The 54,845-nt window shown below is 73.2% G+C and carries 56 protein-coding genes, 1 tRNA gene and 1 riboswitch (2 of these 58 cut by a window edge); of the genes, 17 read left to right on the top strand and 40 right to left on the bottom strand.

Annotated features, from left to right (window positions below; all coding sequences use genetic code 11):
- The 8 genes from ACUXPL_RS10445 to ACUXPL_RS10410 all read right to left on the bottom strand — a co-directional run.
- Positions 1-177, bottom strand: the 5' portion of a protein-coding gene (locus ACUXPL_RS10445; protein WP_410993149.1) for a hypothetical protein. Its footprint begins 129 nt before the window's first position; the window shows 177 of its 306 coding nt (coding positions 1-177); its start codon is at positions 175-177; its stop codon lies beyond the left edge, outside the window.
- 183 nt (positions 178-360) lie between these two features.
- A complete protein-coding gene (locus ACUXPL_RS10440; protein WP_410993151.1) occupies positions 361-1,023 on the bottom strand; it encodes a hypothetical protein in 663 nt (220 codons plus the stop codon).
- Positions 1,024-1,109: 86 nt separating this feature from the next.
- The gene (locus ACUXPL_RS10435; protein ID WP_206395744.1) at positions 1,110-1,409 is read right to left on the bottom strand and encodes a hypothetical protein; all 300 of its coding nucleotides are present in this window, start codon (positions 1,407-1,409) and stop codon (positions 1,110-1,112) included.
- On the bottom strand, positions 1,406-2,251 hold the full coding sequence (locus tag ACUXPL_RS10430) for an RNA polymerase sigma factor (RefSeq protein WP_241182212.1): 846 nt from the start codon (positions 2,249-2,251) through the stop codon (positions 1,406-1,408). Before ACUXPL_RS10430 ends, ACUXPL_RS10435 begins: the two co-directional genes overlap by 4 nt.
- Complete coding sequence (locus ACUXPL_RS10425; protein WP_206450905.1) at positions 2,251-3,309, bottom strand: helix-turn-helix domain-containing protein; 1,059 nt, start codon at positions 3,307-3,309, stop codon at positions 2,251-2,253. Before ACUXPL_RS10425 ends, ACUXPL_RS10430 begins: the two co-directional genes overlap by 1 nt.
- Positions 3,306-4,439, bottom strand: coding sequence for a DUF2637 domain-containing protein (locus ACUXPL_RS10420; protein WP_206450904.1), 1,134 nt, complete (start codon positions 4,437-4,439; stop codon positions 3,306-3,308). The genes ACUXPL_RS10425 and ACUXPL_RS10420 overlap by 4 nt, the downstream gene beginning before the upstream one ends.
- A complete protein-coding gene (locus ACUXPL_RS10415; protein WP_454104796.1) occupies positions 4,436-4,918 on the bottom strand; it encodes a hypothetical protein in 483 nt (160 codons plus the stop codon). The genes ACUXPL_RS10420 and ACUXPL_RS10415 overlap by 4 nt, the downstream gene beginning before the upstream one ends.
- A 368-nt stretch (positions 4,919-5,286) precedes the next feature.
- Positions 5,287-5,514, bottom strand: a complete 228-nt coding sequence (locus ACUXPL_RS10410) for a helix-turn-helix domain-containing protein (RefSeq protein ID WP_060974140.1) — start codon at positions 5,512-5,514, stop codon at positions 5,287-5,289.
- Between the two features lie 110 nt (positions 5,515-5,624).
- Here ACUXPL_RS10410 and ACUXPL_RS10405 point away from each other — a divergent pair, with 110 nt between their 5' ends.
- Positions 5,625-5,939 carry a helix-turn-helix domain-containing protein gene (locus tag ACUXPL_RS10405; protein ID WP_087114727.1) on the top strand — a complete coding sequence of 105 codons (315 nt, stop codon included), beginning with the start codon at positions 5,625-5,627 and terminating at the stop codon, positions 5,937-5,939.
- On the opposite strand, the gene ACUXPL_RS10400 is transcribed toward ACUXPL_RS10405, so the two are convergent.
- A tRNA-Asn gene (locus ACUXPL_RS10400) sits at positions 5,901-5,972 on the bottom strand. The genes ACUXPL_RS10405 and ACUXPL_RS10400 overlap by 39 nt on opposite strands.
- A gap of 204 nt (positions 5,973-6,176) precedes the next feature.
- Between ACUXPL_RS10400 and ACUXPL_RS10395 the strand changes: the two genes are divergently transcribed.
- Entirely contained in the window at positions 6,177-6,851 is a 675-nt protein-coding gene (locus tag ACUXPL_RS10395) for a PepSY domain-containing protein (RefSeq protein ID WP_454183719.1), read from the top strand.
- Between the two features lie 83 nt (positions 6,852-6,934).
- On the opposite strand, the gene dnaG is transcribed toward ACUXPL_RS10395, so the two are convergent.
- From dnaG to ACUXPL_RS10380, 3 genes are all read right to left on the bottom strand, one after another.
- Positions 6,935-8,845, bottom strand: a complete 1,911-nt coding sequence (dnaG, locus tag ACUXPL_RS10390; protein ID WP_180537069.1) for a DNA primase — start codon at positions 8,843-8,845, stop codon at positions 6,935-6,937.
- A gap of 29 nt (positions 8,846-8,874) precedes the next feature.
- The gene (locus ACUXPL_RS10385) at positions 8,875-9,120 is read right to left on the bottom strand and encodes a hypothetical protein (protein ID WP_041103552.1); all 246 of its coding nucleotides are present in this window, start codon (positions 9,118-9,120) and stop codon (positions 8,875-8,877) included.
- Positions 9,121-9,182: 62 nt separating this feature from the next.
- On the bottom strand, positions 9,183-10,214 hold the full coding sequence (locus tag ACUXPL_RS10380) for a bile acid:sodium symporter (RefSeq protein WP_454183716.1): 1,032 nt from the start codon (positions 10,212-10,214) through the stop codon (positions 9,183-9,185).
- 53 nt (positions 10,215-10,267) lie between these two features.
- On the opposite strand from ACUXPL_RS10380, the gene ACUXPL_RS10375 reads away from it, so the two are divergent.
- Both ACUXPL_RS10375 and ACUXPL_RS10370 read left to right on the top strand, forming a co-directional pair.
- Entirely contained in the window at positions 10,268-11,851 is a 1,584-nt protein-coding gene (locus ACUXPL_RS10375; protein WP_454183714.1) for an anthranilate synthase component I family protein, read from the top strand.
- Between the two features lie 114 nt (positions 11,852-11,965).
- A complete protein-coding gene (locus tag ACUXPL_RS10370; protein ID WP_454183712.1) occupies positions 11,966-12,868 on the top strand; it encodes an SIR2 family NAD-dependent protein deacylase in 903 nt (300 codons plus the stop codon).
- Here ACUXPL_RS10370 and ACUXPL_RS10365 read toward each other — a convergent pair.
- The 5 genes from ACUXPL_RS10365 to ACUXPL_RS10345 all read right to left on the bottom strand — a co-directional run bounded on the left by ACUXPL_RS10365 (position 12,795) and on the right by ACUXPL_RS10345 (position 17,972).
- Positions 12,795-14,201 carry a deoxyguanosinetriphosphate triphosphohydrolase gene (locus ACUXPL_RS10365; protein ID WP_454183710.1) on the bottom strand — a complete coding sequence of 469 codons (1,407 nt, stop codon included), beginning with the start codon at positions 14,199-14,201 and terminating at the stop codon, positions 12,795-12,797. The genes ACUXPL_RS10370 and ACUXPL_RS10365 overlap by 74 nt on opposite strands.
- Positions 14,194-15,537 carry a tRNA dihydrouridine synthase DusB gene (dusB, locus tag ACUXPL_RS10360; RefSeq protein WP_454183708.1) on the bottom strand — a complete coding sequence of 448 codons (1,344 nt, stop codon included), beginning with the start codon at positions 15,535-15,537 and terminating at the stop codon, positions 14,194-14,196. The genes ACUXPL_RS10365 and dusB overlap by 8 nt, the downstream gene beginning before the upstream one ends.
- A 111-nt stretch (positions 15,538-15,648) precedes the next feature.
- The gene (locus tag ACUXPL_RS10355) at positions 15,649-16,818 is read right to left on the bottom strand and encodes an ATP-binding protein (RefSeq protein ID WP_180537064.1); all 1,170 of its coding nucleotides are present in this window, start codon (positions 16,816-16,818) and stop codon (positions 15,649-15,651) included.
- A 101-nt stretch (positions 16,819-16,919) separates the two neighbouring features.
- The gene (locus tag ACUXPL_RS10350; protein ID WP_338105840.1) at positions 16,920-17,432 is read right to left on the bottom strand and encodes an ankyrin repeat domain-containing protein; all 513 of its coding nucleotides are present in this window, start codon (positions 17,430-17,432) and stop codon (positions 16,920-16,922) included.
- Between the two features lie 21 nt (positions 17,433-17,453).
- On the bottom strand, positions 17,454-17,972 hold the full coding sequence (locus ACUXPL_RS10345; protein WP_180537063.1) for a hypothetical protein: 519 nt from the start codon (positions 17,970-17,972) through the stop codon (positions 17,454-17,456).
- A gap of 85 nt (positions 17,973-18,057) precedes the next feature.
- On the opposite strand from ACUXPL_RS10345, the gene ACUXPL_RS10340 reads away from it, so the two are divergent.
- A complete protein-coding gene (locus ACUXPL_RS10340; RefSeq protein ID WP_180537062.1) occupies positions 18,058-18,318 on the top strand; it encodes an LLM class flavin-dependent oxidoreductase in 261 nt (86 codons plus the stop codon).
- A 97-nt stretch (positions 18,319-18,415) separates the two neighbouring features.
- On the opposite strand, the gene ACUXPL_RS10335 is transcribed toward ACUXPL_RS10340, so the two are convergent.
- The 4 genes from ACUXPL_RS10335 to ACUXPL_RS10320 all read right to left on the bottom strand — a co-directional run bounded on the left by ACUXPL_RS10335 (position 18,416) and on the right by ACUXPL_RS10320 (position 20,903).
- On the bottom strand, positions 18,416-19,066 hold the full coding sequence (locus ACUXPL_RS10335) for a cation diffusion facilitator family transporter (RefSeq protein ID WP_180537061.1): 651 nt from the start codon (positions 19,064-19,066) through the stop codon (positions 18,416-18,418).
- Positions 19,063-19,422, bottom strand: a complete 360-nt coding sequence (gene cmtR / locus ACUXPL_RS10330; protein ID WP_158492995.1) for a Cd(II)/Pb(II)-sensing metalloregulatory transcriptional regulator CmtR — start codon at positions 19,420-19,422, stop codon at positions 19,063-19,065. The genes ACUXPL_RS10335 and cmtR overlap by 4 nt, the downstream gene beginning before the upstream one ends.
- A gap of 88 nt (positions 19,423-19,510) precedes the next feature.
- Positions 19,511-20,404 (bottom strand): hypothetical protein, encoded by an 894-nt coding sequence (locus ACUXPL_RS10325; protein ID WP_454183704.1) that lies wholly within the window; start codon positions 20,402-20,404, stop codon positions 19,511-19,513.
- A gap of 82 nt (positions 20,405-20,486) precedes the next feature.
- On the bottom strand, positions 20,487-20,903 hold the full coding sequence (locus tag ACUXPL_RS10320; protein WP_454183703.1) for an ankyrin repeat domain-containing protein: 417 nt from the start codon (positions 20,901-20,903) through the stop codon (positions 20,487-20,489).
- A gap of 63 nt (positions 20,904-20,966) precedes the next feature.
- On the opposite strand from ACUXPL_RS10320, the gene ACUXPL_RS10315 reads away from it, so the two are divergent.
- A complete protein-coding gene (locus tag ACUXPL_RS10315) occupies positions 20,967-21,989 on the top strand; it encodes an LLM class flavin-dependent oxidoreductase (protein ID WP_454183701.1) in 1,023 nt (340 codons plus the stop codon).
- Positions 21,986-23,350: an MFS transporter gene (locus tag ACUXPL_RS10310; protein WP_454183699.1), complete on the top strand. Its 1,365-nt coding sequence runs from the start codon at positions 21,986-21,988 to the stop codon at positions 23,348-23,350. Before ACUXPL_RS10315 ends, ACUXPL_RS10310 begins: the two co-directional genes overlap by 4 nt.
- A 45-nt stretch (positions 23,351-23,395) precedes the next feature.
- Here the strand turns inward: ACUXPL_RS10310 and ACUXPL_RS10305 are convergent, their stop codons facing one another.
- The 3 genes from ACUXPL_RS10305 to ACUXPL_RS10295 are packed head-to-tail and all read right to left on the bottom strand — an operon-like array spanning position 23,396 to position 26,543.
- Positions 23,396-24,031: a cation transporter gene (locus ACUXPL_RS10305; RefSeq protein WP_431794529.1), complete on the bottom strand. Its 636-nt coding sequence runs from the start codon at positions 24,029-24,031 to the stop codon at positions 23,396-23,398.
- Positions 24,028-25,164, bottom strand: a complete 1,137-nt coding sequence (locus ACUXPL_RS10300) for a GNAT family N-acetyltransferase (protein WP_454183697.1) — start codon at positions 25,162-25,164, stop codon at positions 24,028-24,030. The genes ACUXPL_RS10305 and ACUXPL_RS10300 overlap by 4 nt, the downstream gene beginning before the upstream one ends.
- Complete coding sequence (locus ACUXPL_RS10295) at positions 25,161-26,543, bottom strand: glycine--tRNA ligase (protein ID WP_454183695.1); 1,383 nt, start codon at positions 26,541-26,543, stop codon at positions 25,161-25,163. The genes ACUXPL_RS10300 and ACUXPL_RS10295 overlap by 4 nt, the downstream gene beginning before the upstream one ends.
- 141 nt (positions 26,544-26,684) lie before the next feature.
- On the opposite strand from ACUXPL_RS10295, the gene ACUXPL_RS10290 reads away from it, so the two are divergent.
- Positions 26,685-26,927 carry an RNA-binding S4 domain-containing protein gene (locus ACUXPL_RS10290; RefSeq protein WP_036317588.1) on the top strand — a complete coding sequence of 81 codons (243 nt, stop codon included), beginning with the start codon at positions 26,685-26,687 and terminating at the stop codon, positions 26,925-26,927.
- A gap of 52 nt (positions 26,928-26,979) precedes the next feature.
- Here the strand turns inward: ACUXPL_RS10290 and ACUXPL_RS10285 are convergent, their stop codons facing one another.
- Entirely contained in the window at positions 26,980-27,672 is a 693-nt protein-coding gene (locus tag ACUXPL_RS10285) for an alpha/beta hydrolase (RefSeq protein WP_454183693.1), read from the bottom strand.
- Between the two features lie 80 nt (positions 27,673-27,752).
- On the opposite strand from ACUXPL_RS10285, the gene ACUXPL_RS10280 reads away from it, so the two are divergent.
- Positions 27,753-28,646: an SGNH/GDSL hydrolase family protein gene (locus tag ACUXPL_RS10280; RefSeq protein WP_454183691.1), complete on the top strand. Its 894-nt coding sequence runs from the start codon at positions 27,753-27,755 to the stop codon at positions 28,644-28,646.
- 75 nt (positions 28,647-28,721) lie between these two features.
- Here ACUXPL_RS10280 and metX read toward each other — a convergent pair whose 3' ends face one another.
- Complete coding sequence (gene metX / locus ACUXPL_RS10275) at positions 28,722-29,852, bottom strand: homoserine O-acetyltransferase MetX (protein WP_454183690.1); 1,131 nt, start codon at positions 29,850-29,852, stop codon at positions 28,722-28,724.
- Positions 29,849-31,216 (bottom strand): bifunctional o-acetylhomoserine/o-acetylserine sulfhydrylase, encoded by a 1,368-nt coding sequence (locus tag ACUXPL_RS10270; RefSeq protein ID WP_454183688.1) that lies wholly within the window; start codon positions 31,214-31,216, stop codon positions 29,849-29,851. Before ACUXPL_RS10270 ends, metX begins: the two co-directional genes overlap by 4 nt.
- A gap of 130 nt (positions 31,217-31,346) precedes the next feature.
- Positions 31,347-31,462, bottom strand: a riboswitch (SAM riboswitch).
- 177 nt (positions 31,463-31,639) lie between these two features.
- Between ACUXPL_RS10270 and ACUXPL_RS10265 the strand changes: the two genes are divergently transcribed.
- Positions 31,640-32,278: a VOC family protein gene (locus ACUXPL_RS10265; protein WP_020625524.1), complete on the top strand. Its 639-nt coding sequence runs from the start codon at positions 31,640-31,642 to the stop codon at positions 32,276-32,278.
- Between the two features lie 18 nt (positions 32,279-32,296).
- Here the strand turns inward: ACUXPL_RS10265 and ACUXPL_RS10260 are convergent, their stop codons facing one another.
- Positions 32,297-33,184 (bottom strand): CPBP family intramembrane glutamic endopeptidase, encoded by an 888-nt coding sequence (locus ACUXPL_RS10260; protein ID WP_454183686.1) that lies wholly within the window; start codon positions 33,182-33,184, stop codon positions 32,297-32,299.
- Positions 33,185-33,325: 141 nt separating this feature from the next.
- On the opposite strand from ACUXPL_RS10260, the gene ACUXPL_RS10255 reads away from it, so the two are divergent.
- A complete protein-coding gene (locus ACUXPL_RS10255; protein WP_454183684.1) occupies positions 33,326-34,402 on the top strand; it encodes a phosphotransferase in 1,077 nt (358 codons plus the stop codon).
- A 15-nt stretch (positions 34,403-34,417) separates the two neighbouring features.
- On the opposite strand, the gene gatB is transcribed toward ACUXPL_RS10255, so the two are convergent.
- The 11 genes from gatB to ACUXPL_RS10200 form a co-directional block, all read right to left on the bottom strand.
- Positions 34,418-35,923 (bottom strand): Asp-tRNA(Asn)/Glu-tRNA(Gln) amidotransferase subunit GatB, encoded by a 1,506-nt coding sequence (gene gatB, locus ACUXPL_RS10250; RefSeq protein ID WP_454183682.1) that lies wholly within the window; start codon positions 35,921-35,923, stop codon positions 34,418-34,420.
- Complete coding sequence (gene gatA, locus ACUXPL_RS10245) at positions 35,920-37,536, bottom strand: Asp-tRNA(Asn)/Glu-tRNA(Gln) amidotransferase subunit GatA (protein ID WP_454183680.1); 1,617 nt, start codon at positions 37,534-37,536, stop codon at positions 35,920-35,922. The genes gatB and gatA overlap by 4 nt, the downstream gene beginning before the upstream one ends.
- A gap of 8 nt (positions 37,537-37,544) precedes the next feature.
- Positions 37,545-37,841 carry an Asp-tRNA(Asn)/Glu-tRNA(Gln) amidotransferase subunit GatC gene (gene gatC / locus ACUXPL_RS10240; RefSeq protein ID WP_002854348.1) on the bottom strand — a complete coding sequence of 99 codons (297 nt, stop codon included), beginning with the start codon at positions 37,839-37,841 and terminating at the stop codon, positions 37,545-37,547.
- A gap of 204 nt (positions 37,842-38,045) precedes the next feature.
- Positions 38,046-38,570, bottom strand: coding sequence for a GNAT family N-acetyltransferase (locus tag ACUXPL_RS10235; RefSeq protein WP_115165263.1), 525 nt, complete (start codon positions 38,568-38,570; stop codon positions 38,046-38,048).
- On the bottom strand, positions 38,567-39,049 hold the full coding sequence (locus ACUXPL_RS10230) for a thioredoxin family protein (RefSeq protein ID WP_454183678.1): 483 nt from the start codon (positions 39,047-39,049) through the stop codon (positions 38,567-38,569). The genes ACUXPL_RS10235 and ACUXPL_RS10230 overlap by 4 nt, the downstream gene beginning before the upstream one ends.
- A complete protein-coding gene (locus ACUXPL_RS10225) occupies positions 39,046-39,963 on the bottom strand; it encodes an inositol monophosphatase family protein (protein WP_454183677.1) in 918 nt (305 codons plus the stop codon). The genes ACUXPL_RS10230 and ACUXPL_RS10225 overlap by 4 nt, the downstream gene beginning before the upstream one ends.
- Positions 39,960-42,353: an NAD-dependent DNA ligase LigA gene (gene ligA, locus ACUXPL_RS10220; protein ID WP_454183675.1), complete on the bottom strand. Its 2,394-nt coding sequence runs from the start codon at positions 42,351-42,353 to the stop codon at positions 39,960-39,962. Before ligA ends, ACUXPL_RS10225 begins: the two co-directional genes overlap by 4 nt.
- Positions 42,354-42,393: 40 nt before the next feature.
- Positions 42,394-43,152, bottom strand: a complete 759-nt coding sequence (locus ACUXPL_RS10215; RefSeq protein WP_454183673.1) for a PP2C family protein-serine/threonine phosphatase — start codon at positions 43,150-43,152, stop codon at positions 42,394-42,396.
- Positions 43,153-43,163: 11 nt separating this feature from the next.
- Positions 43,164-44,303 (bottom strand): adenylate/guanylate cyclase domain-containing protein, encoded by a 1,140-nt coding sequence (locus tag ACUXPL_RS10210; protein ID WP_454183671.1) that lies wholly within the window; start codon positions 44,301-44,303, stop codon positions 43,164-43,166.
- Positions 44,300-44,827, bottom strand: coding sequence for a PH domain-containing protein (locus ACUXPL_RS10205; RefSeq protein ID WP_454183669.1), 528 nt, complete (start codon positions 44,825-44,827; stop codon positions 44,300-44,302). Before ACUXPL_RS10205 ends, ACUXPL_RS10210 begins: the two co-directional genes overlap by 4 nt.
- 30 nt (positions 44,828-44,857) lie before the next feature.
- A complete protein-coding gene (locus ACUXPL_RS10200; RefSeq protein ID WP_454183667.1) occupies positions 44,858-45,694 on the bottom strand; it encodes a biotin--[acetyl-CoA-carboxylase] ligase in 837 nt (278 codons plus the stop codon).
- 189 nt (positions 45,695-45,883) lie between these two features.
- On the opposite strand from ACUXPL_RS10200, the gene ACUXPL_RS10195 reads away from it, so the two are divergent.
- The 6 genes from ACUXPL_RS10195 to ACUXPL_RS10170 all read left to right on the top strand — a co-directional run bounded on the left by ACUXPL_RS10195 (position 45,884) and on the right by ACUXPL_RS10170 (position 53,808).
- Positions 45,884-47,467, top strand: a complete 1,584-nt coding sequence (locus ACUXPL_RS10195; protein WP_454183665.1) for an acyl-CoA carboxylase subunit beta — start codon at positions 45,884-45,886, stop codon at positions 47,465-47,467.
- Positions 47,464-47,757 (top strand): hypothetical protein, encoded by a 294-nt coding sequence (locus ACUXPL_RS10190; protein ID WP_269295440.1) that lies wholly within the window; start codon positions 47,464-47,466, stop codon positions 47,755-47,757. The genes ACUXPL_RS10195 and ACUXPL_RS10190 overlap by 4 nt, the downstream gene beginning before the upstream one ends.
- Before the next feature lie 35 nt (positions 47,758-47,792).
- On the top strand, positions 47,793-49,478 hold the full coding sequence (locus ACUXPL_RS10185; RefSeq protein ID WP_454183663.1) for a DUF885 domain-containing protein: 1,686 nt from the start codon (positions 47,793-47,795) through the stop codon (positions 49,476-49,478).
- Entirely contained in the window at positions 49,475-50,170 is a 696-nt protein-coding gene (locus ACUXPL_RS10180; RefSeq protein ID WP_454183661.1) for a Maf family protein, read from the top strand. Before ACUXPL_RS10185 ends, ACUXPL_RS10180 begins: the two co-directional genes overlap by 4 nt.
- A 164-nt stretch (positions 50,171-50,334) precedes the next feature.
- Positions 50,335-52,191 (top strand): acetyl/propionyl/methylcrotonyl-CoA carboxylase subunit alpha, encoded by a 1,857-nt coding sequence (locus ACUXPL_RS10175; RefSeq protein ID WP_454183659.1) that lies wholly within the window; start codon positions 50,335-50,337, stop codon positions 52,189-52,191.
- Positions 52,192-52,362: 171 nt separating this feature from the next.
- Positions 52,363-53,808: an MFS transporter gene (locus ACUXPL_RS10170; protein ID WP_454183657.1), complete on the top strand. Its 1,446-nt coding sequence runs from the start codon at positions 52,363-52,365 to the stop codon at positions 53,806-53,808.
- Between the two features lie 122 nt (positions 53,809-53,930).
- Here ACUXPL_RS10170 and ACUXPL_RS10165 read toward each other — a convergent pair whose 3' ends face one another.
- A protein-coding gene (locus tag ACUXPL_RS10165) for an NAD(P)H-quinone dehydrogenase (RefSeq protein WP_454183655.1) crosses the window boundary here: on the bottom strand, positions 53,931-54,845 show its 3' portion. 516 nt of this gene lie beyond the right edge of the window; the window shows 915 of its 1,431 coding nt (coding positions 517-1,431); its start codon lies off the right edge, out of view — the gene reads right to left on this strand; the stop codon is at positions 53,931-53,933.

The raw sequence follows: 54,845 nt of genomic DNA, 5'->3' as shown, positions 1-54,845 counted from the left end.
GCCGAAGATCCAGACCAGCACGCCGATGCCGACGGCGACGATCAGGATGACCAGGAAGGTGCCCAACGCCAGGCCCGTGATGTTCTGGATGGTGGGCATCCACGGCCCGTTGAAGCTCGGTGCGATGTCCGGGACACCGGCAGCCACCGTGGTGGCCGCGTGAATCAGATTGCTCATCAGAGGTCCTCCCGTAGGGATGTGATGTGACGACGGCCCGGATGTCTTCCGGCCCGCACGGGCACCTCCTGCCCGCTGCCAGATGTACGACGCGCCGCACCGCCACGCATGTCACCTGCCCCGCACACGAGAAAGCCCCCACCCGCTGCATCCGCAGCAGGTGGGGGCAACTCACAGATCAGATCAAGAGCAGTTCTGACCCCGCGTCAGCGTCAGGGTCCGCCCGGCCTGAGCACCGTTGGTCAGCGACTGACGCGCCACGTGCACCTCGACCGGCGAGCACTCGGCCGTGGCCTCGTTCTGCGCCGAGCAGTCCGGCTCACCCGACCCGTTCACCTCGCCCGTGGCGTACCACTTCACCGATGAGACGACCGTGTACGACGATTCCGTGCCCGTAGCCTCCTTGCCCCACTCGTACCCGTCCAACGCGGGCTGTCCACCGAGCAACGCACTGATCACACGCTCACGCTCTGCCCGATCCGGCGACGGCTCCTCCTTGTCGAAGTCCCGCACCGCCTGCCGGTTGCAGGTCTGCTTCGGGGCGTTCTTCTCGATCGCGACCGACTGCGGCCTGGCCCCGGCGGGCATCAGCTCGCTCGTCCCCAGCCCAGCCCCCCAGCTCGCGCCGGCCGTGCCAGCCCCCAGCACCGTCGCCCCCACCGCCGCCAACGCAACCATCGTCCACCCCTTCCGCATCCCGCCAGGCGAAAACCAGGCCCTGCCCCACACCGCCAACACCACGCCAGCACCCACCGCCAGGATCAGCACGACCAGCGCCGTCCCGACCACCCATCCACTGATCTGTGACCACCCCGACAGCCCGTCCGGGTTGATTCCGTTCAACATGTCCGACTCCTCGTCGCTCGTCCGACCCGCTCTTGCTTCGTTGCCGTGTCTCGTCCTGGATTCGCGGTCGCCACCGCGAAGGTCTGTCAGCCCGCCATCACCTGCACCACCACCAGCACCCACACCACGAGCACCACCAGCGCCACGGCCGCAATCACCCACCGACCCCGGGCCGAGTCCCACCCGGCCGGTACACGCTCCTGCCACGACGTCGGCAGTGGCGCGTCCACGGACTCCGCCACCCACCGACGCCCGGCCTCTCCCGTGCGCTGGCGCAGCCGCCGCACGGACGAGAACAGCCCCCGGTCCCGCTCTACGTAGACCACGCGCGGCTCCTGGCCCTCCGGCACGTCATGGCTCTGCTCGAACTCCGTCTGATCGCTCACTTCTCTGCCCTCTCGTTTCGGATCACCGTTGTCGCCACCCTCAGCAGGTGCCGTGTCTCGGCCAGGTACTGCCGACTCGTGGAGTGGCTGAACCCGGTGGCCTGCATGACGTCCTCGACCGTGACCGCTTCCATCCGGCCCCCCGCCTGCGCGCATGCCAGCGCGACCTGCCGCGCCCAGTCCCCCGCGTCCCCGTCGTCGGGAAGGCAGCCGATCAGCACGCGCATCGTCACCGCCTGCCCCGAACGGGCCACCTCCTGCGCCGCCCGGACCACCCGGGCACAGCGCACCAGCTCACGCCGGGCCTGACGCAGTGCGGTCACCGAGACGCCCATCGCCTCCGATGCCGCCACGACGTCATCCCCGAACGCCAACACCACGGCCAGGGCACGGGCCGTCATCTCCGAGGACTCCATGACCGACTCGACCACCCGCATCACCTCCGCGACTTCCCGGTGTGCAGCCAGCGCTTCAACCACAGCCTCAGCCGGGTCCTCCATGACCATCGACACCGCAGTCTTCTCCCGCGCCACCGCGGAAGCCTCCAATGCCTCCTGGCCCGCCCGCGACCGGCCGACCGCCCGCAGATGATCCACCGCCCGGTTCCGGGCGATGGTGCCGACCCAGGTCCGCAGGGAACCCCGGTCCGGATCGAACCGCTCCCGGGAGTGCCACGCGGACTCCCACGTGCTCTGGAGCACGTCCTCCACGACGTCGCCGTTGCCCGAGGGTCCGAGCACGGCCACCACCGTGCCTCGCACCGAGGCCACCGCTTCCGCCAGCTCGTCACCCGTCACCAGCACCATCCCCGCCGGAGCCACCCGGTCCGCCTGCCCGGCCATCACTCCACCGCCTCCACCAACGCCCGTGGCATCGCCCGACGCTCCAGCCGGCAGTGCGGGCAATCCGCAAGCACAGCCTGCCCATACGCCGGGACATGCACGTCCGGGTCCTGGCACGGCTCACCGGTCCGCAGCTCACGCACCTGCCCCGAAGCAGCCGGAGCCTGAGTCACGGCCACCGGCCGGGGCCGGGTCACCGCGACCAACTCCTCGAACTCCGAGGCCAACGACCGCGCCACGAACGCCGTGGGCTTGCGCACCGGCCCCGAGGCCCGCGCCAAGACCACGTCCACGATGGACCGCAGCTGCTCGTCCACGAGGTCCGCAGCCGCCGGCACCCGCTGAACCAGATCCGCCAGAACCACACCCCGATGGACCAGCCCCACGCCTTCCCCACCGTCGATGGCCTGATCGGTCCGTCGTCCGTCGTCCGTCGTCGTCTCCGCGCGCACTGCACCGGACTGACGGACTGACGGACGGACAGATGAGGGTTCTTGAGGGTTAGTCCGCGCGCGATCCTTATAGTCGGCAAAGTCGTAATTGTCGGGTGAGTCCGCCGAAATTGTCGGTTGAGTCGACTCACCCGACAGGTTGTCGGGTCGCGTGTTCATGCGGGTCTCAGATTTACCCGACAGGTTGTCGGGTCGCGTGTTCATGCGGGTCTCAGATTTACCCGACAGATTGTCGGGTCGCGTGTTCATGCGGGTCTCAGATTTACCCGACAGGTTGTCGGGTCGCGTGTTCATGCGGGTCTCGGGGTCTTGGACAAGGCCGTTCAGGGCCTCTTCGCGGAGGTAGTACCTCAAGCCGATCCGACCGCGCCCGTCCCCGTACCGAGACTCGGTGTCCACCAGGCCCAGGTCTCGCAGGCGGGCGATGTGCCGCTCCACCGAACGCACCGTCTGGGCCGACCGCCGGGCCAACAACTCCTGGCTCGGGTGGCACGACCACGCCTCGTCCGCATGGTCACCCAGCAGCAAAAGCACGAACGCCTGGCCGGTGTTGAGCTGGCCCGTCTCCGCGACTTTCTGCGCCCACTTCATCGCTTCGATGCTCATGCCTGCTCCTCCCCGGTCCCGAACGCCTCGGCGTGCGCCTCACGGGCATCGGCCAAGCGGCGACGCCCGGTGCGCTCTGAACACCCGAACTTCTCTGCGACCTCCGCCGCCGAGGGCACCTGGCCCTCCTGCGCACGGGCCACGATCCACGCGGTGATGTCCGCACCCGATGCCGTCTCCACCGTCTTCGTCACTGCGACGACCGGCTCTGACGCCGCCCCGGCCTCGACGACCTCGACCCCCTCGGCGACCTGCGATTCCTCGACCACGGCCTGCTGAACCTCACGGTCATCGCGCTCGGCCTCGAGTTCGGCCTGACGCTCCATCCGCTCCAGCTCCTGCCGGTGCCGAGCCTCGGCCACCTCGGCCTCCCGCTCGGCCTCGCGCCGCTGAGCCTCGATCTGCCGGCGGCTCGCCGCGAGTTCGGCCTCCAGCTCCGCGCGCTGACGATCCAGCTCCGCCTGAGCCTTCAGCTGCTCTGCCTCCTCCGACACCTGCGATGCGCGCTCGGCCCGCCGCGAGTCCGGGTTCTCCACCGCGACCCGCGCCAGCTGATCCGTGGCCACGAACACCGCCACCGGAACCATCACCGCGATCAGGACTCCAACCACGGACTGCCACACGCTCGCGTTCTCAGCACTCCACGCATGCGCCCCGTTGGCGATCATCGACAGGCCCGTGAACGCCCCCAGCGCCCACCACGACGCCCGCGCGGACTCCCCTCGGGACTCATGCACCAGTACGGAGCCCGCGTAGACCAGGATCGCCAGGTCGATGAAGACCGGCACTGCCCAATGCATGAACGGCGGCAGCCCCAGCCAAGCCGCGACCTCGTACAGCGCCGCGAACGAGATGGAGAACGCCACCAGACCGGCCACAGCGGTCCCGGCCACCACAGCCCGGATGAACCGGCCATCGTTCGGGTTCACCCGGCGCGGAAGCGCCCGAATCCCACTGCCCGTGGGCCGCGCCCCGGTGCTATCCTTCGAGTGCTCGACCAGCGTGTTCTTTGGAATGTGCACCGTCTCGGATTGAGCGTTCTCGGAAGCCCCGACAGCCTGCCCGCTGCTCGGGGCTTCCGCCCTTTTCGGCCCAAACGTTCGGGCCTCCCACATCTGCTGCGCGCTCATCGCGTGCCCTCCTCGATCTTCTTCAGCACCTCGTCCAGGTCGTCCACCGCATCCCGCAGCGTCGACCGGATCTCTGCCTGGGACTCGCCCTCGACATGCCCCACAGAACGGATCACGTGCGCCAGAGTCCGCACGCACCGCACCGAGTCCCACACGACCCCGTGAAGGTCCTCGTCCTCGACCAGCGCCTTGCCCGTCACGGGCGACACCAGCGAGGCCACCGGGGTAGCCGCCTTGATCAGCGCTGGCACCGCGGCCGCACCCGACCCGTTGAACGCAGTCAGCACACGACGCGCGCGGCCCTTCTGTTCCTCGTCGTGCCGGACCAAGTTCAGCGGCTCGATCCCGAAGTCCTCGGCCGGCATGTCCAGCACCGAGTCCAGGCCCATCTGGCCCTCGAGCACCGCCTCTGGCCCTTCGGACGACGTCGCGGCTCGCTCGCGCACCGGCTGATAGGTCTTCCCGTCCGTGCCAGTCACCCGCCGAGCGTTTCCAGGTGTCCCATTTGGGACATCTCGACCCGCCGTCGCGTCGAGTTCCCGGTGCACGGTGCTCTTAGACAACTGAGTGGCGGTTGCGATGGCGCGTGCGCTCATGCCGGCCTCACGAAGTGAGAGGACCACGTCCTGCCGATATTCCAAGGGCGGACGGAGGTGGAGGTTTCCGAACTCACGGGTCACGTAGTCGTCCCAGCTGCGGTAGCCAAGAACGGCCCAGGCCCGTCCTCGATATGCCGAACGGATGAGGTGGTAGACCGACTCCATGCCAGTCTTAATCTGGTCCGTGAGGTCACGCGCTGCCGCAGCAGTCATGGACGCGCCGTGGTCAGGGTCAACCACTGTCGCCGTCACGGCTTCCCCTCCTCGGCCTCGAACACGAAGAGGTCTCGCATCGACAACCCAAGAAAGTCAGCGACGGTCTCGAGTTCCGTGAAGGTGAAATCGCGGTGCCCGTTCATACGTGCTGACACCGATGCGCGGCTTAGACCGAGGGCTTCGCCCAGGTCCCCCATGCTTTTGTCGGCCAGGGCCAACCTGGAGCGGATTTGCAGAGTTAACTGCTTCTGTCTCGTCATGGCCACCAGTGTTGTGCTACCCGCAACACTGGTCAAGCCGTATGTTGCTTATGTAGCAATTTTTTTTCGTATCCCATGACGACTGGCCTGCCCTTCGCTACGCTGGACACATGGATGAGTCAGAAATCAAGACCGCGCTCCTCGCGGAGATCCGCGCCTGGATGGGCCGCCGGCAGGTCAACCAGTCCGACATGGCCCGGCACATGGGCCTGACACGCAGCGCGGTCAGCCGGCGGATGAGCGGCCAGCAGGACTTCACGTTCCCCGAACTGGCCTCGATCGCGGGGTGGCTCGACATCACGCTCGCTGAACTGTTCGGCCCGGTCGTCCTCCAGGCACGAAGAAGCCCCCACACCGACATGGTCGGTGCAGGGGCCTCAGGATCGCTCCCCCGGTTGGATTCGAACCAACAACCCTTCGATTAACAGTCGAATGCTCTGCCGTTGAGCTACGGGGGAATGTGCCGCGAACCGCCGGAGCCGTTCGGACAACGGATGGAACTCTACCAGAGCCCCCGCCCGCGTGCCACCCGACCGCGGGACGCCGTCTTCGTCCTGCCCACGCCCGGGGACCGGGCCCTTGCCAGGGACGGCTCCGGCGGGCCTACGGTGCGAGGACATTCCCAGAACCATCAGGAACGGACCCGAAGGAGAGACGTGTCCATGACCATCACGACCCTCACGCGCAAGACCGCCCTGATCGGCACGGGCGTGCTCGCTGCGCTCGCCCTCGCGGCCTGCGGCACCACGGCCGACAACGGCAACGACGGCTCCGCCTCGCCGGAGGTCGACGCTTCCTCCGCGGTGGCGAGCACCCCCGCCACGGACGACGCGTCGAGCTCGGCGTCGTCGACGGCATCGACGGAGTCCTCCGCCCCGGCTTCGTCGACGGCCCCGGCGGCCGGCAGCAGTTCGGCAACCGGCCCGGCTGACGACCCCGCCTACACGGTGATCGACGCGGTTTTGGACAAGTACAGCGACGGCATCATCGTCACGGTGGATGCCAACGACGATGACACGACCTGGGAGGTCGACGTCGTGGTGGACGAGGAGGTGAAGGAGCTGGACGTCACCGCCGACGGCGACATCACCGAGACCGACCGCGAGTCGGATGCCGAGGACGTCCAGAAGGCGAAGGACGCCGGGGTCACCGCCCAGCAGGCGCTCGACACCGCCCGGGAGGGTCGTGACGGGGTGACCCTGGACGAGATGGACCTGGACGACGACAACGGCACCCTCCAGTGGGAGGTCGGGTTCGACCGCGAGGACGGCTCCGACGGCCCCGAAGTCGAGATCGACGCCACGTCCGGCGAGGTGCTCACGGTCGACGAGCGCTGACGCCGCGCGGCCGGCGGGCCGCCGTTTCCCGAACGAAAACGCGCCTGGAGCCGCCGTTTCCCGAACGAAAGCGGGTGGGGCCGTCAGTCGTCGGCGCGGAGGGCCCGGCGGCGCGCCTCCAGTTCCATGAGCTCGCTGTTGAGCCGGGTGAACTCCTCCGGGTCGCCCTCGGGGCCGAGCCGCTGCAGGCGCCCGAGCAGCTCCTCCTTGCGGTGCACGATCTGCAGGGCGAACAGGCGGTTCATGATGTCCCGGCAGTACCGGTCCACATCCTCGGGAGTGCGGGCGGGCAGGTCGCGCACGGCCAGTTCGGACACGACGCCGGCCACCTCCTGGGGCACGGCATCCCGCACGGCGTCCACCCAGCGCTGCGGCGTCGCCCCCGCCGACCCGGCCATCTTCACGCCCTGGTGGACGGCGGCGTACTGCGGGACCGTGAAGCGGGCGGCGTACAGCGCGGTCCACTGCTCCGCGGAAAGCAGGGTCGGATGCTGCAGCACCACCTCGAGGGACTCCCGCTCCCGGCGGGCGACGGGGTCGCGCGGATCCACCGGCACCACGATCCGCGGCGCCGGGGCGGCAGCCTCCCCGTGGCGGCCCGTGGGCCCGATCGCCTGCCCGTCATCCGCCGGGGTCGGCCGCGCCTCGGGCTCGGGCCCCCGCCGCGGCGCGCGCCCGGCCGCGGCCACGGCGCGGTGCACGGCGTTCGGGTCCAGGCCGAGCCAGCCGGCCAGCTCCCGCTCGTAGCCCGGGCGCAGGACGGCGTCCTTGATCCCCGCCACGATCGGCGCGGCGTGGCGCAGGGCGCCGGCGCGGCCCTCCACGGTGTTCAGGTCGTAGTCCTTCAGCCCCGCCCGGATCGCGAACTCGAAGAGCGGCCGCCGCGAGGCGATGAGCGCGCGCACCGCCTCGTCGCCCTTCTGCATGCGCAGGTCGCACGGGTCCATGCCGCTGGGCTCCACGGCCACGAACGTCTTGGCGAGGAACCGGTGGTCCTCGTCGAACGCCTTGAGCGCGGCCTTCTGCCCGGCCTCGTCGCCGTCGAAGGTGAAGATCACCTCGCCGCCCGTGCCGTCGTCGGAGATCAGGCGGCGGGCCACCTTGATGTGGTCCGCGCCGAACGCGGTGCCGCACGTGGCCACCGCGGTGCCGACGCCGGCCAGGTGCGCGGCCATGACGTCCGTGTAGCCCTCGACGAGCACCAGCTGACGCTCCTTGGCGATCGTCCGCTTGGCCAGGTCGATCCCGTAGAGCACCTGCGACTTCTTGTAGAGCGGCGTCTCGGGGGTGTTGAGGTACTTGGGCCCGGGGTCGTCGTCGTACAGCTTGCGCGCACCGAAGCCGATGGTCGCGCCGGTCATGTCCCGGATGGGCCAGAGCAGGCGGCCGCGGAACCGGTCGTACAGGCCGCGCTGCCCCTCGGACACCAGCCCGGAGGCGCGCAGCTCCTCGTCCCGGAAGCCGCGCTGCCGGAGGTGGTCCAGCAGGTGGGACCACCCCTGCGGGGCATATCCGAGGCCGAACTGCGCCGCGTGCTCCTGTGTGAATCCCCGCTGGGTGAGGAAGTCGCGGGCGGCCTGGGCCTCAGGCGAGCCGAGGGCACGACGGAAGAACTCGTCCGCCACCTTGTTCGCCTCGAACAGGCGACGACGGCGCCCCGTCTCCGCCTTGTCCGGGCCGGTGCCGCCGTCCTCGTAGTGCAGCTCCACCCCCACGCGGGACGCCAGCCGCTCCACGGTCTCCGTGAACGTGGTGTGCTCCAACTCCATGAGGAAGCTGATGACGTCCCCGTGCGCGCCGCAGCCGAAGCAGTGGTAGGTGCCCACGCCGGGGCGCACGTGGAACGACGGCGTCCGCTCGTCGTGGAACGGGCACAGCCCCTTGAATGAGCCCACGCCCGCCGAGCGCAGGGTGACGAACTCCTCCACGACGGCCTTCAGATCCGTGCGCTCGCGGACGAGGTCGATGTCCTTGCGCACGATCAGTCCAGCCATGCGGACCATTCTAGGGACGGGCGGGGCGGTCAGCCCCGAGCGGAACCGGCCTCCGTGGACGGCTCGGCATCCGCTGCGGCCTGTGCAGGACCGGTCCCCGCCGCGCGGGGCGCTTCGGTCCGCGCCGCGCCCGCTCCCTCGGACGCGGGGCGCCCGGTGGCGGGGTCGATGACGGGCAGCGCGCCGGTGGCCGCCTCGACCAGCGGATGGAACAGCGCGGCCGACGCCAGGCCGCCGTGACGGCGGCGCGCCGAGGACACGAACGAGAGGCTCATGTCGCCCACCATAGCGACCCGCGACCGTGATTCCGGTCACGGGAAGGCAACATTCTGGGCGGTCAGGTCACGGTTCGACGCGCGCCCGCCCCCGCGGACTGCCCGTGCAGCGGCAGCAGCCGGGGCACCAGCCGGACGAGGCTCACCATCGCCCCGAGCTCCACGAGCGTCTGCGTCACCACCACGAGCGGGGCCGGGTCCAGGCTCGCCGGCAGGGCCAAGGCCAGCGGCAGCACGACCAGGGAGTTCCGCGTCGCGCCCGAGAACACGAGTGCCCGTCCCGCGGGCACGTCGAGACGCGCCCACCGCGCAGCCACCACGCCGAGGGCCACCATCACGGCGGCGAACGCCGCGAACAGGGGCACGACGGCGGCCAGCGCGGGCAGCCGCTCCCCCACCCCGCGGATCTGCGAGGCGACCACCGTGAACAGCGTGACGACCATGAGCGGGACCATCGCCGTCGTGAACCCGCGCACCACCCCGGCCGCCGCGCACCGCACCCCGCCGCGGCCGCGCGCCGCACCCCGCTGGAGCAACGCCGCGAGCGCGAGCGGCACCAGGATCAGCATGACGAGGGCACGGACGAAGGGCCCGACGTCGACCGCGGCCACCGCCGCCTCGCCGGCGACGACGCGCAGCAGCACGGGCAGCACGACCAGCTGGACGAGCATGAGCAGCGGAGCGGCCGCCAGCAGCCTCTCGGCCGCCCCGCCCGCGAGCGCGGTGAACGCGATGACGTAGTCCACGCACGGGGCCAGCAGCACGAGGAGCACGCCCACGAGCAGCGCGTCGTCGTGGGCCACGAACCGGCTCAGCCCGAACACCACCGCCGGCACCACCACGAAGTTCAGGACCAGCAGTGCCGCGAGGAACCTGCCGTCCCGCAGGCCCGCGCCCAGCGCGGCGAACGGCACCGCCAGGAACGTCGCCAGCAGGAGCAGCGCGAGGACCGGCTCGACGAGCACCGCCCACGCGCCGGCCCCGGGCACAACCCACCCGACGACGGCGCCCGCGGCGATCCCCGCGAGGTACAGCGCCACCTGGTGGCGTTCGAGCGCGGCGGCCAGGGCGCGGCGGGACGGTGAGGACGGCATGCCGCCAGCGTACGGAGCGATCCGGGCGGGGGCTGACCCCTACGCTGGGGGCCATGCCCACCGCCCCTGCACTGCCCGAGGCCGCCGCCACCCCGTTGCACGTGGCCGTGCGCACGCTCGACGCCGCGGCGCTCGCGGCGGCCGGACACACGGCGGCGACCGCCGTGGCGGCGGTCTACGCACACGCGGTGGTGCGCGGGGCGGCGTCGTTCTGGCTGGACTCCGCCCTGCCGGACCCGGCCGAGGCGCGCTGGTCCGTGGCGGGCGACGGGCTGGACGTGCTCGGCGAGGAGCAGGGTCGCGCGCCCTCCCCCGGCCCGCGCCTGGTCCGGCACGACGACCCCGCCGATCCGGACCGCGCGTGGGCCGACCTCGCGGCCGCGGCCGCGCCCCGGCCGGTGGTCGGCGGCGAGGGGCTGCCCCTGCGCGGCGGCCTGGTCGGCTGGCTCGGCTACGAACTCGGTCTGGCGGATCTGGGGGTGAGACCGCCCTCACCTCGAGCCGAGGACCCCGCGTCCCTGCCCGCGCAGTTCTGGGTGCGCCCGTCCCGCTACGTCGTGGCGGACCACGCGGCCGGGGTGCTGCACTGCTGCGTCGTCTCCCTCGCTCCGACCGCCGCGGAGGTCGGGGCCGACCGCTGGGCAGGGGACGTGCGCCGCGCCCTCGCCGCGGCCCGCCGCGCTGTCGAGACGGCGGCGGGCGACGCCGTCGTGCCCCCGCCGCAGGACGCCGGCCCGGGGCCGCGGGCCGATGAGGAGGCGCCGGGCACGTGGCGCGAGGACCGGGCGGCGTACGCCGACCAGATCGCCCGCTGCCGCGCCGCGCTGCACGCCGGCGACTCCTACGAGCTGTGCCTGACCACCCGCTTCGACGCCGATCCCGGGCTGCGCGTGGACCCGCTGGTCCTCTTCCACGAGCTCGCCGCGCACCAGCCGGCCCCGTATGCGGCGCTGCTGGAGCACGGCACGGGCGCCCGCCGGTGGGCCGTGGTCTCGGCCTCCCCCGAGCGATTCCTCTCCGGCCGGGACGGGCGGTACAGCACCAAGCCGATCAAGGGCACGACCGCCCGCCTGCCGGACCCGGTCGCGGACGCCGAGGCCGCCCACGCGCTCGCCGCCGATCCCAAGACGCGCGCCGAGAACCTCATGATCGTGGACCTGCTGCGCAACGACCTCTCCCGGGTGTGCGAGCCCGGCTCCGTGCAGGTGCCCTCCCTCATGGCGGTGGAGAGCTACGCGACCGTCCACCAGCTCGTCTCCACCATCACGGGCACCGCACGGGCCGGCGTCGAGCCCGTGGACGTGGTGCGGTCGCTGTTCCCGGGCGGGTCGATGACCGGCGCGCCGAAGCGACGCAGCGTCGAGCTGCTGGCCGCGTGGGAGGCCTCCCCGCGCGGGGTCTACTCCGGGGCACTGGGGATGCTGAGCGCGGACGGGACGACGTCGCTGTCCGTCGTGATCCGCACGGCCGTGCTCGCCGGGGGCCGCTGGTCCGTGGGGGCCGGCGGGGCGATCGTCGCGGACTCGGACCCGGCTGCCGAGCACGACGAGGTCCTCCTCAAGGCCCGCGGCCTGCGCCGGGCCCTCGCCCGCGCCGCCGGCACGGGTCTGCCGACGACGGCGCCCGACGTCGTCTGACCCCACACTGTGGTTCGGGGGCGATATTCGGCGTTATTCCGACGGAATACCGCCGAATATCGCCCCCGAACGAGGGGGAGGCGACCACCCGTGCCGCCTGCCTAGGCTGGGGACATGGCCGATCCGCACCCCGTCCTCGCCGCATCCGCCCCCGACCTCGACCCCGCCGTGCTGGACGCCGTCCGCGCGCTCGTGGCCGCGGCCGAGCGTCCCGTGGTGCTCTCCGGGGCGGGGATGAGCGCCGAGTCCGGCATCCCCACGTTCCGCGACGCCCAGACCGGCCTGTGGGAGCGATTCTCCGCGGAGGAGCTCGCCACGGAGGAGGCGTTCCTCGCGGATCCCGCGCTCGTGTGGTCCTGGTACCGGTGGCGCGCCCGGATGGTGCGGGCCCGCCGACCGAATCCGGGGCACGACGCCGTCGCCGCCTGGCAGCGCCGCACACCCGGCCTGGAGGTGGTCACCCAGAACGTGGACGACCTGCACGAGCGCGCCGGCGCCCGGGTGCTCGCGCACCTGCACGGCTCCCTGTTCGAGCACCGCTGCGCCGAGTGCGGGGCCCCCGCCGACGTCGACCCGGGCGCGCCCGCGGACGAGGCGACGGCCGGCACCGAGGCCGACCTCGAGGCGATGCTCCGCGAGGCGCCGCCGGCCTGCACCGTGTGCGGGGACGGGCTGATCCGCCCGGGGATCGTGTGGTTCGGGGAGATGCTGCCGGCCGAGCCCTGGGACCGGGCCTTCGCCGCGCTCGAGGACTGCGACCTGTGCGTCGTCGTGGGCACCTCGGGCATCGTGCAGCCGGCGGCGTCCCTGCCGTTCGTGGCGCTGGGGGCCGGAGCCGCCGTCGTCGAGGTGAATCCGGTGGAGACCGAGCTGAGCGGCGCGGCCACGCATGTCCTGCGGGGTCCCGCCGGCGCGGTGCTTCCCGCGCTGCTGGACCCGCCGGTCAGAGCCAGACGCGCCGGAACTCCGCGCCCTGCACCAGGGTGTGATGCCACTCGACGGCGGTCGAATCGGTGAGCGAGGCGATCTGGTCGATCACCACGCGGCGCCGGGCTGCGTCGTCGGGGGCCTGCGCCCAGTCGAACGCGAACATCGGCTCGAGATACCGGTCCCCCGTGGCGTCGAGCAGCGCCACGAGCTCCGTGAGCACCTCGCGCTGCCGCGCGTAGAGCGGCTGGCGCTGCTCGGCGGTCATCACGTAGGCCGCCGCGATGCCCTTCATCACGGCGATCTCGGTCTCCGTCTCCTCGGGCACCACGACGTCGGCGCCGTGGCGGGTGAGCGGATCGTTGCCGAACACCTGGCGCGTGGCGTCGAAGGCGGCGGTGCAGAACCGGCCGATCAGCTGGCTCGTCATGTCCTTCATCGCCGCGAGCGCCCGCCGGGAGCCGTCCATCTCGGAGACCCACACGTCGGTGGCCTCGAGGCGGGCCAGGGCCGCGTCGACCTCGGCCGGGTCCGTGTGCGGCAGGTACCACTGGCGGGTGGTCTCCACGACGCGCTCCCGGTGCTCCGGGATGGCCAGCCACTTGAGCTGGAACACGGCGTTGACCACGCCGTCCTCGACGTCGTGCACGGAGTATGAGATGTCGTCCGCGAGGTCCATGACCTGCGCCTCCATGGACGTGCGCGTGCCGGGCACCCCGGCGCGGAACCAGCGGAACACGGGCAGGTCGTCCTCGTAGACGCCGAACTTCCGCGAACGCGTGCCGTCCGGGCGCAACGGGGCGTCCTCACGGGTCCACGGATACTTGCACGCGGCGTCGAGGGCGGCGCGCGTGAGGTTCAGGCCCGCGGAGGAGCCGTCCACGAAGAGCTTCTTCTGCTCGAGGCGGGCCAGCAGCCGCAGGGTCTGGGCGTTGCCCTCGAAGCCGCCGACGTCCTCGCTGAGCGCATCGAGCGCCTTCTCCCCGTTGTGCCCGAAGGGCGGGTGGCCGAGGTCGTGGGACAGGCAGGCGGTGTCCACAAGGTCGGGGTCGCAGCCCAGCGACCGGCCGAGCTCACGCCCCACCTGGGCCACCTCGAGCGAGTGCGTCAGGCGGGTGCGGGCGAAGTCGTCCGCGTCCGGGGCGACCACCTGGGTCTTGGCCCCCAGCCGGCGCAGACCCGCGGAGTGCAGCACGCGGGCACGGTCCCGCTCGAAGTCCGAACGGTAGGAGGACTTGGGCGGCTCGGGCAGCCACCGCTCCCGGTCCCACGGCGTGTAGCCGGGGGTCTGCACGGCGCGGCCGGCGTACGGGGGCCGGCCCTCGGGGCCGAACAGCACCGGCTGGTGGGCGGCGCCGGTCCAGGGCGACGACGGCGCGGCGGGCGCTCCGGCGGCGGGCTCCGGCGTCGTGGGCTCAGCCACCGGAGACGTCCAGCTCGGCGGCGGCGATCATGGCCTGCTGCTCGGCGTTGAGCTCACGGGAGTCCAGCCAGCCGTCCGGCAGGTGCGGTCGCTTGGGGGCGCCGGCCCGGCCACGCGGGCCCTCGGCGGCCTCGCCCGGGTAGGGCTGGTCCCGGTCCACGCGGGCGAGGATCTCGCGCATCGTGGCCAGGTCCGGGACGGTGGACAGCGCGGTGCGGATCTCCGAGCCCACGGGGTAGCCCTTGAAGTACCAGGCCACGTGCTTGCGAATGTCCCGCAGGGCCTTGAGCTCGTCGCCGCCGAAGGTGTCCACGAGCAGCTCGGCGTGGCGGTACAGCGTGTCCGCGACCATGCCCAGGGTCGGGCGGAACCGGTCCTGGCGGCCCTCGAACGCGGCCTGCAGATCCCCGAATAGCCACGGCCGGCCCTGGCAGCCGCGGCCGACCACGACGCCGTCCACGCCCGTGCGCTCGACCATGGCGATGGCGTCCTCCGCGGACCAGATGTCGCCGTTGCCGAGCACGGGGATGTCCGGCAGGGCCTCGCGCAGCCGGGCGATGTCGTCCCACACGGCGGTGCCCGAGTAGAACTGGCGCGTGGTGCGGCCGTGGATGGCGACGGCCGCGACGCCGAGGTCGCGGGCCGTGCGGCCGGCGTCGAGGAAGGTCAGGTGGTCCTCGTCGATGCCGCGGCGCATCTTCACGGTCACCGGGATGTCCTTCTTCGAGGCCTCGGTGACGGCGGCCTTGACGATCGAGGCGAACAGCTCCGACTTCCACGGCAGGGCCGAGCCGCCGCCGCGCCGGGTCACCTTCGGCACGGGGCAGCCGAAGTTCATGTCGATGTGGTCGCAGCGGGCCTCCTCGACCAGCATCCGCACCGCTGCGCCGGTGGTGACCGGATCCACCGAGTAGAGCTGCACAGAGCGGGGCACCTCGTCCGGGTCGTGCTGGATGATGCGCATCGACTCGGGCTTCCGCTCGACCAGCGCGCGGGCCGTGACCATCTCGTTCACGTAGAGGCCGCCACCGTACTCGCGGCACAGGCGGCGGAACGCGGTGTTCGTGATGCCGGCCATGGGCGCGAGGACCACCGGGACGTCCACGGTGATCGGGCCCAGGGTCAGGGCGGGCAGGGAGAGGCGGTCCGTGGTGGGGGCGGCGTGGCGGCCCTCGTGGAGCTGCTCGTCGTCGGCGATGCGGCGGCCCGCCCCCGCGGACTTGGCGTAGTGGGACGCGTGCGGGTCGGCGGCGCGGGCGGCGGCGGCCGACGTGCCCGCCGCGAGGTCCGTGGCGGCGGCGCGCTCCGGCGTCGTGGTGGAGGTGGAGACAGTCATATCCGCTCCATCATCCCAGACGTGTCCAGCCCGCGGGCCGGGCTGTGGGCTGCGCCTCAGCGGGGTCTCAGCGCGGCTCGTCGAGCACCGCGGTGATCTCCGGGTGAGAGGTCAGTCCGAGATCCTGTCGATGTACGCAGCCATGCCGGGAACTGTGAACGCGACGTGCCCCCGCTCCGGCGCATAGATGAGCCCCTTGTTGATCAGGTTGGCTCGGGCGATGCTCAAGCTCTGGGCGGACTTGCCGAGTCGCTCGGCCACGACTCCGCTCTGAGAAGGTCCTTCGCCATCGTGGGCCATAGCGCTCAAGTACTCGCGTTCCGCCGGGGTGGCCCTCTCCCAGCGGGACGGGAAGAACCCTGCATCCAAGAGCGCCTTCCCCGCCACAACCGCCCCTCTCGCAGCCTCGGAGGAGAAGGGCGACGCCTCCGCGATGGTCCAGAGGGCGCTGCCGAACTCCTGGAGGAAGTACGGGTAGCAACCGGACTCGTCGAGCATGAGCTCCATGGCTCGATCGGAGTAGGCCACACCTTCCTGCTCGGCCGGATCGCCGAGAGACCGGCGGGCCTCCTCTCTGCTCAGCCGCCCCACCGTCCGGTATTCGAAGAGTCGCTCCGCGTAGCTCCGGCTGCTGGCAAGCCGGGCCGGGAGACCTGGAAGACCGGTGCCCACGACGAACAGCGGAAGCTCTCGCTGCCCGGCATGGTGCTGGGCGACGATGAGAGCCTGCAGGAGCTCGTCGTCCAGATCCTGCATCTCGTCGATGAAGATTCCCAGGCCGATGCCGTCCCCTCGGATCGCCAGACAGATGTCTTCAATCACGTCCTGGAGATCGAGCTCGAGAGAACGGGAACTCGCACGGAAGGGGTCACGTTCCACGCCCAGGCTGACGCCGTCGACCCCCACCGTCACGTTGAACGACTGGATGGTGGACAGTGCCTGGGCCATGGAGTCCACCACTCCGCCAGCACGGCGCCGCAGGGAGCCACGGGTGAACCCTTGAGCCAGGGCAAGGCGGGCCGCCTGCTCGCCCTGCTTGCCGGGCCTGGCCTCGAACTGGACAGTGATCCACCCGTTCGCGTCCGCCTGGCCTCGCAGCTTGTTGAGCAAGACGGTCTTCCCCACCCCGCGCAGGCCGGACAGGATCAGAGAGCGCGCGGGTCGAGCTCGGCGGGTGCGTTCGACGATCGCCGTGAAGGCGGCGATGTCTGCATCGCGGCCCGCGAGCACCGGCGGCGTCATCCCAGACCCGGGGTTGTAGGGGTTGGTTGCTTCGTCCATGCTCCACCTCATCGCCGCTGCGCCCACTCGCGTTTCTGCCAAAGTATTGCAGTTTCCAATACTCCGCAATAGATCGAAAGACTCCTCCGCCGGACCGTGCCTCAGCGCGGCTCGTCGAGCACCGCGGCGATCTCCTCGCCGCCGAACATCTGCGCGGTCTGGCGGGCCGAGGGCGTGCCGGCGTCCGGGTCGGCGCCGGCGGCCAGGAGCAGCCGCATGGACGCCACGTCCCCCTTGAAGGTGGCGCAGGTCAGGGGGCGCTGGCCGCGGTCGTTGGCCTTCTCCACGTCCGCGCCCACGCGGATCAGCATCTCCACCACGCCCGGCTGGTCGTGGTAGGCGGCGAGGGTGAGGAAGGTGTCCCCCTTGCCGTTCTGCAGGCCCGGGTTCAGCCCCGCCACGATGTAGGCCTCGAGGGTTTCGGCGTCCCCGGTGCGGGCGGCGTCGAACATCCGCCCGGCCAGCTCCAGCATCTCCGGGGAGGGCTGGCCGACCTCGCCCGGCCCGTCCAGCGCGGCCTCGGGGGCGACGGCGTCGGTCGTCTCCGCCGCGAGCGCCTCGGCGGGCTCGGCGGCGGTCTGGTCCTGGCGCGGGTCCTGCGGCTGCTCGGTCATGTCCGGCAGTCTGCCGGATCCTCAGGCGCCGGCGGGCGTCCAGGCCGCCCGCATGACGTCGTACGGGCCGGGCTCCGCGCCCTCGACGCCCGCCGGCACCACGTTCTGCATCATCATGGCCAGGCGCCCGCCCTGCCGCCGCACCGCGACGGTCCAGCCCCAGCCGGAATACTCCATGGTGACGGCCACGCCGTCCCCGTCGATGGGATGGGGCGCGGCACCGGCGCCCCGGTCGCGGCCGGCGTCCCCGCCGCCCTCGGTGCGCGCCGCGGTCCCCTCCAGCACGCGGATCTCCGGCGACTGGTGGAAGGAGTCGGTGAAGGCCACGGTGACCCGCCCGTCGTCGTCGGGACGGCCGAGCACGAGGTGCCCCGCCTGCTCCCCCTGCTCCGGGTGGACCCACGTGTAGTCCAGCGTGAGGGCCGCGCCGCCGGCGACCTCGGTGAGGCGGGCCGTGGAGGGGCCCTGCGCGAAGTCGTCCGTGGGGAGCATGCGGAAGCCGCACGTGCCGGTCCAGGCGGTGCTCGGGTTCTCGTCCATGGGGCCGATCCTGCCACCCGCCGCGGACGCCGTAACGCCGGGACGTCCCGGGAACATCCCACGCTCGTTCAAGGTTGAAGGAACCATGACCAAGAAACACCTCGGATTCCTCAACTTCGGGCACTGGATCCACCGCGACCCCGTGGGCGGGCGCCCCGCCGAGCCGGACGCGAAGGCCGCCCTGGACGACGTCGTGCAGATGGCCGAGGACGCCGGGCTCGACGGGGCCTGGATCCGCGTCCACCACTTCCAGCGGATGTTCTCCTCGCCGTTCCCGATCCTCGCCGCGATGGCCGCCCGCACCGAGCGGATCAGCCTCGGCACCGGCGTGATCGACCTGCGCTAGCGCATCTCTTGGATATGACGTTGGTTGCAATGACCAGGAGACGTGCCTCGAAGGGCTCCGCCGACGTCGAGCCAGCGAAACCCTTCTGGACATCGAGTCAGTCGTCCTCTTCTTCGAGATCCTCCAGCACCTCGAAGGGCGATTCCACGTCCCCGCGCCACGCTTCCAGCCCCTCGCGGACGGCGAGGAAGGCGACGACCAGCGCGGCGACGGAGTCCGCCCACCACCAGCCGAACAGGCTGTTCAGCACGAGACCGATGAACACCGCGCCCGAGAGGTAGATGCAGAGGATGAGCTGCTTGGCATCGGCCATGACGCTCTTGGAGACGAGCTCGCGCCCGGTGCGGACCTCGAACCACGCCAGCAGCGGCATGACGACCAGGCTCAGCGCAGTGATCCCGAGGCCCAGCGGGCTGTGATCGGGGCCCTCCTGGCCCACCAGAGCCAGCACGGCATCCACGGAGACGTACGCGGCGAGGGCGAAGAACGCGATGCCGATCGCCCTCACGGTCACCTTCTCCCACCGCTCGGGGTCCTTGCGGGTGAACTGCCACGCGATCGCCGCGGCCGACAGCACCTCGACGACCGAGTCCAGGCCGAAGCCGATCAGCGCGGCCGACGAGGCCAGCACGCCCGCGGTGACGGCGACGATGGCCTCGATGACGTTGTAGGTGATCGTGAACCCGACGATGAAGCGGATCCGGCGGTGCAAGGTTGCGCGGCGCTCTGATGTCAGCGCCGCGCTCATGCGTTCGCCTCCGCCCCGCAGCAGCCCGGCACCGCGCACGCGACGTCCACACACGGCGCGCTTTCGTCGACGGCCAGAGTCACGTCCACGAGCTTCGTCAGTGCCGCAGCGAGGTGAGGGTCGGCGATCTCGTACCGGGTCTGCCGACCCTCGGGCTCGGCGACCACGATCCCGCAGTCGCGCAGGCAGGTCAGGTGGTTCGAGACGTTCGAGCGGGTCAGTTCAAGGTCGCGTGACAACGCAGCGGGGTAGCTCGGGCCATCCAGCAAGGTCATCAGGATTCGGGAGCGCGTCGGGTCCGCCATGGCCCGGCCCAGCCGGTTCATGACGTCGAGGCGAGTAGCAATAGTCAGCATGCACTGAACTATACAGCGATGGCTGATACGTTGTCGAGTTCGACAGGCTGCCGCACGCGCTCCGCGCGCTTGCCCTTGGGGTTCGTGGTCACCTCTTGCGCCATCCCGGCCACTTCGGCATGCCGTGGCCCTTCCAGGTCTCCACCAGGCCAGCGGCCCAGCGAGCGGACGCGAAGAGCCCGTAGCCGGCCCCGGCGAGGCCCACGGCGACCACTAGCCAGCGCCCGATGCCGAGCCACACGCTCCCGTCCACGTCCAGCGCCCACTGAGCGCCCGCGATGAGCCCCGCGACACCCATCCAGAACCCGGCGACGACCACGGCAACCGGCAGGAGGACGAGGCACCTCGCGGCGGCTGCCGACCAGAGCTGACGGGCCTCCAGCTTCGCCGTGGCAGCGATGATCCGCTCGGCCCGCTCGTTCGAGGCGTCGAGGTTCGCCGTGACGATCTGCCCAGCCTCTCCCGCGACCTGTTCGACGACCTTCTGCACGCGCTCCTCGGTCCGCTTCTCGATCCGCTGCACCGCGCCGCCGACCTTGCTCACGAGAGTCTTGTTCTCCTCAGCCTGCGCCTGGAGCTTCTCAACCGCCGAGGCCGTAGCCGCGTGATTCTTCTGCACCTCGGCGATCAAACTCTGCGAGGCGGCGCTCAGCCGCTTCCCGTCGAGACTCTGTACGAACTCGCTGAGCGTGCTCTCGATCTCGCTCAGCCTGCTCTCGACGCTCTCGATCTGCGGAGACATGCTGACGGACGGCTGCGATGTCGACGCCCGGTCGATCCGCTTCGTCAGCTCCTCGTCCATGACCTTCACGAACCCCGCGAGCTTCTTCTGCTGCTCGCCCAGCCGGTCGAGCCTCATGTTCTGTGCCTCGACGGCGGCGAGGATCGAGGTCAAGGTCTCCATCGTCTCCGGACTGCCGAGCTGCTGCGGCGATCCGCTCTGCTCGTTCTGCTGCTTCAACCTGTCGAGTGCTGCGCTCATGTTCCTGCTCCTTCTGCTGCTGGTGGTAGCCGAAGAACACCTGAGCGCCCTGCCAGGACGGGCAGACCGTCCTCCCGGCGGGTCAGGCCTCCGACGACGGCGCCGCGTCCCCGCCGTCGAGCACCGCCAGCAGGTCATCGCCGGCGAACATCTGGGCGGTCTGGCGCGCCGAGGGGGTGCCCGCGTCCGGGTCTGCACCGGCGGCCAGGAGGTGGCGCATGGAGGCGACGTCCCGCTTGAACGTGGCGCAGGTCAGGGGGCGCTGGCCGCGGTCGTTGGCATGCTCGACCTCCGCGCCGGCCGCGATGAGCATGGCCACCGTGTCCGGGTGCTCGTGATAGGCGGCGAGGGTGAGGAAGGAGTCGCCCGCGTGGTTGCGCAGGCGCGTGCTCACCCCGGCGTCCAGATACGCCTTCAGCTGGGCCGTGTCCCCGTCACGCGCCATGTCGAAGAGCCGGTTCGCCAGCTCGATGTCCTTCTCGCTCCACTGCTCGCTCATGCTCGCCAGTATGGCGGACGCCGACCCGGGAACAGCCCCGCCCGCCCCGCGGTTGCACCCGACATGACCCGCAAACACCTCGGCTTCCTCAACTTCGGCCACTGGATTCACCGGCCCGGCGCCGCGCCGGACGCGCGGCAGGCCCTCGACGACGTCGTCGCGATGGCCGTGGCCGCCGAGGACGCCGGACTCGACGGCGCCTGGCTCCGCGTGCACCACTTCCAGCGGATGTTCTCCTCGCCGTTCCCGATCCTCGCCGCGATGGCCGCCCGCACCGAGCGGATCAGCCTCGGCACGGGCGTGATCGACCTGCGCTACGAGAACCCCCTGTACATGGCCGAGGCCGCGGCCACCACGGACCTCATCTCCGGCGGCCGGCTCGAGCTCGGCGTCTCCCGCGGCTCACCCGAGGCTGCCCTCGACGGCCAGGCGCAGTTCGGCTACGCCCTCGCCGAGGGGCAGACCTGGGCCGACGTGACCCGCGAGCGCGGACGCCGCTTCCTCTCGGCCGTGCGCGGCGAGGGCATCGCGACGCCGGACCTCACCTCCGGCTGGGCGCACAGCTCGCAGCCGCTGCGGATCGAGCCGCACTCCCCCGGGCTCGCGGACCGGATCTGGTGGGGGTCGGGGTCCACGCCGTCGGCGGTCGAGGCGGCGCGGGAGGGGTACCACATGCTCTCCTCCACCCTGCTCCTGCAGGACGACGGCCGCCCCTTCCACGTCCAGCAGGCCGACCAGATCGCCCGCTACCGGGAGGCCTTCGCCGCGTCCGGCCACGCCGGTCCGGGCCGCACGGCGGTCACGCGCTCCGCGTTCGTCATCCAGGACCGGGAGGACGAGCTGTACTTCGGCCGGGAACGGGCCTCGCGCGACTCCTCCGGCATGCTCGAGGGCGGCGCCGCCCGCTCCGGCCCCACCTACGCCGGGTCCGCCGAGGAGGTCGCGGAGAAGCTCGCCGCCGACGACGCCGTCGCCGCCGCCGACTGGGTCCTGTTCGCCAATCCCAACCAGCTCGGGGTCGAGTACAACGCGAAGATCTTCGCCGGCTGGGCGGAGGTCTGGCGCCTGCTCGGATGGGATGCATGAGCGAGGCCGCGCCGCACCTCCCGGCCGCCGACGACGGCTTCGTCCGAGCCCGTCGCGCGCGCTGGGCCGTCACCGCCGCCTTCGCGACGAACGGCGCCCTGCTCGGCGCGCTCATCCCGCACTACCCGGAGGCCAAGGCCGCGTTCGGCCTGGACCCGGCCGCGTTCGGCCTGCTCGTCATCGCGCTCGCCGTGGGCGGCACACTCGCCGGGCCCCTGCCCGCGCCGATCCTGCGCCGGTTCGGCGCCCGCCGGGTCATGCTCGCCGGCAGCGTGGCCATCGCCCTGCTCACGACGACGGCCGGTCTCGTCCTCGACATCGCCGGGGCGGGTGCGGGGGCCGGGCACGGTGCCGGCACGGCCGCGGCCTGGCTGCTGTGGGTCTTCGCGGGCCTCGTCGTGGCATCGGGCGTGCTCGACGCCGTCGTGGACACCGCCCAGAACGCGCAGGGCCTGCAGGTGCAGACCCGGCTGGCCCGGCCCGTGCTCACGACCATGCACGCCGGCTGGAGCCTCGGAGCGGCCGCCGGCGCCGGGCTCGGTGCGGCGGTCATCACCGTGGGCGGCCCCACGGCCCTGCACCTGGGGCTCAACGGCGCCGTGTGCGTCGCGGTGCTGCTGGGGGTCCGGCGCCTGTTCCTGGCGGAGGCTCCCGCGGACTCGGCGCCCGCCCGCGGCGCCGCGGATCAGTCACCCGCGCCGTCGGAGACGTCCGCACCGGCCGCTCCGGGCACCCGGGCCCTCCCCCGCCGCGCCGCCGTGGCCGCGCTCCTGCCCGCCGTGGTGATCGGGATGGCCGGCTTCGGCGTGGAGGAGTTCGGCAACGCGTGGGCCACCCTGTTCCTGATCACCGAGCGCGGCCTGGACCCCGCCGCGGCGGTGCTCGGCGCGTCGACGCTGCTGGGTGCGCAGTTCGTCGGACGCCTCGCGGGCGACCGCACCCTCGCCGCCCTGGGACGCCGCGGGGCGCTGACGGCGGGGCTGGGCGCCGTCGTCGTGGGGCTGGGACTGGCCCTGGCTCCGCTGCCGGGGCCGGTGGCCGTGCCTGCCGCGTTCGCGGGGCTGGCGCTGGCGGGGCTGGGCTGCGCCGTGGTGGTGCCCGTGGCCTATGCGCTCGGCGACGAGGCGCCCGGACTCCGGCCGCAGACCGGGCTGGCGGTGACGAGCTGGTGCATGCGGCTGGCCGGGGTCGGGCTCAGCCCGGCGGTCGGGGCGCTGGCCGGCGCCGTCGGTCTGGCACCGGCGCTGGCGGTGTTCCTGGGCCTGGCCGCCGTCGGGGCGGTGCTGGCCACCCGGCTGCCCGCCGCCCCACAGAGTGGTCACGACACGCCGTCTCGCGAGGGTGCACGCGGCGTGTCGTGACCACTCTGTGCCGGGGCCCGGGGCCCGGGGTGCGGCAGGATCCGCTCAGTCGTCGTCGACCTCGCCGGCGAGGGCCTGGGCCGCCAGGTGCTCCTCGGTCGCGGCCTCCCAGATCTCCTTGGCGGCGGAGCCGTTGAGCAGCACGAGCAGCACGCCCACGATGATGTCCGCCCAGCCGGACGCCGTCAGGACCGTGATCCCGGACAGGGCGATCAGCACGGCGCCGGCCACGAGGTCGTTGCGCGCCGCGAGCCACGCCGCCCGGGTGAGGGAGCCGCCGTCGGTGCGGACGCGGGCCAGCAGGGCCACGCACACGAGGTTCACGAGGATCGAGCCGACGGCCACCCCCAGCAGAACGCCCGCGGCCGGCGGGTCGGGGTCCCCGACCTTCGTGGCCGCCATGACGAGCGCCGCCACGGCCGGCAGCACGATGATCCCGGCCATGACCTTGCCGATGACCGCCTGCCGGGCCGCCGTCCACCCGAGCGCCACAAAGATCAGCAGATTGACGGCGAAGTCCTCGAAGAAGTCCACGGAGTCCGCCACGAGGGCCACCGAGCCGATCCCCAGGGCCAGGATGATCTCGACCACCAGGTAGGCGCCGTTGAGCAGGGCCACCGCCAGGACCGTGCCCCGCAGGGCGCGGGCGCGCCGGCGGTCCGCTGCGGCCGCCCGGTTCACGCGCCCGGCGCGTCGTCGACGAACACGTACGTGTCCACCAGCGTCCGCGCCGCGTTGCCGCCGATGAGCCCGTCCACGATCCGCTCCAGCGGGGCCATCGCCTCGTCCACCTCGATCTGCACGGGGTACTGGGCCACGAGCAGCGCGAGCAGGTCGGCCACGGCCTGCAGCGCGTCCCCCTCCCCCAGGTCCGGGTCCCAGCCCACGAGCACGTCGGCCGGCGCGTCCTGGCGCTCCGGGGTGTAGGACACCGCGAACGCGCGGATGCGCCCGCCCTCGGCCTTCGGCGCGTCGCGGAGCACGACGGCGCCCGCGGCCCCGGTGGCCGGGCCCAGCAGCAGCTGCTGGGCGGCTCCGACGCTCAGGGTCGACGGGTCCCAGGCGTGCACGGCGTCGTAGAACGCGGTGACCGCCTGCGTCAGCTCGACGGAGCCGGTCGAGGCCTCCTCGAGGACCACGCCGTCCGGGTGCTCCTCCCCGCGCACGTCTGGCAGGCCGATGGCACCCGGGGCGATCGCGACGCGGCGGGAGCGCTGCACGGGGGTGAAGCCCTCGGCCACGAGGAACGCCTCGGTGCCGGCGGCCAGTGCGGCGGTCTGGGAGCGCACGGCGTCCGTGTCCACGGGCGGGCGGCCCGTCGCACCGTCGGCCTCGGTCTGCGGGTCGGCGCCGGTCACGCCGGGCACCAGGGCGTCCTTGGCGAACCGGGCCTTCAGGGCCGTCGTCGGGATGGCGCCGGCGGCGTGCGCCTCCGCGGCGAGCCCCCGCAGGGCCGCCACGAGCGCCCGGCCGATGCCCCGGCGCCGCTCGGCGGCCGCGGTCTCGACGTACAGCCACAACCGCCGCGGGTGCACGGACGAGGCATAGACGACGCCGGCCGCCACCGGCACGCCGGCGGCCTCGGCCACGAGCGCGCGGCGCCAGGGCCGTTCCGCGTCCTCGGCGAGCATCGCCCGGTCCTGGTGCTGCTGCGCGTTGGCCGGGTCGCCCCACACCTCGAGCAGAGCCAGGTCGTCCCCGGGCCGCCAGGGACGCAGCACGATCTCCCCGCCGGCGACCGCGGCGGAGTCGAACAGCGCGCCGCCGTCGTCATGCCCCGCGGCCCCGGCCGCTCCCGTCACGTCCCCGCTCACTTGACCAGGCGCTCCAGCAGGTAGGACTTCACCTGGGACAGGGCCACGCGCTCCTGGGCCATGGTGTCCCGCTCGCGGATGGTCACGGCCTGGTCCTCGAGGGTGTCGAAGTCCACGGTGATGCAGAACGGGGTGCCGATCTCGTCCTGGCGGCGGTAGCGACGGCCGATCGCACCGGAGTCGTCCGTCTCGATGTTCCAGAGGGTGCGCAGCTCCGCCGCGAGGGACTGGGTGGCCGGCTGCAGCTCGGGCTTCTTCGACAGCGGGAGCACGGCGGCCTTGACCGGGGCCAGGCGCGGGTCCAGCTTGAGCACGGTGCGCACGTCCACGCCGCCCTTGGCGTTCGGGGCCTCGTCCTCGGCATAGGCGTCCACGAGGAACGCCATCATGGCGCGGGTCAGGCCGAAGGACGGCTCGATCACGTACGGGGTGTAGTGCTCGTTGTTGGCCTGATCGAAGTACTGCATCTTGGTGCCCGAGTGCTCGGTGTGCCGCCCGAGGTCGTAGTCGGTGCGGTTCGCGATGCCCATCAGCTCGCCCCAGCCGTCGCCGCCGGTGAACCCGAAGTCGTACTCGAGGTCGATCGTGGCGTCCGAGTAGTGCGCCCGCTCGTCCGCGGGGACGTCGAGGCGGCGAAGGTGCGCCGGATCGATGCCGAGGTCGATGAACCAGTCCCAGCAGTCCTCCACCCAGCGGTCGAAGTGCTGCCGCGCCTCGGCCGGCGGCACGAAGTACTCGATCTCCATCTGCTCGAACTCACGGGTGCGGAAGATGAAGTTGCCCGGGGTGATCTCGTTGCGGAACGCCTTGCCGATCTGGCCGATGCCGAACGGCGGCTTCTTCCGGGCCGCGCCCAGCACGTTGAGGAAGTTCACGAAGATGCCCTGCGCCGTCTCCGGGCGCATGTAGTGCAGGCCCTCCTCGTTGTCCACGGGGCCGAGGTAGGTCTTGACCAGGCCCGAGAACAGCTGCGGCTCGGTCCAGGCGCCCTTGGTTCCGCAGTCCGGGCACACGATCTCGGCCATGCCCTCGGCCGGCCGGCCCTTCTTGGCCTCGAACCCCTCGAGCAGGTGGTCCTGGCGGTGGCGCCTGTGGCACTGGGTGCACTCCACGAGCGGGTCGGTGAAGGTCTCGACGTGGCCGGAGGCCTCCCACACCGCGCGCGGCAGGATGATGGAGGAGTCCAGGCCCACCATGTCCTCACGGGAGCGCACGAAGGTCTTCCACCACTCGGCCTTGATGTTCTCCTTCAGCTCCACGCCCAGGGGCCCGTAGTCCCACGCGGAGCGCGAACCGCCGTAGATCTCACCGGCCTGGAACACGAAGCCTCGGCGCTTGGCGAGGTTGATGACGTTGTCCAGCGGGGACTTGGCAGCCATGGGGGCATCACTTCCGTACTCATCGGCGGGGCGGGAGGGGATCACGACGACGACGGCACCCGGCCGCCTCCGACGCGGCGGGCCCGTTCCGGCGCGGCGCGCCGGTCGATCCCGTCCAGCCTACCGGCCATGATGGACACCATGACCGAGACGAACGCACCCGACGCCCAGCCCCTGCCCATCCGTGATGAGTCCATCCGCCTCGGCCAGGCGCTCAAGCTCGCCTCCCTCGTGGAGGACGGGGCCATGGCCCGCGACGTCGTCACCGACGGGCTCGTCACCGTCAACGGCGCGGTGGAGACGCGCCGCGGCGCCCAGCTGCACGACGGGGACGTCGTCGAGTTCGCCGGCGAGGCGTTCGTCGTCCAGGCCGGGCAGGCCTGAGCCGACGCCGCGGCGGGCGGCCGCGGCGCCGTCGTCGAGCAGGTCCGGTGGTTCAGCCGCGGGGCGGCACCATGTGGGCGAGGTACTCCTTCACGTGGCCCAGCTCCTGCTCGTTGATCGCGTGGCCGAGCCCGGCGTAGACGATCTTCATGAGGTCCACGTGGGCGTTCAGCCAGGCATGGGTCTCCTCGACCCGGGGATCGGAGATGATCGGGTCCTCCTGACCGCGGCCCCAGAAGACCTTCGGTCGGACGCGGGCGACGTCGTCGTCGCGGGTGAACAGCTCGCGCAGCCGCGGCTCGGTGAGCTCCGGGTCCACCACGAAGCCGGACAGCGCCACGGTGCACGCGTAGGCCTCCGGGTCCAGGCGCAGCAGCGACGTGGCCATCGCCATGCCCTGTGAGAAGCCCAGCAGGGAGACGGTGCGGAAGTCCCCGCGCACGGCCTGCACCCAGGCGTGCAGGGCCTCGACGGCCTCGCGGACCGGCTCGGCGGTGGAGCCCAGCTCGCCCGTGACCGGGTCCTGGGAGAGCGGGAACCAGGCGTGGGAGCCCGGCTGCAGGGGCAGGGGCGCGCGCACGGCGGCCACCGTGAGGTGCTCGGGCAGGTGCGGGACGAGGCCGAACAGGTCGTCCTCGTTCGCGCCGTAGCCGTGCAGGACGATCAGCAGGTCCTCGGTGCGCGCGCCCTCGGGGCGGGACCAGCGGACGACGGGCTCGACGGCGGGGGTGGGGTTCGCGTTCACGCCCGCCAGCCTAGCGAGCGGCGGGGTCGGCCCCTCCCGGAGGTTGACCCCTCCCGCGCGACGCGGGCAGAATCCTACCCGTGGGTAACCCATCCTCCTCCCAGCCTCCGCACGCCTCCGACGCGACCCCGGTCGACGACCCCGCCGCCCATCCGTGGCGCCGCTACGTGGCCATCGGGGACTCGTTCTCCGAGGGCATCGGCGACCCGGACCCGGACCGCCCCGGCTACCACCGCGGCTGGGCCGACCGCCTGGCCGAGGAGCTCTCCCGCCTGACGCCGCCCGGTGAGGACCTGGCCTACGCCAACCTGGCGGTCCGCGGGAAGCTGCTGGACCAGATCGCCGAGGACCAGGTCGAGCCGGCGATCGCCCTGCGGCCGGACCTCATCAGCGTCTGCGCGGGCGGCAACGACATCCTGCGCGGCGCGGACCCGGACGAGATCGCGGTCCGGCTGGACGCCGTCGTCGAACGCCTGGCCTCCGACGGCGCCACCGTGCTGCTGTTCAACGCGACCGACGTGAAGGGCACGCCCGTCATCGGCCGCATCCGCGGCACCGTGGCGATCTACAACGAGAACGTGCGCACCATCGCGCTGCGGCACGACGCCGTGGTGCCGGACATGTGGTCGCTCAAGGACCTCGCCCGGCGGGAGATGTGGGCCGAGGACCGCCTGCACTTCTCTGCGCTCGGCCACCACACGATCGCCGCGATGGTGCTGGACACCCTCGGCGTGGAGCACGGCCTGGAGCACCTGCGCCTGGCCCCGCCGGCGCCGCGCACGTGGCGCGAGGCCCGCGCGTCGGACGCCGCGTGGGTGCGCACGCACCTGGCGCCGTGGGTGGTCCGCCGCATCCGCGGCGTCTCCTCCGGCGACGGCGTCACGGCCAAGCGCCCCGTCCCCGAGCCGCTCTTCGGCGCGCCGATGCCGCAGGGCTCAGACCACACCGAGCCGCTGGACGTCGTCGAGTCCTGAGCCCGGCCGGCGGGGGCCGGTGGCCGTTTCCCGAACGAAAGTGCCGCGACACGCCGCCGTTTCCCGAACGAAAGTTCAGAGGGCGAGGGCGCGCTTGAGCGCGTCGGCCACCTGGCCGTACTCGGTGAGGAAGCCGTCGTGGCCGATGGGCGAGGCGATCGTGTGCACCGGCGGCCGCGCGGGCAGCGCCGCCGCGAGCGCCTCGGACTCGGCCGGCAGGTAGAGCCGGTCCGAGTCGACGGCGGCCACGAACGCCCGACCCCGGTAGTCCGCGAGCGCCGCCGCCACGCCGCCGCGCCCGCGCCCGACGTCGTGGCCCATGAGGGCCTCGGTGACCACGAGGTAGGAGTTCGCGTCGAACCGGTCGGTGAGCTTGGCCGCCTGGTGGTCCAGGTAGGACTCCACGGCATAGCGCCCGCGCCCGCCGGGCACCCCGACGACGGCGCCGAACGGGTCCTCGACGCCCTGCGGTTCCCGGCCGAACCGCTGGCCGAGTTCGCCGGCCGTGCGGTAGGTGGTGTGGGCGATGCGCCGGGCGATGCCCAGGCCGGCCACGGGGCCGGGGCCGGGGTAGTAGTCGCCGCCCTGGAAGTCCGGGTCGAGGCGGATGGCCGCGGTCTGCGCCTGCCCCCACGCGATCTGGTCGGCGGAGGAGGCCGCGGTGGCGGCCAGCACACCCACCCCGGCGACGCGCGCGGGGTGGGTCGCGGCCCACTCGAGGGCGCGGGCCCCGCCCATCGATCCGCCGATCACGGCGCGCCAGGCGCCGATCCCGAGGTGGTCGGCCAGGCGCCGCTCGGCCTCGACCGCGTCCCGCAGCGTGAGGAACGGGAACCGGGAGCCCCAGGGCCGCCCGTCGGGGGCCGGCGTCGAGGGCCCGGTGGAGCCGTGGCAGCCGCCGATCATGGCGGGGGCGACCACGAACCACCGGTCCGTGTCCACGGCGCGGCCCGGGCCGACGAGGGCGTCCCACCAGCCCGGCGTCGGGTCCTCCTCGTGCGCGGCCACGTGCGCGTCGCCGGTGAGGGCGTGCAGCACGAGCACGGCGTTGGAGCCGTCGGCGGCGAGGGTGCCCCAGGTCTCGTAGGTCAGCTCGACGTCGGGCAGCAGCCCGCCGGTCTCGGTGTGCAGCTCGCCGACCCGCAGGCGGTGGCGGCCGCCGCGGGGCAGCGCGGTCCGCGACGGACGCGTGGCGACGGCGGTCATGCCCGCTCCCCCGCGTCGTCGTCGCCGCGGCGGGCGGCGGCCGCGAAGCCGCGTTCCAGGTCGGCGAGGATGTCCTCGACGTCCTCCACGCCGAGCGACAGCCGCACCAGGCCGGGGGTGACGCCGGCGGCGCGCTGCTCGTCGTCGGTGAGCTGGGAGTGGGTGGTCGAGGCCGGGTGCACCACGAGCGAGCGGACGTCGCCGATGTTGGCCACGTGGTGGTGCAGGGTGAGCCCGTCCACGAACGCGGCCCCGGCCTCGCGGCCGCCCGCGATCTCGAAGGAGACGAACGCGCCCGCGCCCTTCGGCAGGTAGCGCTGGGCCCGCTCGTGCCACGGGCTGGACTCCAGGCCGGCGTAGACCACGTGCTCGACGTCGTCGCGGCCCTCCAGCCAGCGCGCCACCGCGGCCGCGTTGGCCACCTGCCGCTCCATGCGCAGGGACAGGGTCTCCAGGCCGAGGTTCACCAGGAACGCGTTGAACGGGGAGATGGCCGAGCCGTAGTCGCGCAGCAGCTGCACACGCGCCTTGAGGATGAAGGCCAGGTTGGCGCCGAGCGGCGAGCCCACCCCGAGGTCCCGCGCGTAGACGAGGCCGTGGTACGACTCGTCCGGCTCGTTGAAGCCGGGGAAGCGCTCGGCGTGCTGCGCGTAGTCGAACGTGCCGGCGTCGACGATCACGCCCGCGATGGCCGCGGCGTGCCCGCCGAGGTACTTCGTGGCGGAGTGGGTGACGACGTCGGCGCCGTGCTCGATGGGCCGCAGCAGGTAGGGGGTGGCCAGCGTGTTGTCCACGATCAGCGGCACGCCGGCCTCGTGGGCGGCGTCGGCGACGGCGCGCACGTCCAGGACGTCGCCGCGCGGGTTGCCGAGGGTCTCGCCGAAGAACGCCTTGGTGTTCGGCCGGACGGCGGCGCGCCAGGACTCGATGTCGTCCGGGTCGGTCACGAACGTCGTCTCGACGCCGACCTTGGCGAGGGTGTGCTTGAACAGGTTCTGCGTGCCGCCGTAGAGGCTGGCCGAGGCGACCACGTGGTCGCCGGCGCCGGCGACGTTGAGGATCGCGAACGTGGTCGCCGCCTGACCGGAGGCCAGCAGCAGCGCGCCCACACCGCCCTCGAGCGCGGCGATCTTCTCCTCCACCGGGCCCTGCGTCGGGTTGCCGATGCGGGTGTAGAGCGGGTCGAGGTCCTGGAGGGCGAACCGGTCCGCGGCCACCTGGGCGGACGGGAAGTCGTACGAGGTGGTCTGGAAGATCGGCAGGGCGGTCGCACCGAAGGCGTGCTGGCCGACGGCGACGCCCGCGTGGACCTGCGCGGTGGAGAAGCCCCAGGCGTCGGGGGTCGGGGTGGGCTGGTCGGTCATGGCGGACCCTCCTGAAGGGTTCAGGGGCCGGACCCGGCCGCCCCGCCCGCCGGCCGACGTGTCGATCCGGAGACCGACGTCGTCGAGGTGCCGGAGATGACCCGGCGCCGTCGAGAGGGGCCGTGGGATCGGCCCGCGCTTGCCGGCGTCCGTTGTGGGGCCGGCCTGGTCGTCACCCGGGGCACCCCACCGCGGAAGGAGGGTTGCCGGTCAGCATGCCGGGGCCTGTTGCTGACTCTCGTGACCGTGTCTCCGAGTGTAGCCCGCCGCCCCGCCACGATTTCGTCACGCGTGTCACACGCGGATACGCTCTCCGCACGGGGCGCCCGACCCGTCAAGGGCTCGACGCCCCTCGACTCGCACCAGGTCAACCCCCGGGGCAGCCCGGGAACGGAGAGGAACAGCGCAGTGCACACCTGTCGCATGGACCACGTGTCCTACGCCGCCGGCCCCGAGGGCCTGGACGCCACGGTCGCCCGCATCGCCGAGACGCTGGGCATCGAGCGGATCAAGGGCGGTGTCCACCCACGTTTCGGCACCCAGAACGCGCTCTTCCCCATGACGGAGGGGCAGTATCTGGAGGTCGTCGAGGCCCTGGACCACCCGGCCTCCCTCAGCGCGCCGTTCGGCCAGCTCGTGCGCGCCCGCACCGAGCAGGGCGGCGGCTGGATGAGCTGGGCCGTGGCCACCCCGGACATCGGCCGGTTCGAGCGCCGCCTCGGCCGCGAGGCCGTCCCCGGCAACCGTCGCTTCCCGGACGGACGCGAGCTGTCCTGGCGGCAGATCGGCATCAAGGGGACCCTCGCGGACCCGCAGCTGCCGTACATCCTGCGCTGGGCCGACGGCCAGGAGGACATGCACCCCTCGCAGGCGGCCGAGCCGCAGGCCACCATCGAGCACCTGAACATCGCCGGCTCCCCCGAGCGCCTGGCCGAGTGGCTCGGCGGCGAGGACGAGGACGGCCAGGTCCAGGACGTGAACATCGAGTACGTCGCGCCCTCCGGCACCCCGGGCATCGTCTCGGTCACCTTCCGCACCCCGAAGGGTGAGATCACGCTCTGAGCGCGGGGGCGGGGCCGCTCAGCCGAGCAGCCCCGCCCGCGCCAGCAGCGGGTAGCCGACGAACCCGACGGCGTCCAGCAGCGCGTGCGCGATGACCAGCGGCATCACCCGGCGCACCCGCAGGAACACGAGCGCGAACACCACGCCCATCAGGGCGTTGCCCACGCCCGGCCCGATCCCCTGGTACAGGTGGTACGCCCCGCGCAGCAGCGCGAGGGCGAACACCACGACGGCCGCGCGGGTCGGCAGGTACAGCCCCTCGGCGCTCACCCACGACGACGGCACGGCCGGCGCCGGATCGTGCGCCAGCCCCGCGGCGCGCAGCCGCTGCAGATACCCGAGCCGGTCGACGAGCCAGGCGCCCACGATGACCTCCTCCAGCAGTCCGTGCCGCAGCGCCGAGAGCAGCAGGACCGGCACCTGGTACCAGCTCTGACCGAGCGCCGAGCCGACGATCGCCGTCGTGATCCCCAGGGCCCGGCCGGCGGCGTAGACGCCGAGCGTGCCCAGCCCGATGGCCGCGAACAGGCCCAGGCCCCAGGCCAGGTCGCGGCCGGGGCGGCGCAGGTCGAGGCCGAGCACCCGGAACGGGTTCCGGCCGCGCAGGTGCATCAGGTGCAGCACGAGGGCCACCGGCACGAGCGCGAACCCGATGCCGAGCAGCTGGTAGGTCAGGTCGAACACCCAGCGGTCGGCCAGGGCCGGGTTGAGGACGGTGGTCTGCTCGCCGAGCGGGGCCTGGGTGGCCTTGTCGATGAGCTGGACGATCGCGTAGACCGCCGACTTCCCCAGGGAGAGGCCGAGGACGATCGCGATCTCCCACCGCACCGTGTGCGCCGACGGGGCGGGCAGCGCGGGGGCGGGTCGGACGGCCGGGGCGCGGGACGTGCGCGGGGTGGCAGGCATGCCCTCCAGTATCCGCCCGCCCCCTCTCCCCCCGGGCGCTTTCGAACGTGGGGTAGGGCCTATCTCCCGTTCGAAAGCCCCCATTCCCCCGATGTCACGTTCGAAAGTCCGGGAGGACGGAGGGAGGGTTAGCGTGGTCGTGTGGTCTCCCCGCCTGCCCCCAGCGAGTTCGAGCTGGTCCACCGCGCCCTGCAGCACCTCCGTGCCGGCCTCGACCCCGCCCTCGCCCGCCGGCTCCGCGCGGCCGACTGGTCCGGCGCGTCCGTGGAGGAGGGCGGACAGTTCCACCGCGTGCTCGTGCTCGAAGACGTCGGCGTCCTCCGGATGACGCGTGCCCACGAGGTCGGCGCCGCCCCCGCCGCGCGGTGGGCGCCCGAGCGGGACCCCGCGGCGCACCTGCCCCGCCGCCTGACCTTCCTCGACGGGCTCGCCGCGGCCCTGGCCGAACGCGACGTGCCGTGGGCCGTCCCGGTCGCCCTCTCGGACCCCGTCCCCGCGGGCCCGGGCGCCGCGGTGCTGCAGCGCTTCCTCCCGGGCGGCCCGCACCCGCCGCACGAGGGCGATCCGGCCGTGCTGCGCGGCGTCCTCGACGACCTCGCCGCCGTGGACGTCACCGACCCACGGATCGCCCCGCACCTCGGCCGCCCGTTCGCCTTCCGCGGCCCGTGGACGCCGGAGCGCGCCCGGCACGTCGCGGCGCTGCCGGGGGCGGTCGCCGCGCGCCTGGGCGCGTGGGAGGGGCACGACGTCGACGCGCGGCTGGGCGCCGAGGCGTGGCCGGACGCGGTGGCCGCCCTCGCGGACGCGGTGACGGCCTGGACCGCCGCGCCGCCCGTGCCGCCGTCGCTCGTGCACGGCGACCTGGCCGGGCACAACATGCGCTGGCGCGCCGTGCCCGAGGACGAGGACCCGCGCGCCCCGCTGCGCTGGGCGCTGGCCGGGGTGCTGGACTGGGACCTCGCGTGCGCGTGGGACCCCGCCCTCAATGTCGCCTACCTGGCGCTGTGGCACGGCGAGGAGAAGGTGCCCGACCTGGCCCGGGACGCGGCCGAGGCCCGCCGGGCGCGCGTGTGGCTCGGGGCGATGGCCCTGGAGACGCTCGACGACGCGGCGGCCCGGGACGCGATCGTCGGCGGGCTGGCCGCGGGGTCCTGGCGGCGCCTGCTGCGCAAGACCCTGCCCCGCGTGGCGCGGGCCCTCACCGCCCTGGACGGCTGAGGGCCCGCGCGGTCGTCAGGACACGCCCAGGCGCTCCAGGACGATCTCGCGGACGCGGCCGGCGTCGGCCTGCCCACGGGTGGCCTTCATGACCGGGCCGATCAGGGCGCCGACGGCGGCCATCTTGCCGCCCTTGATCTTCTCGGCCACGTCCGGGTTGGCGGCGATCGCGGCGTCGACGGCCTCCGTGAGCGCGCCGTCGTCGGACACCACGGCCAGGCCCTTCGCCGAGACGACCTCCTTGGGGGCGCCCTCGCCGTCGGCCACCAGACCGAGCACCTGCTTGGCGATCTTGTCGTTGATCGTCTTGGCGGCGATCAGCTCCTCGATCTCCACCACGTGGGCCGGGGTGATCCCCAGCTGGGCGACGGCGACCTCGCGGACGTTCGCCAGGCGGGCGATCTCGCCCATCCACCACTTGCGGGCGGCCGCCGCGGAGGCGCCGGCCTCCACGGTCGCGACGATCTCGTCCAGGACGCCGGCGTTGACGACGTCGCGGAACTCCTCGTCCGAGAAGCCCCACTCGGCCTTGAGCCGCTTGTTCCGCACGGCCGGCAGCTCGGGCATGGCCGCGCGCACGCGCTCGACCCACGCGGCGTCCACGTGCACCGGCACGAGGTCCGGCTCCGGGAAGTACCGGTAGTCGTCCGCGTCCGACTTCGGGCGGCCCGAGGTGGTGCTGCGGGTGTCCTCGTGCCAGTGGCGGGTCTCCTGCGTCACGGTGCCGCCCGCGGCGAGCACCGCGGCCTGGCGCTGGATCTCGTGGGTGACCGCGTGCTGCACGGCGCGCGTGGAGTTCACGTTCTTCGTCTCGGTGCGGGTGCCGAACTCGGTGGCGCCCTTGGGCATCAGCGAGACGTTCGCGTCGCAGCGGACGTTGCCGCGCTCCATCCGCGCGTCGGAGATGTCGATGGCCTGCACGATGTCCCGGATCGCGGTGACGTAGGCGCGGGCCAGCTCGGGGGCCCGCGCGCCGGCGCCGACGATCGGCTTGGTGACGATCTCGATGAGCGGCACGCCCGCGCGGTTGTAGTCGACGAGGGACGCGGAGGCGCCCTGGATCCGTCCGGAGCCGCCCACGTGGGTGAGCTTGCCGGCGTCGTCCTCGAGGTGCGCGCGCTCGATCTCCACGCGGAAGACCTCACCGTCCTCCAGCTCGACGTCCAGGTGGCCGTCGAAGACGATCGGCTCGTCGTATTGGGAGGTCTGGAAGTTCTTCGGCGTGTCCGGGTAGAAGTAGTTCTTCCGCGCGAACCGGCAGGTCTCGGCGACCTGCGCGTCCAGGGCCACGCCCAGGCGGATCGCGTACTCCACGACCTCGCGGTTGAGCACCGGCAGGGTGCCGGGCAGGCCGAGGTCGAGCGGGGTCACGTTGGTGTTCGGCTCGTCGCCGAACGCGTTGGGCGCCGAGGAGAAGATCTTCGTGGCGGTGTTCAGCTCCACGTGCACCTCGAAGCCCAGCACGGGGTCGAAGCGCTCCATCGCCTCCGCGAAGTCCATGGTCTGCTCTGCGTGGCTCATGCCCGGCCTCCTGCCGTGGTCGCGGTGGTGGCGCGCTGCGCGCCCTTCTCCAGCTCGGGGGCCTCGGCCCACACCGGCCCGCCCCGGCGCTCCCCGACGAGACGCTCGAGCGCGGCGCCGGCCTCGTACAGGCGGGCGTCCTGGCGCGCTGGCGCCATCAGCTGCAGGCCGTAGGGCAGCCCGTCGACGACGCCGCCCGGCACGGACATGCCCGGGATGCCGGCGAGGTTGGCCGGGATGGTGGCCAGGTCGTTGACGTACATGGTCATCGGGTCGTCCGTCTTGGCGCCCAGCTCGAACGCCGGGGTCGGCGCGGTGGGCGTGAGGATGACGTCCACCTGCTCGAAGGCGCGGGCGAAGTCCTCCTGCACGAGCGTGCGGACCTTCTGCGCGGAGCCGTAGTAGGCGTCGTAGTAGCCGGCGGACAGCGCGTAGGTGCCCAGGATGATGCGGCGCTTGACCTCGGCGCCGAAGCCGGCGGCGCGGGTGGCGCCCATGACCTGCTCGATCGTGCCGCCGCCGTCGGGCACCACGCGGTGGCCGTAGCGGACGCCGTCGAAGCGGGCCAGGTTGGAGGACGCCTCCGAGGGCATGATCAGGTAGTACGCCCCGAGGGCGGCGTCGAAGCTGGGGCAGGAGACCTCCACGATCTCCGCGCCGGCCTCACGCAGGGCGGCGACGTGCTCGTCGAAGCCGGCCCGGATGCCCGGGTGGAACGCGTCCGCCGGCAGGTCCGTCACGACGCCGACGCGCAGCCCCGCCAGGTCGCGGCCACGGGCCGCGGCGGTCAGGTCCGCCGGCGCGTCGGCCAGGGACGTGGAGTCCTGCGGGTCGTGGCCGGCGATGACCTGCTGCAGCGCCGCGGCGTCGGCCACGGTGCGGGCGGCGGGGCCGATCTGGTCCAGCGAGGAGGCCATCGCGATCAGGCCGTAGCGGGAGACGGCGCCGTAGGTGGGCTTCACGCCGACCGTGCCGGTGAACGCGGCGGGCTCACGCACGGAGCCGCCCGTGTCCGAGCCGAGGGCGAAGGGGGCCAGGAAGGCGGCCACGGCGGCCGCCGACCCGCCGCCCGAGCCGCCGGGCACGCGGTCCCCGTCCCACGGGTTGCGGGTGACGCCGAACGCGGAGTGCTCGGTGGAGCCGCCCATCGCGAACTCGTCGAGGTTGGTCTTGCCGAGGATCGGCAGGCGGGCCTCACGGAGGCGGGCCACCACCGTGGCGTCGTACGGGCTGAGCCAGCCCTCGAGCATGCGGGAGGCGGCCGTGGTCGGCTGGCCGCGCGTGACGATGTTGTCCTTCACGGCCACGGGCACACCGGCCAGCGGGTGCAGGGCGTCGGCCTCGGGGCCGCCGGCGGCGCGGATCGCGTCCACCTCGGCGGCGACGGCGAGGGCCTCGTCCGTGTTCACGTGGAGGTAGGCGCGCACGCCGCGGTCGCCGTCGGCGTCGGCGCGCACGTCGCCGTCGTGGGCCGCGATGCGGTCCAGGTGGGCCTGGACGAGCTCCACGGAGGTGGTGGTGCCGGCGCGCAGGCGCTCGGCCATCTGCAGCGCGGTGAGCCGGACGAGCTCGTCGGCGCCGAGGGTCGCGTTCACGTCGAACGTCTCGGTCATGGGGGTGATCACTCTCCGTCCAGGATGGCGGGGACCTTGAACTGGCCGTCCTCGGAGTCCGGCGCCTGGTCGAGGGCCTCCTCCTGCGTGAGCATGCCGGCCGGCACGTCCTCGCGGAACACGTTCTCCAACGCGATGGGGTGGGACGTCGGCGTCACGTCGTCGCCCGCGGCGGCCTGGACCGCGGAGACGTGCTCCAGGATCTTCTCCAGGTCGCCGGACATCGTGTCCAGCTCCTCGTCGGTCATCCGGATGTGGGCCAGGCGAGCCAGATGCTCCACCTGATCCCGGGTGATCTCAGGCATGGATCTCCTCGTGTGACGGGTCGGGGCGGGGTGGACGACGCCGGCGCGGCGGCGGCCACATCGGGGTCGAGTCTAGTGCCGGGGCCTGCCCGGCTGCCGCCACCACTTCGGGGCGGGAAATCCACCCCACCACGGCTCCCCGGGCCCGCATGACAGGGATTTCCCGCCCCGAATGGGGTCCCGGCGCCGATGTCCCGCCCGGGGTCAGTCCAGCGCGAGCCGGTAGACGAGGAACGGGCCGGTCTCGTCGGCCGGGTCGAGGTCCGGCACCACGTCCGCGAGGAGCCAGTCCCGCTCCGGGACGCGCACGAAGCCGGCGCGCTCGTACATCCGGTGGGCGTCGGTCATGGAGGGCATGGTGGTCAGCACGACGGCGTCCACGCCCTCCTCGGCGCGGGCCCGCGCCACGATCTCGGCCAGCAGGGCGCCGCCCACCCCGCGGCGGTGGAACCGCGGGTGCACGGCGAGCATGCGGAACTCGTACTCCCCGTCGCCGGAGGTCTCGGCCAGGGGCGAGCCGGGCGGGGTGAGCACCACGGACCCGGCCACCTCGCCGTCGACCTCGGCCACGAGCACCTCCGCGCGGCCGGCCCGGTCGGCCACGTCCATGAGGGTCTTCACGTAGGCGTCGTCGGGGGCGATGTGGCCGCCGTCGACATAGGACGCCAGGGTGAGCTCGGCGACCGCCTCGTGGTCCTCGGGGCGCAGCGGGCGGACGAGGGGGCTCATGCGTCGCCTCCGGCGTGCTGGCGCAGCGTGTCCTTCAGGCGGGCGCGGGTCGCGTCCGTGGCCACGACGTAGTCGCGCCGGCGCAGCCAGGCGGTGGGCACGGCCTGGTGGGGGTGGCCGTCGCGCGCCTCGTGCAGCCCCTCGAGGGCGGCCGCCGCCTCCGGCTCCTGCCAGATGTTCACCCAATGCACGCGGTCCCGCTCCTCGGCGGTGAGGACCTTGAGCAGCGTCATGCAGTACTGGCAGCCCGGCCGCCAGAACACCACCACGCCGCCCGCGTCCAGCGTGCCCTGCGCCTGCGCGAAGGGCCGCGAGCGCACGCGGGTGGCGCGCAGGTACGGGAGCATCAGCAGGACCATCAGCACCGCGGACACGATCACGGCGACGTTCTGCCGTGCCGTGCCCCAGGCCGCGAACGCGATCCCCGCGCCGATGAAGACCGCCGGGTAGGCCCACGGGTGGCCGAGCAGCCGCCTCACGCCACCGCCTCCCTCGCGCGGGCCAGGGCCGCGGGGTCCACGTCACCGGCCACCATCCAGTCCGGGTGGGCGGCGCCGTCGCCGGAGGCGGGGCGGGTGACGGGCACGCCGGCCTCCTCGGCGATCAGCGCGCCGGCCGCCCAGTCGTACTCCTGCGTGCCGTACTCGGCGTAGGCGTCCAGGGTGCCGTCGGCCACCATGCACAGGTCCAGTGCCGCCGAGCCGATCCGCCGCACGTCCCCGAAGGTCGGCAGCAGTGCCTCGAGCGCGGCCAGCTGGAGCCGGCGGCGCTGGGGCTGGTACCCGAAGCCGGTGGCGAGCAGCCGCCCCGAGCGGCCGGGCACGGGACCGGTGAGCCGCACGGGGGCGGCGTCCCGGTCGGGCACGTCCACGCCCGCCGTCGTCGCGTCCGCGGTGCTGAAGGCGCCCCGGCCCGCGCTCGCGAACCAGGTGCGCCCCAGCGCGGGCGCCGCCACGACGCCGGCCAGCCAGCGTTCGCTGCCCTCGGCCACCCCCAGCAGGTCGGCGGTCTCGGTGTCCGCCGGGCCGGTGACGGCCACCGAGGTGCAGAACTGCGGGAGGCCGCGCACGAAGTTGGTGGTGCCGTCCAGCGGGTCGATGGACCAGCGGTACCCGGACGGCTCGGCCGGAAGGGTGGCGCCGTACTCCTCTCCGGTGATCTCGTCCGAGGGGCGGTAGCCGGCGATGACCTGCCGGACGGCCTGCTCGGCGCGGCGGTCGTAGTCGGTGACCCAGTCGGAGCCGGAGGACTTCGTCTGCGCGCCGATCTCCTCGATGCCCAGCGGGACGGCCGGGTGGTGACCGGTCCAGCGCCGGGCCAGGACGTCCGCGCCGGCGCGCGCGGCGGCCTTGGCGACCACGAGCAGGCCCGGGACCGTGGTGCGCGCGCTCATGCCGAGGCCTCCCCGTCTGCGGCGTCGTCGGTGGCGTCGTCCGTGTCCGCCGGGCGCACGGCGTCCGGGCCGCCGGCCAGCAGCGCCGTGAACCCGGCCTCGTCCAGCACGGGCACGCCGAGGGACTGCGCCTTGTCCAGTTTGGAGCCGGCGGCGTCGCCGGCCACCAGGAAGTCGGTCTTCTTGGACACGGACCCGGAGGCCTTGCCGCCGCGCACGAGGATCGCCTCCTTCGCGGAGTCGCGGGAGAAGCCCTCGAGCGAGCCGGTGACCACCACGGTCAGGCCCTCGAGCGTGCGCGGGGTGGACTCGTCCTGCTCGTCCTCCATGACCACGCCCGCCGCGGCCCACCGGTCCACGATCTCCCGGTGCCAGTCCTCGGCGAACCACTCGATGAGCGCGTCCGCGATGATCGGGCCGACGCCGTCGATCTCGGCCAGCCGGTCCCGGTCGCCGGCCTCGGCCGCCGCGCGCAGCGCCGCCATCGAGCCGAACGCCGTGGCCAGCGAGCGGGCCGCCGTCGGGCCCACGTGTCGGATGGACAGCGCCACGAGGGTGCGCCACAGCGGCTGGGACTTGGCCTTCTCGAGCTCGTCGAACAGGCGCAGCGTGTTGGCCGTGGGCGCGGACGGTCTCTTCGCGGTGCCGGCGGTGAAGAAGTACGGCTTGAGCGTGAACACGCCCGAGGGCACCATGCGGCCGTCCACCTTCGTGCGGCCCTCGCGCCACACCCGCACCGCGCCGAGGGAGCGCTGCAGGTCCGTCAGCCCGTCCTCGCCGCGCGGGCCCGTGATCTCCTCCGGCGTGCCGGAGGCGAGGTCGAAGATCTGCGCCTCCGCCGTGATGGGGCCGGGACCCTCGGGCCGCACGTGTCCCTCGTGCTCGGCCGGGTCCTCGCCGGGGCCCTGGACGAGCCAGCGGGCGGCCTCCTCGCCGAGCGCCTCCACGTCGAACGCGCCGCGGCTGGCCAGGTGCTCGACGCGGCCGGCCAGCTGGGCCGGACAGGAGCGGGCGTTGGGACAGCGCAGGTCCACGTCCCCCTCCTTGGCCGGGGCCAGCGCCGTGCCGCACGAGGGGCAGTGCGCGGGCATGACGAACTCGCGCAGCTCCCGGCCCGCCTCGATCGCCTTCTCGCGCAGCGGCAGCACGGGGCCCACGACCTCGGGGATCACGTCCCCGGCCTTGCGCACCACCACGGTGTCCCCGATCAACACGCCCTTGGCCTTGACCACGTCCTGGTTGTGCAGGGTGGCCAGGGAGACGGTGGACCCGGCCACGGTGACCGGCTCCATCACCGCGAACGGGGTCACCCGCCCGGTGCGGCCCACCGAGACCGCGATGTCCCGCAGCAGCGTGTGCACCTCCTCCGGCGGGTACTTGTACGCCGCGGCCCAGCGGGGCACGCGGGAGGTGTGGCCGAGGTAGCGCTGGTCCGCGAACGCGTCCGCCTTCAGCACGATGCCGTCGATCTCGTGGATCAGCTCGTGCCGGCGCCGGCCGTACTCCTCGATCACCGCGACGACGGCGGCCAACGCCTCCTCGTCCGCGCCCTCCACCCGGCGGGTGTAGGGGCTCACGGGCAGGCCCCAGCCCGCGAGCGCGTCGTACACCTCGTGCTGGGACTCCAGCCCGAACGCCTCGACCGAGCCGACGCCGTGCACGAACATGGCCAGCGGGCGCTGCGCGGTGACCGCCGGGTCCTTCTGACGCAGGGCACCGGCGGCGGCGTTGCGCGGGTTCGCGAACGGCGGCTGGCCCTCCTCCGCACGACGCGCGTTGAGCTCGGCGAAGGCGGCGGAGGACATGAACACCTCGCCGCGCACCTCGAACTCGGCGGGCCAGCCCTCGCCGGAGAGCTCGTGCGGGATGTCCCCGATGGTGCGCACGTTGGCGGTGACGTCCTCGCCCGTGACGCCGTCGCCGCGGGTGGCGGCCTGCACGAGCCGCCCGTCCCGGTAGCGCAGGGCGACGGCGAGCCCGTCGATCTTCACCTCCACGAGCCAGCGGGGCGCCACGCCCGGCCGCACCTGCGTCAGGGCCTGCGCCGCGCGGCGGAACCAGACCTCGAGCTCCTCGACGGAGAACAGGTCCTCGAGCGAGTACATGCGGGCCCCGTGCCGAACGGGGGCGAACGCCTCCGAGACCTCGCCGCCGACCTCCTGCGTGGGCGAGTCGTTGGCCACGAGCTCGGGGTGCAGGGCCTCGAGGTCCTCGAGGCGGCGGTACAGCACGTCGTACTCGGCGTCCGAGATCTCCGGGGCGTCCCGCTGGTAGTAGGCGGTCCGGGCGGCGCGGACCCGCTCCACGAGGTCCTCGTACTCCTCCCGCAGGTCCGCGGCGGGGATGTCCTGCGGATCGGGCTGGGCGGCGGATTCCTTGGGGGTGCTCACCCGGCCCAGCGTAGTCGGCGTCCCGGACGGCGCACCCGGGTCAGGGGATGCGCACGAGCACCGCCGTGACGTTGTCCCGGCCGCCGCGCCACAGAGCGGCGCCGATGAGCTTCTCGAGGGCGTCCTCGAGGGTGCCGGCGTCGTCGATCAGTGCGCGGATCTCCTCGTCCAGCAGCTCGCCGGTCAGGCCGTCGCTGCACAGCAGGACGAGGTCCCCGGAGGCGAGGGGGATCTCGGCCACGTCCACCGTGAGCGCCTCGCGCGAGCCGAGCGCACGGGTGATGACGTTGCGGCGGGGATGGACGCGGGCCTCGGCGGGGGTGAGCTCCCCCGCGTCGACGAGCATCTGGACCGCGGAGTGGTCCACCGTGAGCTGCTGGAGCACCGGCGAGCCGACGGGCCGCAGGTACACCCGGGAGTCGCCGACGTTCGCGACGGCCCAGCGGCCACGTTCCGTGTCCAGGCAGGCCAGCACGGTCAGGGTGGTGCCGGAGCGCCCCAGCCCGGCCTCGACGACGGCGGCGTCCGCCTCGTGGATCAGGTGGCCGAGCTCCTCGGGCGTGTGGGCCGTGCCCGGGGCGAGCACCTCGGGGGCGCGGCGTCGCAGGGTCTCGATCGCGGCGGCCGAGGCCACCTCGCCGGCCTCGTGCCCGCCCATGCCGTCGGCCACGGCGGCGAGCACCAGCGGCTCCCCGACGAGGGTCCACGCGTCCTCGTTCAGGTCGCGGACGGCGCCCACGTGGGTGGCGCCGGCGGCCTGGGGTCGCGGCGCGGACGGGGTCTCGGGGCGGGGGTCCACGGGGTCCTCGATCAGTCGGCGAGCAGGGTCTGGGCCGACCCGTCCATGAGCAGGGAGGGGCGGACCTCTCCGAACCCGCGGACGATCCTGGGCGGCTGCGGGACGAGCACGAAGCGCTCGTCCCGGGACAGGGCCGCAGCGGTCATGGCGTCCACGAGCACGGTACCCGGATCGGCCAGGGACGTCAGCCGCGCGGCGAGGTTCACGGTGGGCCCGTAGATGTCCCCCATGCGCGAGAGCACCCGTCCCCACGTCAGGGCGACGCGCGCCGAGGGCAGCTCCTCGTCCGCGGCGATGGTCTCGGCCAGGGAGAGCGCGATCGCGGCACCGGCCTCGGGGGTCTCGGCGTTGAACATGACCTCGTCGCCGATGGTCTTCACGAGCCAGCCGCCGCCGGCGGAGATGGTCTCCGCGGCGAGGGACTCGAAGCGCAGCACCATGCGGGCCAGCGTCCGGTCGTCCATGGTCCGGGAGAGCGTCGTGTAGGAGACCATGTCCGCGAAGCCGACGGCGCGGGCCAGCGGCAGCGGCGCGTCCGACTCGGAGCCGTCGCGGCCCCGGGCGCTGGCCGCCAGCCCGGCCTCCACGCGCACGGTCAGGCGCTGTACGGCGCGGTTGAGCTGACGCCGGTAGACGATCCGCATGGCCTTCTCGAGCGGTCCGACCATGTCCGGGAGCATGTCCACGACGGCCCGCCGCGCCTCCGGGTCCGTCAGGTCCTCGGAGGCGATCTTGTCCTCCACGAGCGCCTCGATCTGCCACACCACCATGCGGTCCGTCATCTGCCCGATCGACCGGGCCAGCGAGATGGCGGTGTCCTCGTTCAGCGTCCCCGAGCGCACGAGCGTGAGCACGGACTCGAACGCCTCGATGTCCGCCTCGGTGAAGGCCTTGTGCCCCTCCGGCGACGTCGGATAGCCCAGCGCACGCCAGATCTTCCGGGCGGAGACCATCGAGACGCCGAGGCGCCGCGCCACCTCCCGCGAGGTGTAGGCGCGCGGGCCCACCACCAGGCCGGCGTCGAGCGTGCGCATCGCGCTCGTCCAGCCGGCGGGCTCGGCGGACCGCTCCTCGGCGTCGCGGGCGGTCTCGTCCTCGGCCGGCGGGACGATCGGCAGCGGTGCGGTGTCCGGTGTCTCCGGACGGCTCATCGGAGGTCTCCTGTCGGGACGGGGGCGGGCCAGGTCCTGGTGCGGGCCTGGCGGGTGAGGTGGGCCAGGGCCTCCTCGAAGCGCGCGGCCTCGGGGACGTCGCGCAGCCGCCAGTGGACCTGGCGGGCGGGCTCCTGGAAGAGGATGTGCAGGTCTCCGGCGCCCGAGCCGCGGCGGCGCCGCTGCACGTCCGCGATGGACACGAGCGGCATGGCGGCCCCGGAGCCGCCGACGCCGGCGCGCTGGAGGATGCGGCGGTCGGTGACCACGGTGCGCCGGAAGACCCAGCGCCACAGCGGGCGGACGGTGCCGGGGAGCAGGACGAGCGCCGCGACCACCCACGCGGCCGCCTCGAGCACGGCGCGGTTCGCGGCGACGATCCCGGGCAGGTCGGGGCGTGCGAGCACGCCGGCGGCGAGGCCGAGCAGGAACGCGACGGCCACGAGGACCGCGGCGGGGCGCAGCAGCGCGCGCGGGTGGGTGCGGGTGCGGACCATCACCTGCTCACCGGGCTCGAGTCGCACGGCGGTCACCTCCTGACCGGGACGGGTGTGTCATGCGCCGCGATGGACGTCTCCGCGCAGGTGGGCCACATCCCCCGCACTGACCTCGGTCTCGATTGTGCCACGGTCCGGTGTGACGTGCCTCACGCGCAGGGTGCCGCCGGGGCCGAGGCCCACGGCCGTGCCCTCCAGCACGCCGCCGCCGGGCAGCTCGGCGCGCACCGCGCGGCCCAGCGTGGAGAGCCGGTCCGCCACGGCCGCCACGGCCGGGTGACGCCCGTCGACGGCCGCCGTCTGCCCCGCCACGCCCGCCGCGAAGCGGTCCACGGCCGCCACGACGGCGTCGCGCAGCTCGACCGCGAGGTCCCGGGGCGCGGGCACGGCGTCCGCGCCGATCCACTCCCCCAGGTCCGTGGCGGTGTCCACCGGGGCGGCCCCGCGGTGGTCCAGGTTCACGCCCATCCCGACGACGACGCCGGGCCCCTTGCCGTCCGAGGACAGCGCCACCGTGGCCAGCACGCCGCACAGCTTGCGCCCGTCGGTGGCGAGCACGTCGTTCGGCCACTTCACGTGCGTCGGGACGCCCCGGGCCGCGAGGCGCTCGGCGACTGTGGCGGAGGCGACGAGCGAGAGCCAGCTCAGGTGGGCCGGGGAGACCGGCACCCCGCGGGACTCGGGACGCAGGTACACGGACAGGGCGAGCGCCGCCCCCGGCGCGGCGCTCCACACCCGGGAGTGCCGTCCCCGGCCGGCCCGCTGGTCCGCGGTGGCCACGGCCGCACCGTGCCGGTGCCCCTCGCGGTCCAGCCGTGCGAGGAGCTCATCCTGCGTGGAGCCGGCGGAGTCCAGCCAGGTCAGATCCGGTGTGGGGGCGTCGTCGGGGTGCATGCCCCTAGATATACACGGCGTTCCCGGGGGCGGGCTGGGCGGGCTGATCCGCCGCCGGGGCGCGCGGAGGAGCGACCCGGGCCGACGTCCTCGCCGTTTGTGGGCTTCCTCCAACCGAGGGCATCCGCAGCGGCCCGTACACTGGCCGACTGAGCCTCCGCATCTGGCGGACCACCACAAGGAGGACGTGTGACCGATCCCGATCTGACCACCACGGCCGGCCGGCTGGCCGACCTGCATCGGCGGCTCGAGGCGACGGCCGCGCCCGGCGGCCCGGACGCCGTCGAGCGCCAGCACGCTCGCGGCAAGCACACCGCGCGCGAGCGGATCGACCTCCTCCTGGACGAGGGCTCCTTCGTGGAGCTGGACGCGCTGGCCGTGCATCGCACCACCGCGTTCGGCATGGACGCCAAACACCCGGCCGGCGACGGCCTGGTGTCCGGCTTCGGCACCGTGGACGGGCGCCAGGTGGCCGTCTACTCCCAAGACTTCACCGTGTTCGGCGGCTCGCTCTCCGAGCGCAACGGACAGAAGATCGTGAAGGTCCAGGAGTTCGCCGCGCGCAACGGCTGCCCCGTGATCGGCATCCTCGACGGCGGCGGCGCACGCATCCAGGAGGGCGTGGCCTCCCTCGCCCAGTTCGCGGACATCTTCCGGAACAACGTCCTCGCCTCGGGCATGATCCCGCAGATCTCGCTGATCATGGGCCCCTCCGCCGGCGGCGCGGCCTATTCGCCGGCCCTGACGGACGTCGTGGTGATGGTGGACCAGACCTCGCACATGTTCATCACCGGCCCGGACGTGATCAAGACCGTCACAGGCGAGGACGTGGACATGGAGACCCTCGGCGGCGCCCGCTCGCACAACGCCACCTCCGGCACCGCCCACTACATGGCCTCCTCGGAGGAGGACGCGATCGCCTACGTCCAGGAGCTGCTCGAGCTGCTGCCCTCCAACAACCTCGCGGAGGCCCCGACCTTCGAGGCCGCGGACCCGGAGCCCACGGACGAGGACCTCGCCCTGGACGGGATCGTCCCGGACTCCGCCAACCAGCCCTACGACATGCTCGAGGTCATCGCCTCGATCGTGGACGAGGGCCACCTGCTGCAGCTGCAGGAGCTGTACGCGCCCAACGTGATCACCGGCCTGGCCCGCCTGGACGGCATGAGCGTGGGCGTCGTCGCGAACCAGCCGCTGCAGTTCGCCGGCACCCTGGACATCGCCGCCTCGGAGAAGGCCGCGCGGTTCGTGCGCTTCTGCGACGCGTTCAACATCCCGATCATCACCCTCGTGGACGTGCCCGGGTTCCTGCCCGGCACGGACCAGGAGTTCAACGGCATCATCCGCCGCGGCGCCAAGCTGATCTACGCCTACGCCGAGGCCACCGTGCCGAAGCTGACCGTGATCACGCGCAAGGCCTTCGGCGGCGCGTACATCGTGATGGGCTCCAAGAAGCTCGGCGCGGACCTGAACCTGGCCTGGCCGAGCGCGCAGATCGGCGTGATGGGCGCCCAGGGCGCCGTGAACATCCTGTACCGGCGCGACCTGAAGGCGACGGCGGAGGCGGGCGGCGACGTCGACGCGCGCCGGGCCGAGATCGTGGCCGACTACGAGGCCGAGCTGCTCAACCCGTACCAGGCCGCCGAGCTGGGCTACGTGGACGCCGTGGTGCCCCCGCACGCCACCCGCGGCCAGCTCATCCGCGCCCTGCGCGCCACCCTGCACAAGCGCGAGGCCCGCCCCGCCAAGAAGCACGGGAACATGCCGCTGTGAGCGCCCCGCTGGGTCCGGGCGCCCCGGACGAGAACGACGAGTCCACGCAGGCCACGCCGGCGTCGGCCGACCCGCTGCAGCTCAGCGGCCCCGAGTTGGAGCCGGAGGAGATGGCCGCGCTGGCCGCCGTCCTCGAGGCGGCCGCCGCGGCTCGGGCCGAAGCCGCCCGGCTCGCCGCCGAGGCCGCCGATCCCCGTCCCCTGGACCGCACGCTCCGCCGTCGCGGTGACCTGGGCCTGTGGGCCCGGCCCGGCCGCGGCCAGTGGCGTCAGGGCGCGGGCCCGCAGTGACCCGACGGGCGGGCGCCAGCGCCTAGAGTGCCGGTATGACCCAGCACACCTCCCAGGCCGCCGACGGCGCCCGCACCCCGTCCGCCATCGACGCGCTCGCCGAGCGCTACGTGACCGACCTCCTCGCCCTGCATCCGGACACCGCCACCGAGCTCGGCTTCCCGGGCCGGGAGACCGAGTACACGGACTTCTCCCCCGCCGGCGCCCGCGCCGACGACGAGCTCAACGCCCGCCTGCTCGAGGACCTGGCCGCGCTCGAGCCGCAGGATGAGACGGACCGCGTCACGAAGGCGGCCATGCAGGAGCGCATCGGCCTCGAGCGTGAGATCCACGCGACCGGCCGCACCGAACTGAACAACATCGCCTCCCCCGCCCAGGGCATCCGCGCGGTCTTCGACCTCATGCCCACGGACACCGCGGAGCAGTGGGGCCACATCGCCGGCCGCCTCGAGAACCTGCCGGCCGCCCTGCGCGGCTACACCGAGTCCCTGCTCGCCTCCCGCGACGCCGGCCACGTGGCCGCGGTGCGCCAGGTGGACATCGTGGTGGAGCAGGCCCGCGCCCACGGCGCCGCGGGCGGGTTCTTCCCGGGCCTGGTCGAGCGGGCCGAGGCAGCCGACGTCGTGGACGACGCCCTGGCCGCCCGCATCCGCTCCGGCGCGGACACCGCCGCGCAGGCCTACCGCGACTTCGCGGACACGCTCGAGGCCGAGCTGCGCCCGCACGCCCCGGAGGCGGACGGCGTCGGGATCGACTACTACCGGTTGGCCTCGCGCGTCTTCCTCGGCGCCGAGATCGACCTCGAGGAGACGTACCGCTGGGGCCAGGAGGAGCTGGCCCGCATCATCGCCGCGCAGCAGGCGGACGCCGAGCGCATCCGGCCGGGCGCCACGATCGAGGAGGCGCGCGCGATCCTGGATGCGGACCCGGAGCGCACCCTGAAGGGCACCGAGGCCCTGCGCACGTGGATGCAGCGGCTGTCCGACGACGCGGTCGAGGCCATGAAGGAGCACTTCGAGATCCCGGCCCCGATGGACCGGCTCGAGTGCATGATCGCCCCCACCCAGGAGGGCGGCATCTACTACACCGGCCCCTCGGACGACTTCTCCCGGCCCGGCCGCATGTGGTGGTCCGTGCCCCCGGGCGAGGACGAGTTCACCACGTGGGCGGAGACCACCACGGTCTACCACGAGGGCGTGCCGGGCCATCACCTGCAGATCGCCACCGCCATGATGAACCGGGAGAACCTCAACCTGTGGCGCCGCAGCTTCTGCTGGACGTCCGGCCACGGCGAGGGCTGGGCGCTGTACGCGGAGAAGCTCATGGAGGAGCTCGGCTTCCTCGACGACCCGGGCGACCACCTCGGCATGCTGGACATGCAGCGCATGCGCGCGGCCCGCGTCGTGTTCGACATCGGCTACCACTGCGGCTTCGACGCCCCCGAGTCCGAGGGCGGCGGCGCGTGGACGCCGGAGAAGGGCTACGCGTTCCTGGCCAAGCACCTGATGATCTCCGAGGGCCAGCGCCGCTTCGAGTTCACGCGGTACCTCGGCTGGCCGGGGCAGGCGCCGGCGTACAAGGTGGGCCAGCGCATCTGGGAGCAGATCCGCGCCGAGCACGAGCAGGCCGAGGGCGCCGACTTCGACCTCAAGGCCTTCCACACCCGGGCCCTGCGCCTGGGTGGCATGGGCTTGGACACCCTGCGGGAGGCGCTCGCGTGATCCCGCACGACGACGGCGCGGCCGGCCCCGGCACGGGCCTGCGGCTGGTGCTCGGCTCGGCCTCCCCCGGCCGGGCGGAGGTCCTGACCCGGGCGCGGGTGCCGTTCCGCGTCGTCGTCTCGGGGGTGGACGAGGCGGCCGTGGGCGCGGCGGCGGGCGACTCGTCGCCGGCGGAGCTGGCGGGCCTGCTGGCGGAGGCCAAGGGACGCGACGTGGCCGCCCGTGTGGCGGCCGCCGGCGTCGAGACGCCCACGCTCGTGCTCGGCTGCGACTCCGTGTTCGAGTTCGAGGGCCGCGCCCACGGCAAGCCCTACGAGCCCGAGGTCGCCGTCGAGCGCTGGCGCGCCCAGGCCGGCCGGGAGGGTGTGCTGCATTCGGGCCACTGGCTGGGCCTGGTGCTGCCGGAGCCCGGGGCCGGGTCCGGGATGGCCGCGGAGGCGGGTGTGGTGTCCGCCGTCGTGCGCTTCGGCGCCGTCACCGAGGCTGAGATCCAGGCCTACGTGGCCACGGGCGAACCGCTGCACTGCGCGGGCGCGTTCACGGTGGACGGCGCGGGCGCGGCCCTCGTGGACGGCGTGGACGGGGATCCCAACGCGGTGATCGGGCTGTCCGTGGGGTGGCTGCGGCGGGCCGCGGCGGCCCTGGGCCAGGAGTTCACCCGATTGTGGGAACCCTCCAACGCGCAGCGCTGATCCGGCGCGACAGGGCCGCGTGCCTCGGAGGGTTCCGCCACAACGAGTAGGGTGCTGGTCAGAGTCGGCGCCGTCCCGCGCCCTTCGCCCCACTGGGTGAGGGGCACGACCCCGGACGTGGCGCCCGCACCCCCAGTCATGATCGTCCGAGGAGTCCATCGCCCATGAGCATCGCCGACGCACCGCAGGCCTCGGTCGTCCCGCCCGTCGACCCCGCGGCGGAGCGCCGGTTCTCCCGGGTGCTGATCGCCAACCGCGGCGAGATCGCCGTGCGCATCATCCGGGCCTGCCAGGACGAGGGGCTGACCTCCGTGGCCGTCTACGCCGAGCCGGACCGGGACGCCCTGCACGTGACGCTCGCGGACGAGGCCGTGGCCCTCGGCGGGGAGACCGCTGCCGACTCCTATCTGGTGATCGGCAAGATCCTCGACGCCGCCGAGCGCGCGGGCGCGGACGCCGTGCACCCCGGCTACGGCTTCCTCTCCGAGAACGCGGACTTCGCGCGCGCCGTGGCCGACGCCGGCCTCGTGTGGATCGGCCCGCCCGCCGAGGCGATCGACCGGCTGGGCGACAAGGTCTCGGCCCGCCAGCTGGCCACCAAGGTCGGCGCCCCGCTGGCGCCGGGCACCACCTCCCCCGTGACCGGCACGGAGGAGGTCGTCGCGTTCGCGGACGAGTTCGGCCTGCCGGTGGCCATCAAGGCGGCCTACGGCGGCGGCGGCCGCGGCATCAAGGTGGCCCGCACGCGCGAGGAGATCCCCGAGTTCTACGAGTCCGCGGTCCGTGAGGCCGTGGCCGCGTTCGGCCGGGGCGAGTGCTTCGTGGAGCGCTTCCTGGACAAGCCGCGCCACGTGGAGACGCAGTGCCTGGCGGACGTGCACGGCGACGTCGTCGTGATCTCCACCCGCGACTGCTCGTTGCAGCGCCGCAACCAGAAGCTCGTGGAGGAGGCCCCGGCGCCGTTCCTCACGGACGAGCAGAACGCCCGCCTCGTGGAGTCCTCCAAGGCGATCCTGCAGGAGGCCGGCTACGTCGGCGCGGGCACGTGCGAGTTCCTCGTGGGCCAGGACGGCACCATCTCCTTCCTCGAGGTGAACACGCGCCTGCAGGTGGAGCACCCGGTCTCCGAGGAGATCACCGGCATCGACCTCGTGCGCGAGCAGTTCCGCCTGGCCCGCGGCGAGGCCCTCGGCTACACGGACCCGCAGCCCCGCGGCCACTCGATCGAGTTCCGCCTCAACGGCGAGGACCCGGGCCGCAACTTCCTGCCCGCCCCCGGCCGGCTCACCACGTTCCGCATGCCCAGCGGCCCGGGCGTGCGCGTGGACTCCGGCGTGGTGGAGGGCGAGACCGTGTCCGGGGCCTTCGACTCCATGGCCGCCAAGCTGATCGTCACCGGCGCGGACCGCCGCCAGGCCCTGCAGCGTGCCGCCCGCGCCCTGCGCGAGGCCGAGATCGTCGGCATGCCCTCGGTGCTGCCCTTCCACCGCGCCGTGGTGCGCGACCCCGCCTTCGCGCCCGAGATCGCCGGCTCGGAGGAGCCGTTCTCGGTGCACACCCGGTGGATCGAGACGGAGTTCGCGAACCACATCGAGCCGAGCGCCCTCACCCCGGCCGAGCCGGCCCCCCGCGAGGCGCGCCACACCGTGACCGTGGAGGTCAACGGCAAGCGCGTGGACGTCACCCTGCCCACGTGGGGCGAGGCCCTGCACACGATCTCCGGCGCCGCCCAGCGGGCCGGTGCGGGACGACGCCGGCCCCGCGGCAAGCGCGGCGCACCGGTGGCCGCGGCCGTCAGCACGGACGCGCTGACCGCCCCGATGCAGGGCACCGTGGTGAAGGTCGCCGCCGAGAACGGCCAGACCGTGGCCGAGGGCGACCTGATCGTGGTCGTGGAGGCCATGAAGATGGAGCAGCCGCTCGCGGCCCACCGCGCGGGCGTCGTCAGCGGGCTCGAGGTCGAGCCGGGTCAGACGGTCACGGCCGGCACGGTGATCGCCACCATCGCCGACGCGGAGTGAGCCGCCGGCGACGACGGCGGGGAGCGCCGGCGTCGTGGGCTGGTTCCACATGGTGGACGACGGGGACATGACTCTCGCGGATCGGTGCGACGAGGCTTAACCTGACACGCATCTTCGTCTCACATCGTGGTCGCTCGCGACCCCCTGTGCCCGTCATACCAGGGAGACACCATGTCCCACTCCACCCCGCCCGCGAACCCGGACGCCCCCACCGCCACCACCGATCTCACATCGGACGCGGTCGCCGCCGCGGAGGAGGTGCCCCGCTCGCGGGTCATCATCGCCTCCCTCGTGGGCACGTCGATCGAGTTCTACGACTTCTACATCTACGCCACGGCCGCCGTCTCGGTCTTCCCGCTGATCTTCTTCGCGGGCGGCGACGACAACACGGCCCTGCTGGCCTCCATGGCCACCTTCGGCGCGGCGTTCGTCGCCCGGCCGCTGGGCGCCGTCGTCTTCGGCCACCTCGGCGATCGCGTGGGCCGCAAGACCACGCTCATCGGCTCGCTGCTGACCATGGGCATCGCCACGTTCCTCATCGGCCTGCTGCCCACGTACTTCCAGATCGGCCTGTGGGCGCCGGCCATGCTGACGCTGCTGCGCTTCTTCCAGGGTCTGGGGCTCGGCGGCGAGTGGTCCGGCGCCGCCCTGCTGGCCACGGAGTACGCGAAGGACGGCAAGCGCGCGCAGGCGGCCATGTGGCCGCAGCTCGGCGCGCCGATCGGCTTCCTGCTGGCCAACGGCCTGTTCCTCGCGCTCGTGCTCGGCTTCGACCACGACTCCACGAGCCCGGTGCTCGACGGCCCGTTCCTCACGTGGGTGTGGCGCGTGCCGTTCCTGCTCTCGATCGTGATGGTGGCCGTGGGCCTCTACGTCCGCGTCAAGCTCGAGGAGACCCCGGTCTTCCAGCGCGCCCTCGACCGCGACCAGCGCGTGAAGGCGCCGCTGGGCGAGGTGTTCCGCCGCAACTGGTGGGAGCTGATCCTGGGCACCTTCGTCATGTACGCCACCTACGTGCTCTTCTACCTGATGACCACGTGGATCCTCTCCTACGCGATCGGCAAGCCGGCCAACGGCTTCCTGGGTGTCCCCTACGCCGAGTTCCTCGTGCTGCAGCTGGTCGGCATCCTGTTCTTCGCGGCGTTCGTGCCGGTCTCCGGCCTGCTGGCGGACCGCTTCGGCCGCCGCCCCACCCTGATCGTGATCTCGGTGCTCATGGTGCTGTTCGGCCTCTCGTTCGGCCTGTGGCTCTCGCCGGAGAACATGGGCGTGGGCGCGGAGCTGAACGTGCCGCTGATGCTGGCGTTCCTGGCCACGGGCATGACGCTCATGGGCCTGACCTTCGGGCCGATGTCCGCGGTGCTGCCTGAGCTGTTCCCCACGAACACGCGCTACACCGGCTCCGGCATCGCGTACAACGTGTCCTCGATCCTCGGCGCGGCGCTGACCCCGTTCATCGCCGCCTGGCTGGTGCAGAAGTTCGACGTCTCCTACGTCGGCTACTACCTGGCCGCCGCCTCGGCGATCACCGTCATCGCGCTGGCGCTCTCCCCCGAGACCCGGCACGCGGACCTCGACACCGTCACCTCGGCCCGGGAGCGCCGCGCCGCGCGCTGACCCCGGCCGGCCCCCGGCGCTCCCCCCGCGCCCCCGCCCGCACTGTCGAACGTGACATCGGGGGAATGGACGCTTTCGGTCGTGAGATAGGCCCTGTCTCACGACCGAAAGTCGTCTCTGGGTCAGATGCGCACGTGCAGGCGGCGTGCCGCCTCCGCGATCGACCCGGACATGGATGGGTACACGGTGAAGGTGTCCGCGAGGTCGTCCACGTGCAGCTTGTGCGTGACCGCGAGCGCGAGCGCGTAGATCAGCTCGGAGGCGCGCGGCGAGACCACCACGCCGCCGATCACGGTGCCGGAGCCCTGACGGGCGAAGATCTTCACGAACCCCTCCTCCGCGCCGGACATCTTGGCGCGGGGGTTGGTGTGGAAGTCCAGGCGCAGCACGTCCGCCTGGTACTGGCCGGAGTCCACCTGCGCCTGCGTGACGCCCACGGTGGCGATCTCCGGCGAGGTGAAGATGTTCGAGGCCAGCAGGTGCGGGCGCAGCGGCTTGAGGGCGTCGCCGAGCAGGTGGGCGACGGCGATGCGCCCCTGCATGGCCGCCACCGAGGCGAGGGCGAGCTTGCCCGTGCAGTCGCCCGCCGCGTAGATGCTCGGCACGGACGTGCGGGAGACGCCGTCCACGATCACGTGGCCGGAGTCGGCCAGCTTCACGCCCACGTCGTCGAGGCCGAGGCCCGCCGTGTTCGGCACGCCGCCGACGGCGACGAGGGCGTGGGAGCCCTCGATCGACGGGGTGTCCTCGGCGCCCTCGCCGGAGAGGTGCACGCGCACGCCGGTCTCGGTCCGCTCGACGGCCTCGGCGCGGGAGCGGGAGACCACCCTGAGGCCGTTGTCCTCGAAGACCTTCTCGAGCAGCTCGGCGGCGTCGGCGTCCTCCCCGGGGAGCACGCGGTCACGCGAGGAGACGAGGGTGACCTTGGCGCCGAGGCGGTTGTAGGCCGAGGCGAACTCGGCGCCGGTGACGCCGGAGCCCACGACGATCAGGTGCTCGGGAAGCTCCTTGAGGTTGTAGACCTGCTTCCAGTTGAA

Source organism: Micrococcus sp. 140720015-1 (assembly GCF_053627595.1).
Note: the sequence above shows the minus strand (reverse complement) of the source record. Positions and strands in the feature narration are given on the sequence as shown.

Bases quoted from the DNA above. Each gene is read 5' to 3' on its own strand.
- ACUXPL_RS10440 (WP_410993151.1), bottom strand. From the start codon at position 1,023: ATGTTGAACGGAATCAACCCGGACGGGCTGTCGGGGTGGTCACAGATC.
- ACUXPL_RS10430 (WP_241182212.1), bottom strand. From the start codon at position 2,251: ATGGCCGGGCAGGCGGACCGGGTGGCTCCGGCGGGGATGGTGCTGGTG.
- ACUXPL_RS10425 (WP_206450905.1), bottom strand. From the start codon at position 3,309: ATGAGCATCGAAGCGATGAAGTGGGCGCAGAAAGTCGCGGAGACGGGC.
- ACUXPL_RS10420 (WP_206450904.1), bottom strand. From the start codon at position 4,439: ATGAGCGCGCAGCAGATGTGGGAGGCCCGAACGTTTGGGCCGAAAAGG.
- ACUXPL_RS10410 (WP_060974140.1), bottom strand. From the start codon at position 5,514: ATGACGAGACAGAAGCAGTTAACTCTGCAAATCCGCTCCAGGTTGGCC.
- ACUXPL_RS10405 (WP_087114727.1), top strand. From the start codon at position 5,625: ATGGATGAGTCAGAAATCAAGACCGCGCTCCTCGCGGAGATCCGCGCC.
- ACUXPL_RS10395 (WP_454183719.1), top strand. From the start codon at position 6,177: ATGACCATCACGACCCTCACGCGCAAGACCGCCCTGATCGGCACGGGC.
- dnaG (WP_180537069.1), bottom strand. From the start codon at position 8,845: ATGGCTGGACTGATCGTGCGCAAGGACATCGACCTCGTCCGCGAGCGC.
- ACUXPL_RS10385 (WP_041103552.1), bottom strand. From the start codon at position 9,120: ATGAGCCTCTCGTTCGTGTCCTCGGCGCGCCGCCGTCACGGCGGCCTG.
- ACUXPL_RS10380 (WP_454183716.1), bottom strand. From the start codon at position 10,214: ATGCCGTCCTCACCGTCCCGCCGCGCCCTGGCCGCCGCGCTCGAACGC.
- ACUXPL_RS10375 (WP_454183714.1), top strand. From the start codon at position 10,268: ATGCCCACCGCCCCTGCACTGCCCGAGGCCGCCGCCACCCCGTTGCAC.
- ACUXPL_RS10370 (WP_454183712.1), top strand. From the start codon at position 11,966: ATGGCCGATCCGCACCCCGTCCTCGCCGCATCCGCCCCCGACCTCGAC.
- dusB (WP_454183708.1), bottom strand. From the start codon at position 15,537: ATGACTGTCTCCACCTCCACCACGACGCCGGAGCGCGCCGCCGCCACG.
- ACUXPL_RS10355 (WP_180537064.1), bottom strand. From the start codon at position 16,818: ATGGACGAAGCAACCAACCCCTACAACCCCGGGTCTGGGATGACGCCG.
- ACUXPL_RS10350 (WP_338105840.1), bottom strand. From the start codon at position 17,432: ATGACCGAGCAGCCGCAGGACCCGCGCCAGGACCAGACCGCCGCCGAG.
- ACUXPL_RS10345 (WP_180537063.1), bottom strand. From the start codon at position 17,972: ATGGACGAGAACCCGAGCACCGCCTGGACCGGCACGTGCGGCTTCCGC.
- ACUXPL_RS10340 (WP_180537062.1), top strand. From the start codon at position 18,058: ATGACCAAGAAACACCTCGGATTCCTCAACTTCGGGCACTGGATCCAC.
- ACUXPL_RS10335 (WP_180537061.1), bottom strand. From the start codon at position 19,066: ATGAGCGCGGCGCTGACATCAGAGCGCCGCGCAACCTTGCACCGCCGG.
- cmtR (WP_158492995.1), bottom strand. From the start codon at position 19,422: ATGCTGACTATTGCTACTCGCCTCGACGTCATGAACCGGCTGGGCCGG.
- ACUXPL_RS10325 (WP_454183704.1), bottom strand. From the start codon at position 20,404: ATGAGCGCAGCACTCGACAGGTTGAAGCAGCAGAACGAGCAGAGCGGA.
- ACUXPL_RS10320 (WP_454183703.1), bottom strand. From the start codon at position 20,903: ATGAGCGAGCAGTGGAGCGAGAAGGACATCGAGCTGGCGAACCGGCTC.
- ACUXPL_RS10315 (WP_454183701.1), top strand. From the start codon at position 20,967: ATGACCCGCAAACACCTCGGCTTCCTCAACTTCGGCCACTGGATTCAC.
- ACUXPL_RS10310 (WP_454183699.1), top strand. From the start codon at position 21,986: ATGAGCGAGGCCGCGCCGCACCTCCCGGCCGCCGACGACGGCTTCGTC.
- ACUXPL_RS10295 (WP_454183695.1), bottom strand. From the start codon at position 26,543: ATGGCTGCCAAGTCCCCGCTGGACAACGTCATCAACCTCGCCAAGCGC.
- ACUXPL_RS10290 (WP_036317588.1), top strand. From the start codon at position 26,685: ATGACCGAGACGAACGCACCCGACGCCCAGCCCCTGCCCATCCGTGAT.
- metX (WP_454183690.1), bottom strand. From the start codon at position 29,852: ATGACCGCCGTCGCCACGCGTCCGTCGCGGACCGCGCTGCCCCGCGGC.
- ACUXPL_RS10270 (WP_454183688.1), bottom strand. From the start codon at position 31,216: ATGACCGACCAGCCCACCCCGACCCCCGACGCCTGGGGCTTCTCCACC.
- ACUXPL_RS10265 (WP_020625524.1), top strand. From the start codon at position 31,640: ATGGACCACGTGTCCTACGCCGCCGGCCCCGAGGGCCTGGACGCCACG.
- ACUXPL_RS10260 (WP_454183686.1), bottom strand. From the start codon at position 33,184: ATGCCTGCCACCCCGCGCACGTCCCGCGCCCCGGCCGTCCGACCCGCC.
- gatB (WP_454183682.1), bottom strand. From the start codon at position 35,923: ATGAGCCACGCAGAGCAGACCATGGACTTCGCGGAGGCGATGGAGCGC.
- gatA (WP_454183680.1), bottom strand. From the start codon at position 37,536: ATGACCGAGACGTTCGACGTGAACGCGACCCTCGGCGCCGACGAGCTC.
- gatC (WP_002854348.1), bottom strand. From the start codon at position 37,841: ATGCCTGAGATCACCCGGGATCAGGTGGAGCATCTGGCTCGCCTGGCC.
- ACUXPL_RS10235 (WP_115165263.1), bottom strand. From the start codon at position 38,570: ATGAGCCCCCTCGTCCGCCCGCTGCGCCCCGAGGACCACGAGGCGGTC.
- ACUXPL_RS10225 (WP_454183677.1), bottom strand. From the start codon at position 39,963: ATGAGCGCGCGCACCACGGTCCCGGGCCTGCTCGTGGTCGCCAAGGCC.
- ACUXPL_RS10210 (WP_454183671.1), bottom strand. From the start codon at position 44,303: ATGAGCCGTCCGGAGACACCGGACACCGCACCGCTGCCGATCGTCCCG.
- ACUXPL_RS10200 (WP_454183667.1), bottom strand. From the start codon at position 45,694: ATGCACCCCGACGACGCCCCCACACCGGATCTGACCTGGCTGGACTCC.
- ACUXPL_RS10185 (WP_454183663.1), top strand. From the start codon at position 47,793: ATGACCCAGCACACCTCCCAGGCCGCCGACGGCGCCCGCACCCCGTCC.
- ACUXPL_RS10175 (WP_454183659.1), top strand. From the start codon at position 50,335: ATGAGCATCGCCGACGCACCGCAGGCCTCGGTCGTCCCGCCCGTCGAC.
- ACUXPL_RS10170 (WP_454183657.1), top strand. From the start codon at position 52,363: ATGTCCCACTCCACCCCGCCCGCGAACCCGGACGCCCCCACCGCCACC.